Origin of the sequence: Streptococcus sp. HMSC078H03, assembly GCF_001808655.1 — a bacterium.
In the GTDB taxonomy this organism is placed as follows: Bacteria; Bacillota; Bacilli; order Lactobacillales; family Streptococcaceae; genus Streptococcus; species Streptococcus salivarius_G.
On the sequence record NZ_KV794078.1, the window covers coordinates 55,863 to 98,214 of the forward strand.

Annotated in this window: 39 protein-coding genes (1 of these 39 running past the window's edge); 31 read left to right on the forward strand and 8 right to left on the reverse strand. The window is 39.9% G+C overall.

What is annotated here, in order from left to right:
* The 3 genes in view from HMPREF2607_RS02085 to HMPREF2607_RS02095 are tightly spaced (at most 17 nt apart) and all read right to left on the reverse strand, a layout consistent with a single transcriptional unit that may run on beyond the window.
* Positions 1-630 carry the 5' portion of a PTS system mannose/fructose/sorbose family transporter subunit IID gene (locus HMPREF2607_RS02085; protein WP_014633903.1) on the reverse strand. The gene continues 285 nt to the left of window position 1, outside the view, so the window shows 630 of its 915 coding nt (coding positions 1-630); the start codon lies at positions 628-630; its stop codon lies beyond the left edge, outside the window.
* Positions 631-645: 15 nt separating this feature from the next.
* Complete coding sequence (locus tag HMPREF2607_RS02090) at positions 646-1,446, reverse strand: PTS mannose/fructose/sorbose transporter subunit IIC (protein WP_002886606.1); 801 nt, start codon at positions 1,444-1,446, stop codon at positions 646-648.
* 17 nt (positions 1,447-1,463) lie between these two features.
* Positions 1,464-2,471, reverse strand: a complete 1,008-nt coding sequence (locus HMPREF2607_RS02095) for a PTS sugar transporter subunit IIB (protein WP_002889985.1) — start codon at positions 2,469-2,471, stop codon at positions 1,464-1,466.
* 378 nt (positions 2,472-2,849) lie between these two features.
* Here HMPREF2607_RS02095 and HMPREF2607_RS02100 point away from each other — a divergent pair, with 378 nt between their 5' ends.
* Positions 2,850-3,581: a cyclase family protein gene (locus HMPREF2607_RS02100; RefSeq protein WP_048790690.1), complete on the forward strand. Its 732-nt coding sequence runs from the start codon at positions 2,850-2,852 to the stop codon at positions 3,579-3,581.
* 44 nt (positions 3,582-3,625) lie between these two features.
* Here HMPREF2607_RS02100 and HMPREF2607_RS02105 read toward each other — a convergent pair whose 3' ends face one another.
* A complete protein-coding gene (locus tag HMPREF2607_RS02105; RefSeq protein WP_014633589.1) occupies positions 3,626-4,438 on the reverse strand; it encodes a Cof-type HAD-IIB family hydrolase in 813 nt (270 codons plus the stop codon).
* A 208-nt stretch (positions 4,439-4,646) separates the two neighbouring features.
* Here HMPREF2607_RS02105 and HMPREF2607_RS02110 point away from each other — a divergent pair, with 208 nt between their 5' ends.
* The 12 genes from HMPREF2607_RS02110 (at position 4,647) to HMPREF2607_RS02165 (ending at position 16,520) form a co-directional block, all read left to right on the forward strand.
* Positions 4,647-6,068 (forward strand): NCS2 family permease, encoded by a 1,422-nt coding sequence (locus tag HMPREF2607_RS02110; protein ID WP_002883789.1) that lies wholly within the window; start codon positions 4,647-4,649, stop codon positions 6,066-6,068.
* 273 nt (positions 6,069-6,341) lie between these two features.
* On the forward strand, positions 6,342-6,785 hold the full coding sequence (gene tsaE / locus HMPREF2607_RS02115; RefSeq protein ID WP_002889989.1) for a tRNA (adenosine(37)-N6)-threonylcarbamoyltransferase complex ATPase subunit type 1 TsaE: 444 nt from the start codon (positions 6,342-6,344) through the stop codon (positions 6,783-6,785).
* The gene (locus tag HMPREF2607_RS02120) at positions 6,778-7,299 is read left to right on the forward strand and encodes a GNAT family N-acetyltransferase (RefSeq protein ID WP_021143570.1); all 522 of its coding nucleotides are present in this window, start codon (positions 6,778-6,780) and stop codon (positions 7,297-7,299) included. Before tsaE ends, HMPREF2607_RS02120 begins: the two co-directional genes overlap by 8 nt.
* Before the next feature lie 8 nt (positions 7,300-7,307).
* Positions 7,308-8,561, forward strand: coding sequence for a glycopolymer--peptidoglycan transferase LytR (brpA, locus tag HMPREF2607_RS02125; protein ID WP_014633909.1), 1,254 nt, complete (start codon positions 7,308-7,310; stop codon positions 8,559-8,561).
* Positions 8,562-8,713: 152 nt separating this feature from the next.
* Complete coding sequence (gene rimP / locus HMPREF2607_RS02130; protein ID WP_002883745.1) at positions 8,714-9,187, forward strand: ribosome maturation factor RimP; 474 nt, start codon at positions 8,714-8,716, stop codon at positions 9,185-9,187.
* A 65-nt stretch (positions 9,188-9,252) separates the two neighbouring features.
* A complete protein-coding gene (gene nusA / locus HMPREF2607_RS02135) occupies positions 9,253-10,452 on the forward strand; it encodes a transcription termination factor NusA (protein WP_070475559.1) in 1,200 nt (399 codons plus the stop codon).
* 20 nt (positions 10,453-10,472) lie between these two features.
* Positions 10,473-10,769, forward strand: coding sequence for an RNase P modulator RnpM (gene rnpM, locus HMPREF2607_RS02140; RefSeq protein ID WP_002883779.1), 297 nt, complete (start codon positions 10,473-10,475; stop codon positions 10,767-10,769).
* Positions 10,762-11,064 carry a YlxQ-related RNA-binding protein gene (locus HMPREF2607_RS02145; protein ID WP_002883776.1) on the forward strand — a complete coding sequence of 101 codons (303 nt, stop codon included), beginning with the start codon at positions 10,762-10,764 and terminating at the stop codon, positions 11,062-11,064. The genes rnpM and HMPREF2607_RS02145 overlap by 8 nt, the downstream gene beginning before the upstream one ends.
* 18 nt (positions 11,065-11,082) lie before the next feature.
* Positions 11,083-13,917 (forward strand): translation initiation factor IF-2, encoded by a 2,835-nt coding sequence (infB, locus tag HMPREF2607_RS02150; RefSeq protein WP_070475562.1) that lies wholly within the window; start codon positions 11,083-11,085, stop codon positions 13,915-13,917.
* A 95-nt stretch (positions 13,918-14,012) separates the two neighbouring features.
* Positions 14,013-14,366, forward strand: a complete 354-nt coding sequence (gene rbfA, locus HMPREF2607_RS02155; protein ID WP_002883798.1) for a 30S ribosome-binding factor RbfA — start codon at positions 14,013-14,015, stop codon at positions 14,364-14,366.
* 64 nt (positions 14,367-14,430) lie between these two features.
* Positions 14,431-14,994 (forward strand): LOG family protein, encoded by a 564-nt coding sequence (locus tag HMPREF2607_RS02160; protein WP_014633913.1) that lies wholly within the window; start codon positions 14,431-14,433, stop codon positions 14,992-14,994.
* A gap of 293 nt (positions 14,995-15,287) precedes the next feature.
* Positions 15,288-16,520: a lipid II:glycine glycyltransferase FemX gene (locus HMPREF2607_RS02165; protein WP_037599039.1), complete on the forward strand. Its 1,233-nt coding sequence runs from the start codon at positions 15,288-15,290 to the stop codon at positions 16,518-16,520.
* Positions 16,521-16,582: 62 nt separating this feature from the next.
* Here the strand turns inward: HMPREF2607_RS02165 and HMPREF2607_RS02170 are convergent, their stop codons facing one another.
* A complete protein-coding gene (locus HMPREF2607_RS02170) occupies positions 16,583-18,028 on the reverse strand; it encodes a UDP-N-acetylmuramoyl-L-alanyl-D-glutamate--L-lysine ligase (RefSeq protein WP_021143575.1) in 1,446 nt (481 codons plus the stop codon).
* A 94-nt stretch (positions 18,029-18,122) separates the two neighbouring features.
* Here HMPREF2607_RS02170 and HMPREF2607_RS02175 point away from each other — a divergent pair, with 94 nt between their 5' ends.
* The 4 genes from HMPREF2607_RS02175 (at position 18,123) to HMPREF2607_RS02190 (ending at position 25,213) form a co-directional block, all read left to right on the forward strand.
* Positions 18,123-19,754, forward strand: a complete 1,632-nt coding sequence (locus HMPREF2607_RS02175; protein WP_014633916.1) for a putative polysaccharide biosynthesis protein — start codon at positions 18,123-18,125, stop codon at positions 19,752-19,754.
* Between the two features lie 116 nt (positions 19,755-19,870).
* Positions 19,871-22,651 carry a cation-translocating P-type ATPase gene (locus HMPREF2607_RS02180; protein ID WP_037599040.1) on the forward strand — a complete coding sequence of 927 codons (2,781 nt, stop codon included), beginning with the start codon at positions 19,871-19,873 and terminating at the stop codon, positions 22,649-22,651.
* 293 nt (positions 22,652-22,944) lie between these two features.
* Positions 22,945-24,039: a cystathionine gamma-synthase gene (locus tag HMPREF2607_RS02185; RefSeq protein WP_037599041.1), complete on the forward strand. Its 1,095-nt coding sequence runs from the start codon at positions 22,945-22,947 to the stop codon at positions 24,037-24,039.
* A gap of 10 nt (positions 24,040-24,049) precedes the next feature.
* Positions 24,050-25,213, forward strand: coding sequence for a MalY/PatB family protein (locus HMPREF2607_RS02190; protein WP_070475565.1), 1,164 nt, complete (start codon positions 24,050-24,052; stop codon positions 25,211-25,213).
* A gap of 35 nt (positions 25,214-25,248) precedes the next feature.
* Here the strand turns inward: HMPREF2607_RS02190 and HMPREF2607_RS02195 are convergent, their stop codons facing one another.
* Positions 25,249-26,853, reverse strand: a complete 1,605-nt coding sequence (locus tag HMPREF2607_RS02195; protein ID WP_261674260.1) for a glycoside hydrolase family 32 protein — start codon at positions 26,851-26,853, stop codon at positions 25,249-25,251.
* Positions 26,854-27,130: 277 nt separating this feature from the next.
* Between HMPREF2607_RS02195 and HMPREF2607_RS02200 the strand changes: the two genes are divergently transcribed.
* From HMPREF2607_RS02200 to HMPREF2607_RS02250, 11 genes are all read left to right on the forward strand, one after another.
* Positions 27,131-30,046 (forward strand): glycoside hydrolase family 68 protein, encoded by a 2,916-nt coding sequence (locus tag HMPREF2607_RS02200; protein ID WP_070475573.1) that lies wholly within the window; start codon positions 27,131-27,133, stop codon positions 30,044-30,046.
* A gap of 89 nt (positions 30,047-30,135) precedes the next feature.
* Positions 30,136-30,765: a uracil phosphoribosyltransferase gene (upp, locus tag HMPREF2607_RS02205; protein WP_002883819.1), complete on the forward strand. Its 630-nt coding sequence runs from the start codon at positions 30,136-30,138 to the stop codon at positions 30,763-30,765.
* Positions 30,766-30,938: 173 nt separating this feature from the next.
* Positions 30,939-31,529 carry an ATP-dependent Clp protease proteolytic subunit gene (locus HMPREF2607_RS02210; RefSeq protein WP_002883818.1) on the forward strand — a complete coding sequence of 197 codons (591 nt, stop codon included), beginning with the start codon at positions 30,939-30,941 and terminating at the stop codon, positions 31,527-31,529.
* A gap of 85 nt (positions 31,530-31,614) precedes the next feature.
* Positions 31,615-32,064: a YlbF/YmcA family competence regulator gene (locus HMPREF2607_RS02215; RefSeq protein WP_021143581.1), complete on the forward strand. Its 450-nt coding sequence runs from the start codon at positions 31,615-31,617 to the stop codon at positions 32,062-32,064.
* Positions 32,057-32,338 carry a YlbG family protein gene (locus tag HMPREF2607_RS02220; protein ID WP_002890011.1) on the forward strand — a complete coding sequence of 94 codons (282 nt, stop codon included), beginning with the start codon at positions 32,057-32,059 and terminating at the stop codon, positions 32,336-32,338. Before HMPREF2607_RS02215 ends, HMPREF2607_RS02220 begins: the two co-directional genes overlap by 8 nt.
* Before the next feature lie 154 nt (positions 32,339-32,492).
* Complete coding sequence (locus HMPREF2607_RS02225) at positions 32,493-33,668, forward strand: ABC transporter substrate-binding protein (RefSeq protein ID WP_002883756.1); 1,176 nt, start codon at positions 32,493-32,495, stop codon at positions 33,666-33,668.
* 43 nt (positions 33,669-33,711) lie between these two features.
* Positions 33,712-34,596, forward strand: coding sequence for a branched-chain amino acid ABC transporter permease (locus HMPREF2607_RS02230; protein WP_002883743.1), 885 nt, complete (start codon positions 33,712-33,714; stop codon positions 34,594-34,596).
* A gap of 3 nt (positions 34,597-34,599) precedes the next feature.
* Entirely contained in the window at positions 34,600-35,550 is a 951-nt protein-coding gene (locus HMPREF2607_RS02235) for a branched-chain amino acid ABC transporter permease (protein ID WP_002883720.1), read from the forward strand.
* A 1-nt stretch (position 35,551) separates the two neighbouring features.
* Positions 35,552-36,316 (forward strand): ABC transporter ATP-binding protein, encoded by a 765-nt coding sequence (locus HMPREF2607_RS02240; protein WP_021143582.1) that lies wholly within the window; start codon positions 35,552-35,554, stop codon positions 36,314-36,316.
* Positions 36,316-37,026: an ABC transporter ATP-binding protein gene (locus HMPREF2607_RS02245; protein ID WP_002883761.1), complete on the forward strand. Its 711-nt coding sequence runs from the start codon at positions 36,316-36,318 to the stop codon at positions 37,024-37,026. Before HMPREF2607_RS02240 ends, HMPREF2607_RS02245 begins: the two co-directional genes overlap by 1 nt.
* A 134-nt stretch (positions 37,027-37,160) precedes the next feature.
* Complete coding sequence (locus HMPREF2607_RS02250) at positions 37,161-37,820, forward strand: CBS and ACT domain-containing protein (protein ID WP_002890017.1); 660 nt, start codon at positions 37,161-37,163, stop codon at positions 37,818-37,820.
* A gap of 148 nt (positions 37,821-37,968) precedes the next feature.
* Here HMPREF2607_RS02250 and cysK read toward each other — a convergent pair whose 3' ends face one another.
* Both cysK and HMPREF2607_RS02260 read right to left on the reverse strand, forming a co-directional pair.
* Positions 37,969-38,895 (reverse strand): cysteine synthase A, encoded by a 927-nt coding sequence (gene cysK, locus HMPREF2607_RS02255; RefSeq protein ID WP_002883742.1) that lies wholly within the window; start codon positions 38,893-38,895, stop codon positions 37,969-37,971.
* Positions 38,896-38,996: 101 nt separating this feature from the next.
* Positions 38,997-39,623, reverse strand: coding sequence for a YigZ family protein (locus HMPREF2607_RS02260; RefSeq protein ID WP_021143583.1), 627 nt, complete (start codon positions 39,621-39,623; stop codon positions 38,997-38,999).
* Between the two features lie 54 nt (positions 39,624-39,677).
* Here HMPREF2607_RS02260 and HMPREF2607_RS02265 point away from each other — a divergent pair, with 54 nt between their 5' ends.
* The 3 genes from HMPREF2607_RS02265 (at position 39,678) to hpf (ending at position 42,267) form a co-directional block, all read left to right on the forward strand.
* Positions 39,678-40,997 carry an ATP-dependent helicase ComFA gene (locus HMPREF2607_RS02265; RefSeq protein WP_021143584.1) on the forward strand — a complete coding sequence of 440 codons (1,320 nt, stop codon included), beginning with the start codon at positions 39,678-39,680 and terminating at the stop codon, positions 40,995-40,997.
* The gene (locus HMPREF2607_RS02270; RefSeq protein WP_070475576.1) at positions 40,978-41,640 is read left to right on the forward strand and encodes a ComF family protein; all 663 of its coding nucleotides are present in this window, start codon (positions 40,978-40,980) and stop codon (positions 41,638-41,640) included. Before HMPREF2607_RS02265 ends, HMPREF2607_RS02270 begins: the two co-directional genes overlap by 20 nt.
* Before the next feature lie 78 nt (positions 41,641-41,718).
* Complete coding sequence (gene hpf, locus HMPREF2607_RS02275; RefSeq protein ID WP_002883786.1) at positions 41,719-42,267, forward strand: ribosome hibernation-promoting factor, HPF/YfiA family; 549 nt, start codon at positions 41,719-41,721, stop codon at positions 42,265-42,267.
* The last annotated feature ends 85 nt before the right edge of the window (positions 42,268-42,352 follow it).

The window sequence follows — 42,352 nt, forward strand, 5'->3', positions numbered from 1 at the left end:
GACAACTGGTGTGAAGGTAATGCTTACCCAACGTTGGATAAGAGAACCGATAACGAACATCCCCATCATTGATGCGCCACGAGTTACTTGTTGGAGAAGGTTACCTGACAAGTCGTCTGTAATCGCAGTACCAGCACGGTAACCAAATTCTTGAGTATACCATTTAACAGCGGCAACCATAACGTTCCAGAGAACGAAGAAGACGATTGGGCCTAGGACGTTACCTGAAACAGCCAAACCTGCTCCTAGTGAAAGGAAGATTGGACGAAGGGTAAACCAGAAGAGAGGGTCACCGGCACCTGCAAGAGGTCCCATCATACCGACCTTAACCCCTGAGATAGCCGCATCATCGATCTCAGCACCGTTGGCACGTTCTTCTTCCAAGGCAAGCGTAACCCCAAAGATTGGGTTGGCCATGAAAGGTTGTGTATTGAAGAATTCCAAGTGACGCTTAAGCGCAGCAGCACGGTCTTCTTTAGTTTGATAAAGTTTTTTGATTGCAGGAATAAGGGTGTAAGCCACACCACCATTTTGCATACGTTCATAGTTGAATGAAGCTAAAAGGAAGTATGAGCGCAAGAAAGCTTTGAAACGATCTGCTTTTGTTAATTTAATTTTTGAATCAGCCATTTTCTTTCCTCCTAATTAAAAGTCTTCCAGAATTTCACCGAGGGGATCACCTGATCCTCCATCATTTGAAGAACCATTTGAACCACTAGCTTCAAGCGCAAGGTACATAACGGCAAGACAGAGGCCGATGATACCCAAGCTAATCAAGGTCAACTCTTTGAGGGCAGCCAAAGCAAAACCAAGGAAGAAGAATGGCCAAACTTCACGACTAGACATCATGTTGATAACCATGGCATAACCAACGGCTACAACCATACCACCACCGATTGTCATACCTGATTTTAACCATTCAGGCATAGCTTCAAGACCAGATTGTACGAGGTGAGCAGGAATCAAGAGCAAGAGGAGGGCAGGGATAGCAACACGGAGACCTTGGAGGGCCATACCGATAAAGTGCCATCTTTCAACACCAGCGATATCAGCAGCTTCTGCACGGCTATCCATAATATGAGCGATGAAGACAGTTGCTGTACGGACAACCATTGTCAAGGCAAGACCGGCAACAGCCAAAGGCACCGCAAGGGCGATGGCAGGACCAATCCCTTTAGTTCCTTGACCACCCAAGATAAGGATGATTGTAGAAGCTACAGCGGCAAGTGAGGCATCTGGTGCCATGGCAGCACCAACGTTAGCCCATCCCATAGTGATCAACTGTAAGCTACCACCCAACATTACGCCGAGTTCGAGATGACCAGTAACAAGACCGATAAGGGAACAAGCCACAACTGGTTGGTATGTTTCGATTTGGTCGTTAACTGAGCTACAACCGATGATGAAAGCAACAATTACGACTAAAATAATTTGTACTAAACTCATTTATGCATCCTCCAAAATTATTTCTTCTCTGCTAATTTAGTTTCAGCTGACTTAATCAAGGCATCAACGTTTGCTGGGCTATCACTTGGTACCCCACGAACGTCAAATTTGACACCCAATGATTGCAACTCTTTGATAGCATCCACATCTGTTTGGTCAAATGAAAGAGCTTTAGTAACATTGACTTTTCCTTCTTTATAAGCTGAAGAACCAAGGTTGATTTCTTTAACATCAACACCTGCTTTAACAGCAGCAAGAGCATCTTCAACAGATTCAAAGAGAAGCATAGCACGTGTATCACCAAAACGTGGGTCATTGTTTGCTTTAACCATGTTTTTAATTGGGATAACGTGAACTTGAACACCAGATGGAGCGGCTTGTTTAATCATGTTTGTACGAAGTTTATCATGACAAACAGTGTCTGAAACAACGATGATACGGTCTGGGTGAGTTGAGTGAGTCCAACCAGTCGCAACCTGACCGTGGAGGAGACGTGTGTCAACACGAGCCAAAACGTATTTGATTTTTCCATCACCAAGTACTGTTCCTTCAGGAATGGTACCCTTAGGAATAGAAGGTTTAGCGTCTGCTGGTTTAGTGTCTTCTTCAGGAATAAGGCCTTCTGGAAGGACTTTAACGCCTTCTTTTGTTTCCTTATAAATGTTAGCGACAATCTCTTCAACCCCAGCATCAGGAGCTACCATACGTTCCGTATATGCTTGGATAAGCATTGGTAAGTTGAGTCCTGTCACGATAACCATCTTGCGATCAGGATTTTCTTCCTTAATTCGGCTTGCCTGGTTAAATGGTGATCCAGACCAAAGGTCTGCAAGGACTAGAATTTCGTCGTCAGCGTCAAATTGAGCAATGGCATCTTTGAAGTGAGCGTACAAGTCGTCAGGACCTTCATTTGGCATGAAAGTAACCACTTGAACTTTCTCTTGTTCACCAAAAATCATAGAACCTGATTGGTGAATACCTTCAGCGAATTTACCATGGCTAGCAATAATAATACCGATACCCATTAGTGTTCTTCCTCCTTTTATATATTGTTTCTTAGGAATAGAAAAATGATTATTGGTATTAGCATTCATGACATGAAAATGACAACAATATTTTTTTAGTCCCTCGAAAATTAGAACACTCTAATTATAGAACGTTACCATGAATTTGTCAATGGTTTTCGTAACAAAAGTGTCATATAATTGAAAAAAACATCAAATTATTGCAAATATACTTTTTTTTCAGACAATAAGTGTTAAGTATAGTTTTAAGCTATATCTAACTAGGGGGGATAGGATTAAGAAAAAATGAGATAAAAGCTTGTAATAGCTGGTGTTGGCTGCTATAATTTCTTCAATTAACTATTTAAGGTTAAATCTATAAGAAAAGAGGGCCTCCTTATGTCAGATTTACTAAGTATTTATAATGAATTGCAATCTAAGAAATGGGTTGACTTGACCCACAAAATTAATGCGGAAAGTCCACATTTCCCAGCCCTTCCTGCTTTGAAACAAGAAGACCTTTTCACATTAAAAGATGGTTTCCATGTTCAAAAATTTACAGTAGTTGGTCAATACGGAACGCATATTGATGCACCGATTCACTTTGTAGAAGGTGGTCGTTGGTTGGATGAGATTGCTCTCAAAGATCTTCTTTTACCACTCTATGTTATCGACAAGTCTAAAGAAGTTGCTGCCAATCCAAACTTTATTTTGAGCAAACAAGATATCTTAGACTTTGAAGCAGAATATGGACAAATTACTGAAGGGGCCTTTGTCGCTTTTCGTAGTGATTGGTCGAAGCTTTGGCCAGATCAAGATGCTATGCGCAACCTTGATGAAAATGGGGTTCAACAGAGTCCAGGGTGGAGCCGTGAAGCTCTAGAATTCTTGATTTATGAACGTAAGATTAAGGCTGTCGGTCACGAGACTTTTGATACAGATGCTGGCATTCCAGCAGCAGAACATGGCTTGGTAAACGAATACTACCTCTTGGAACAAAACATTTATCAGGTAGAAGTTTTGAATCAATTGGATCAAGTTCCAGCCGTTGGTGCTTTGATTTCGATTGCATTTCCTCACTGGGACAAGGCGACAGGCTCCCCAGTGCGTGCAGTGGCTATTTTACCTTAATCATAAGAAAAAACACCGAAGAAATTTTCGGTGTCTTTTGTTATTTATAAGAAGAGTTCCTGGAGTTTGCGAGCAACGCCATCCTCTTCATTAGTCCACTCAATTTGTTCGTTAGCGTGGGGGAGAAGAACAGAGCTAGCATTCTTCATGGCATAACCAGTTTTAGCAAGTTCCAACATCTCTGTGTCGTTGTGTTCGTCTCCAAAAGCAATCAGATCATCCGTTGATTTGCGCATGGCCTTAAGTAAGTAGTTTAGGGCGTAGGCCTTGTTTATGCCTTTAGGCGAAAATTCCAAGATATTAAGCGGGCCACCCCAAGAATCAACTTCAATTTCTTCCTTGAAGTCCTTCTTGATGTCATCGGCAAGTTGGTACTTATCCTCATGACGAGTTTGCATAAGGAGAGCGTTAGGGTTGCGCGTGATTTTAGTTGGTTCTAAACGCATAGCCTCAATAATTTTATCAACACCAAAGAGTTGTGGTTGAATACGCTCTGGGTGATTCATAGTGATATAGAAGTGTTTTCGATATTCACTAGCCAGAAAATCCATCTCTAACTCATCATGACGTTGTAAGAGGCTAATCAGATATTTCTTATCTAATTTAACCGAATGCTCATAAGCCCAGTCTTGGTCTGGAAGATTGGTCAAGGAGCCGTTAAAAGTGATGAGTGGTGTTTCTAACCCTAGCGTTTTGTAATGGTCAATAGCCATACGATAAGGACGACCTGTAGCAATAACGACTTGGTGTCCTTTGTTTTGTACGTCTTTAATCGTTTTTTGTGTAAATTCTGAAATAGTTCCATCTGGGCGCAAGAGCGTTCCATCAAGATCTAGTGCAATCAATTTTTTTGTCATGTTCCTATTATAGCAAAAATCTGTCCTTTGTTGGTGATTAAGAAAGAGCTTTCTAAGAACGTTCGGTTTTTCATAAGAAAAGTCTCAGGAAATAAACCTTGCACCGTCAAATAATTTCAGGTAGAATAGTAATGTTGCATTCTACGTGAGAATGTTCCGAAATTATTCGGATTTTGACAATATTTTTTATTAAGGAGTCTAAACTTTCATGGAAAAGTTTTTCAAATTGAAAGAACATGGTACTGACGTCCGTACAGAAGTGACTGCCGGATTGACAACTTTCTTTGCCATGTCTTACATCCTCTTTGTTAACCCAGCGATGTTGGCTCAGACAGGAATGCCTGCACAAGGTGTTTTCTTAGCAACAATTATTGGTGCGGTTGCAGGGACGTTGATGATGGCATTTTATGCTAACCTACCATACGCCCAAGCGCCTGGTATGGGGCTTAATGCCTTCTTCACCTACACAGTGGTTTTTTCTTTGGGTTACACTTGGCAAGAGGCCTTAGCAATGGTCTTTCTATGTGGTGTTATTTCATTGATCATCACAGTAACTAAAGTACGTAAGATGATTATTGAGTCTATTCCAACAGCCCTCAAATCTGCGATTTCAGCAGGTATCGGTGTTTTCCTTGCATATGTGGGAATTAAAAATGCTGGTTTCTTGAAATTCTCAATTAATCCTCATACCTACACTGTAGCAGGTAAAGGTGCTGACATGGCCAAGGCGTCAATTACAGCTTCATCGTCAGCTACACCAGGTTTGGTTGCTTTCAATAATCCAACTGTAATTGTAGGTTTGATTGGTCTTGCGATTGCGATTTTCTTTATTGTTAAAGGTATTCGTGGTGGTGTTCTTCTTTCAATCCTCGTAACGACTATCATTGCTATTTTTGCTGGTGTCGTTGATCTTGGAAGCATTGACTGGCACGCAGCTAGCTTGACATCATCTATTAAAGATCTTGGTCAGGTCTTTGGTGCAGCGCTTGGATCTAAGGGATTGGGATCACTCTTTGCAGACGTTTCTCGTTTGCCTGGTGTCTTTATGGCTATTCTTGCCTTTTCATTGACTGATATCTTCGATACTATCGGTACCTTGATTGGTACTGGTGAGAAGGTTGGTATCATTGCTTCAACAGGTGATAACAACGAATCAAAAGCTCTTGACCGTGCTCTTTACTCTGACCTTGTTGGTACAAGTATTGGTGCCATTGCAGGGACTTCAAATGTTACAACTTACGTTGAATCTGCAGCAGGTATTGGTGCTGGTGGACGTACTGGTTTGACAGCTCTTGTGGTTGCTGTACTCTTTGCCATCTCTAGTTTCTTTAGTCCAGTGGTATCAATCGTTCCTAATGCTGCCACAGCGCCTATCCTTATTATTGTAGGTGTTATGATGCTCTCTAACCTTAAGAGTGTCGATTGGGAAGATTTGTCTGAAGCTATTCCTGCCTTCTTCACTTCTATTTTCATGGGATTCTCATATAGTATTACCTATGGTATCGCAGCTGGTTTCCTTACTTATACTTTGGTCAAAATCGTCAAAGGTCAAGCTAAGGATGTCCACTTTATTATGTGGATTTTGGATATCTTGTTTATCCTTAACTTCATCAGTATGGCTGTGTTCTAAAGCTTGAAAGTTAAAAGTCTGTATATTTGTCAGGCTTTTTCTTTTGCGATTTTATCTGGGGAATGTGAGAGAGTTTTTTTGATTAACTTTCAAATCTATAGTAAGTTTTACAAAACGATTTCTAATCTATGAGTGATTGATGTGGTTAAAATAAATTGAAGATTAAAATACATATCTTAACTTCTTACTTAAATGATTCAATATTTATAAGTTTCTACTGTATTTTTACAGTGGATTCTAGTCCATATTTTTATTTTTTGATATAATGAAAACATGATTTACAGTCAAAATGAAGAAGAATTGATTAGTATCGGCCAAAAGCTAGGTCGACTGCTCGATTCTGGAGATATAATTGTTCTCTCAGGGGATCTGGGAGCTGGCAAAACGACCTTGACTAAGGGAATTGCCAAAGGTTTGGATATTTCACAGATGATAAAGAGTCCAACGTATACTATTGTAAGGGAGTATGAGGGGCGACTGCCACTCTATCATTTAGATGTCTACCGCATTGGTGATGATCCAGATTCTATTGATTTAGATGATTTTCTGTATGGTGAAGGTGTGACAATCATCGAGTGGGGTGAGCTCCTAGATGAGAGTCTGTTAGGGGATTATCTCCTAATTTCGATATCTCATCATGGAGATGGACGTCAGTTGCTTTTTGAATCTTTCGGTCCTAGAAGTAAGGAGATTCAGGAGGAAATGATAAATGGCTGAGCAAGAATTAGTCATTGAGGAAGCTCAAAGAGAGGATGCTGCCTCTCTAGCTCGTTTACTAGAGACTGTAGCCTTGGAATCGGATTTTCTAGCACAAGATGATAGAAGTTCTATACTGAGTGCTGAACAGTTAGCCACTTATATTGAAAGTCATCAGCATAGGCTTAATGAGATTTGTTTGGTGGCGAAATTGGGTCATGAGGTCATTGGTGTTTGTAATGTTACCTCTGATCAAGATACTAAGACCAGTCATATTGGCGACGTATTTATTGCGGTTTCTAAACCCTACTGGGGGAATGGTGTTGGCCAGTTTCTTATGGAAACAATGATTGACTGGGCAGATCATACACCAACTATCCGCCGCTTAGAGTTGACGGTTCAAGCACGTAATAAACGGGCGGTTCATCTCTATCAAAAATTCGGATTTGACATTGAAGGCACTAAGAAACGTGGTGCAAGAACTAAAAATGGAGAATTTCTAGATGTTTACCTTATGGCTAAACTCATAGATTAGGAAAAAACATGAAACTTGGACGAAAAATTTTATTGATGTTGTTGGCGATTTTTGCAACGACAGTAGTAGCTGCTGGTATTTACCTAACGACAACTTATAATTACGCCACAGGCGAATTGTCAAAAACGTTTAGGGCTTCTAAAGCAACTTCAGGGAATAGTAAGGCTATTCAACAGACTAAGCCTATAACTATTCTCTTGATGGGGGTAGATACAGGATCCAAAGAACGTAAGGAAACCTGGGAAGGAAACTCTGATACCATGATTTTGGTAACAGTGAACCCTAAGACTAAGAAAACAACCATGACCAGTTTGGAACGTGACCTTTTGACAGATATTGAGGGGTCGGGTGAAGCAAAACTAAATTCAGCATATGCTGAGGGTGGTGCTGACTTGGCTATTTCAACCATTCAAAAGGTTTTAGATATTGATATTGACTATTATGCACTGATTAATATGCAGGGTATGATTGATTTGGTAGATGCTGTTGGTGGTATTGAGGTAACGAATCATTTTGATTTTCCAATTTCGATTGCAGAAAATGAACCTGAATTTCAGGCAAAAGTTGAGCCCGGAACCCATAAAATCAATGGTGAGCAAGCTTTAGTCTATTCACGTATGCGTTACGATGACCCTGATGGTGACTATGGTCGTCAAAAACGTCAACGTGAGGTTATTCAAAAGGTTGTAGCTAAGCTATTGAAGATGGACTCTATTGGTTCTTACAAGAAAATTTTGTCGGCTGTAAGTTCAAATGTTCAAACCAGTATCGATCTTGGTGATACCAATACTTTGCGTAGCTTGATGGGTTATAGTGATGCCCTTAAAAATATTAAGTCCTACCAATTGGCTGGTTCGGATGCCATGATCAATGGTGGAAGTTATCAAGTAGCTTCAACTGAGGATATTCTTAAGGTACAAAACCGTATTAAGAAGGAAGTCGGTAAGAAGAAAGTTTCTGAATCTAATCTTAAGACTAGTTTGGTTCTCTATGGTTCTGGTAGCTCTAACTATGGCTCAGATGATTTCGTTAATTCTAAAGGAAGTGCGGCTTCGAGTGAAGCTTCTTCAAATTATGAGGCTGGGACATCTGAGGCAGCTGGTGGTGGATCGGTAAGTACCTACAATGGAGGTACTACCTATAGCAATAACTATAGTGAAAACACAGGTAATTATGTTCAGGAACAAGGTACGACAACCCCTACATACAATAATAATGGATCGGGTGTAACTACTTATAGCACTGTTCCAGCGACGCAATAAATAAGGTTGGGTGATTCCCAACCTTTTTGTTATGAAATGATAGCAATATGGTTATTCCTTGCAATGGCTTTTGAGCTATGCTATAATATAGGAAAATAACGAAAGAGAGGCGGAGTAGAAACTTCGTCTCTTGTGTGTGTAAGGAGGTCATAATGTCGCAAAAAATTATTGATCTCGTGACGGCAGTCGTAGCTCCAGCTATTCCTGAGCCATACGAACTGGTCGATATCGAGTACGAAAAGCTTGGCGGTGACTATGTCTTGTCAGTTTTGATTGATAAGCCAGGAGGTATTACTGTAGAAGATACTGCAGACTTGACTGAAATTATCAGTCCCCTCTTGGATACTATTCAGCCTGATCCTTTCCCGGATCAATACATGCTGGAAGTTTCTAGTCCAGGGTTAGAGCGTCCCTTAAAAACCAAAGAAGCTTTGACAAATGCTGTTGGTCAGTATATCAATGTTAGTCTTTACAAGGCTATTGATAAGATCAAGATTTTCCAAGGTGACTTGGTGGCCTTTGATGGGGAAACCCTAACAATTGATTACCTTGATAAGACTCGCCATAAAACTGTTGAGATTCCCTATCAAACAGTTGCTAAAGCTCGTTTGGCAGTCAAACTCTAAAACTCTTAGTGTAAATAAAGAAAGGATGCCAGTTTTAGCCTTTAGAGGCTAAAACAACAAAGAATATGAGCAAAGAAATGCTAGAAGCCTTCCGTGTCTTGGAAGAAGAAAAACACATTAACAAGGAAGACATCATTGATGCCGTGGTTGAATCGCTTAAGTCAGCCTACAAGCGTCGTTATGGTCAGTCAGAATCAGCTGTAGTTGAATTTAATGAAAAAACAGGTGATTTTCAAGTTTATACCGTTCGTGAAGTTGTAGACGAAGTCTTTGATAGTCGTTTGGAAATTAGCTTGAAAGATGCCCTTGCTATCAGCTCTGCTTACGAGCTTGGTGACAAGATTCGTTTTGAAGAGTCAGTCGATGAATTTGGCCGTGTTGCAGCGCAATCTGCCAAACAAACCATTATGGAAAAGATGCGCAAGCAGATGCGTGAAATCACTTATAATGATTATAAGCAACATGAAGGTGAAATCATGCAAGGAACAGTTGAACGCTTTGACCAACGTTTCATTTATGTGAATCTTGGAACGCTCGAAGCTCAATTGTCACGCCAAGACCAAATTCCTGGCGAAAGCTTTAAGTCACACGACGTCATCGATGTTTATGTTTATAAAGTTGAAAACAACCCTAAAGGTGTTAACGTCTTTGTAAGCCGTAGCCATCCAGAATTCATCAAACGTATCATGGAACAAGAAATTCCTGAAGTATTTGATGGAACTGTAGAAATCATGAGTGTGTCTCGTGAAGCTGGTGATCGTACCAAAGTTGCTGTTCGCAGTCACAACCCTAACGTTGATGCTATTGGTACTATCGTTGGTCGTGGTGGAAGCAACATCAAGAAAGTTGTCAGCCGTTTCCACCCAACACGTTTGGATGCTAAGACAGGAATTGAAGTTCCTGTTGAGGAAAATATTGACGTTATTCAATGGGTTGAAGATCCAGCTGAATTTATCTACAATGCTATTGCACCCGCGGAAGTGGACTATGTTCTCTTTGACGAAGATGATAGCAAACGTGCGACAGTAGTTGTACCAGATAACAAATTATCTCTTGCAATTGGTCGTCGTGGACAAAACGTTCGTTTGGCAGCTCATTTGACTGGTTACCGTATTGACATCAAGTCAGCTTCTGAATATGAAGCACTCGAAGCTGAAAAAGCTGAGGCTGCTACTGAGGAAGTTGTTGACGAGATTGTTGCAGAAGATGCTACACCTGTTGAAGTCACAACAGAAGAAGTAACTGAAACAACAGAAAAAGAATAAGAAGAACATAGAGGTGTTTGATGGCTAAAACACGAAAAATACCTTTACGCAAATCAGTTGTCTCAGGAGAAATCATTGATAAACGTGATTTGCTCCGCATTGTAAAAACTAAAGATGGTGAGATTTTCATTGATCCAACAGGAAAGAAAAATGGCCGAGGTGCTTACATTAAACTAGATAATGAAGAAGCTCTCCAAGCTAAAAAGAAACGTGCTTTTAACCATAGTTTCTCAATGGATGTTCCTGAAAGTTTTTATGATGAACTTATTGCTTATGTGGATCACAAGGTCAAAAGAAGAGAGTTAGGTCTTGAATAACACAGAAAAATTGTCAAATATGTTAGGACTGGCACAAAGAGCTGGAAAACTTATTTCTGGCGAAGAACTTGTCATCAAGGCAGTTCAATCAGGGCAGGCGAGACTAGTTTTTCTTGCCAATGATGCTGGTAGTAACGTGACTAAAAAGACGACTGATAAATGTAACTACTATAATATAGAAGTCTCCACAGTGTTTAACGCACTGGAATTAAGCATGGCTATTGGTAAACCAAGAAAAACGGTTGCTGTAGTTGATGCTGGATTTTCAAAGAAAATGAGGACTCTTATGGACTAAAGAATAGGAGGACATCACGTGTCAAAGAAACGATTATATGAAATCGCAAAAGAGGTTGGTGTAGAAAGCAAGGTTGTTGTTGCAAAAGCTCAAGAACTTGGTCTTTCTGTGAAGAGCCACTCCTCATCAGTTGAAGAAGCTGATGCTAATCGTATCACTTCAAGTTTAAAAGGGGGAACAGCTAAGGCTGAAAGCAAGCCAGCTCCTAAAGCGACACCAACTCCTAAAGAGGAAAAGGTAGCGCCTAAGGTTGATAAGGCACCTGTTGCCAAATCAGCTCCAGCTAAAGAAGCATCGAAGGCTGAAGTCAAAGAAGCCCCTGCGACTCCGAAAAAACCACAAAGCCGTAATTTTAAGGCAGAACGTGAAGCACGTGCCAAGGCAGAAGCAGAGCGTCGTCAAAATGGCGGAGGCCGTGACAACCGTAATCGTAATCGAAATCAACAAGGAAACGATCAAGGTAAACGTCAGAATAATGATCGTCGCAACCAAAATGGAAATGGTCAAGGAAACCGTAACAATGGGAACCGCGATAACAATAGTAATCGTGACCGTAATTTCCAAGGTAAACAGCGCAATAATCAGGGTCGAAATAAACGTAACGATACTGCCCGCAACAATCAGGCAGGTCCACGTATTGACTTTAAAGCGCGTGCAGCAGCCTTGAAAGCAGAGCAAAATGCAGAATATTCACGTCAAAGTGAAACACGCTTCCGTGAAGAAAAAGCTGCAGAGCAACGCCGTGCGAAAGAACAGGAAAAGGCAAGAAAAGAAAAACAACAGGCTGAAGTCGCTGCTCAAAAAGCAGTTGCTGAAGCTAAGCCAGCTCCAAAACCAGCACCGGCTGCTCAACCAGCTCCAGCTGCACAAGCACAAGATACACGTCGTAAAAAGGCACGTCCAGATAAATCACGTGATAATCGTCGCGAGAATGAAGATGGACCTAAGCAAACAAGAAATAATAAGTGGAATAATCAAAACCAAGTGAGAAATCAACGAAATAGTAACTGGAATAAAAACAAAAATAAAAAAGGTAAAAATAACCGTGGTAATTCAGCTCCAAAACCAGTAACAGAGCGTAAATTCCATGAATTACCAAAAGAATTTGAATATACTGAAGGCATGACGGTTGCAGAAATCGCAAAACGTATTAAACGTGAGCCAGCTGAAATCGTTAAGAAACTCTTCATGATGGGTGTTATGGCAACTCAGAACCAATCTCTTGATGGGGATACTATTGAGTTGTTGATGGTTGACTACGGTATTGAGGCAACCAAGAAAGAAGAAGTCGATAATGCTGATATCGAACGTTTCTTTGTTGACGAAGACTACCTCAATAAAGATGCTATGGTAGAACGTGCACCAGTTGTTACTATTATGGGACACGTTGACCATGGTAAAACAACCCTTCTTGATACCCTTCGTAACTCACGTGTTGCGACTGGAGAAGCTGGTGGTATCACACAGCATATTGGTGCCTACCAAATTGAAGAGGGTGGTAAGAAAATCACCTTCCTTGATACTCCAGGACACGCGGCCTTTACATCTATGCGTGCCCGTGGTGCTTCTGTTACAGATATTACTATCTTGATTGTAGCTGCGGATGACGGTGTTATGCCACAAACTATTGAAGCCATTAACCACTCTAAGGCTGCTGGTGTTCCAATCATTGTTGCGATTAACAAGATTGATAAACCAGGTGCTAACCCAGAGCGTGTAATCGGTGAATTGGCAGAGCATGGCGTTATCTCAACAGCATGGGGTGGCGATAGCGAATTCGTTGAAATTTCAGCGAAGTTTGGTCAAAATATTGAAGAATTGCTTGAAACAGTTCTTCTTGTGGCTGAAGTGGAAGAACTTAAAGCTGACCCAACAGTTCGTGCCATCGGTACCGTTATTGAAGCGCGTTTGGATAAAGGTAAAGGTGCGGTTGCAACCCTCCTTGTTCAACAAGGTACTTTGCATGTTCAAGACCCAATCGTTGTTGGTAATACCTTCGGACGTGTCCGTGCTATGACCAATGACCTTGGTCGTCGTATTAAGACTGCAGCACCATCAACACCAGTTTCAATTACTGGTTTGAACGAAGCGCCTATGGCGGGTGACCATTTTGCCGTTTATGAAGATGAAAAAGCAGCTCGTGCAGCCGGTGAAGAACGTGCCAAACGTGCCCTTATGAAACAACGTCAACAAACACATCGTGTTAGTCTTGATAACCTCTTTGATACCCTTAAAGCTGGTGAATTGAAGACTGTTAATGTTATCATCAAGGCCGACGTACAAGGTTCTGTTGAAGCCTTGGCAGCATCACTTCTTAAGATTGATGTTGAGGGTGTTCGTGTTAATGTTGTTCACTCAGCAGTAGGTGCTATCAACGAATCTGATATTACTCTTGCGGAAGCTTCAGATGCTGTTGTTATCGGATTTAACGTTCGTCCTACACCACAAGCACGTCAACAAGCGGAAACTGATGAAGTTGAAATTCGTCTTCACAGCATCATCTACAAGGTTATCGAAGAAATCGAAGATGCCATGAAAGGGATGCTTGATCCTGAATTTGAAGAAAAAGTCATTGGTGAAGCTATTATCCGTGAAACCTTCAAAGTTTCTAAAGTCGGAACAATCGGTGGGTTCATGGTTACTAGTGGTAAAATTACTCGTGATTCAAGTGCCCGTGTGATTCGTGATGGTGTCGTTATTTTTGATGGTAAATTGGCAAGCTTGAAACACTTTAAAGATGACGTTAAAGAAGTCGGAAACGCTCAAGAGGGTGGTTTGATGATTGAAAACTATAACGATATTAAAGTTGATGACGTTATCGAAGCTTACATTATGGAAGAAATTAAACGTTAATTTTGTTAGCTTTTAAGAAAGCTTACTTAGGAGACAAAGCTAGGTCATCTGGCCTGGCTTTTGTTCCATCATAATAAGAGAGAAAGGATAAGACTATGGGAAATTCATTTCGTGTAGACCGTGTTGGTATGGAAATCAAACGTGAGGTCAATGAAATTCTTCAAAAGAAAGTTCGTGATCCACGCGTGCAAGATGTCACTATCACAGATGTACAGATGCTTGGTGATTTGTCAGCTGCTAAGATTTTTTACACCATTCATTCAACCTTGGCCTCAGATAACCAAAAAGCACAAACTGGTCTTGAAAAGGCTACTGGGACAATCAAGCGTGAACTTGGTAAAAAATTGACTATGTATAAGATTCCGGATTTGACCTTTATTAAAGATGAGTCTATCGAATACGGTAATAAAATTGATGAAATGCTTCGTAATTTGGAGCGTAAAGATTAAGAAAAAATTCCTGTCAGTTATGGCAGGAATTTTGCGTTATAATAGAATAAAAAGGAGGACTTCAATGAAAGTAACGGTCTATTTGGGTGCTAATATGGGTGATAATCCTAGCTTTAAGAAAGCAACAATTGCCTTGGGTCAGTGGATTGCTAAAAATGGGCATACCCTAGTCTATGGTGGCAGTAGGATGGGACTTATGGGAGTTCTTGGTGATACGGTTTTGGAAAATGGTGGACAGGCTCATGGCATTATGCCACAATTCCTCAAAGATAGGGAGATAGCTTATGAGGGGTTAACCTCAATGACCATAGTAGAAACTATGGCAGAACGAAAGACTGCCATGCTAGAGCAAGGAGATCTCTTTATCGCCCTTCCAGGAGGTTTAGGGACACTGGAAGAAATCTCTGAAGCTATTGCAGCTGCTCGAGTCGGTAAGTTGGACAAACCCTGTGTTTTCTTCAATCTCAATGGCTATTATGATGCTATGAAAACGATGTTAGATACCATGGTTGCTCATGATTTTTTGGAGGCTGAAACAGCAGCAAAATTCCTCTTTACAGATGATTTTTCAGAAATTGCAGCTTTTGTCCAGTCTTATGAACCACCTCAATTGAGACGTTATCGGTAACTTTATATGATAGGTTAGCTCTCTAAGTTTAAAAGGAGAGCTTTTTTGATGGAGAGACGTTAGTAATTATTTTTTTCTTTTAAATTTCAGAAAATTAACTAAAAAAACCTTAACAAAAATGGTGGATTTGTATATAATAGTGTTTGTAAATTTAATCATTTAACAAATTTTCCTCATCATCTGTGAGTAATATCCATGAATACTTAGTACCCCACTTGGTTAGGAAAACTTTGCCAATCATTTATTTTTATGGGGAATGTGGGATATAGGATGAAATGGAAGGAATGATAAGTATGTCTATTATGGTTAAACATGTGAGTTTTGATGACTATCAAAAAACACAGACAAACTATAAAGATGCCAACTTTTTACAGTCAGCTGAGATGGCTAAGCTTCAGCTAAGCCGTAATCATATCGGAGAAGTAGAGGCTCTGGTTTTTGAAAGGGATGGCCTGCGGATAGGTCAAGCCATCGTTGTCTATAGAAGAAGCTTTCGTATCTTTAGAAAAGCTCTCTTGTTTCATGGACCCTTGCTAGATTACAATTCTATAGCTGATTTGACAGACCTTCTAGAGGCCTTGATACTCTACTTAAAAAAGAAAAATATTGCATCACTTTCTATCCATCCCTATCTTACCGATTTTATTAGGAATGAAGAACTTGAAATCATTGAAGAAGAAAAGGCTGATGAGGTCTCCAAGGTATTTGAAAAATTAGGTTTTGAGCAGTATTTAGATCCAGAACAGGCTCTAGTTGTTAATCAGATGTTTGTAAAACCAATTGATACCTTTACGACTTCTGATGAGATGCTCGCAGCTTTTTCACCATCTTTGAAGCGAGATTTAAAAAAATTCACTGCTTTGCATGTCAAAGTTGAAGAACTACGTGAGGACAATCTCAATCAGTTTTATGACATCCTAGTTCGGACAGCAGAGAGAAAAGGATTTTCAGTTCATCCATTGACCTATTTCCAAGATTTGAAGAGGAACTTTGGAGAATCTGCAAAGTTTATGTTGGCTTATTTGGATTGTCCAGCTTATTTGGCTTATCTTGATGAGAATATTAAATCTTTTGAAGCTAAGATTCAGGCTTTAAAAGATGGCCCACAGAAAAAACGAACCAAGGGTCAGATTGCGGATGCCGAAGATCAGCTTAGAAGTTACTATAAACGTTTAGAGCAATTTAAGACCTACCAAGTCACTGGTGACAAATTACCTCTTTCGGCCTATCTTTTTATGGATTATGGTTCAGAAATTGTCAGCTTTTACGGTGGGAATGATGAAGCCTACCTTAATTTTGGTGGAGCAGTCCTTCTTCATTGGGAAATGCTACAATATGCTAAGTGTGAGGGAAAAGAGCGGTTTAATTTTTATGGGACAATCGAAACTGAAGCGGCAAGTGCTGGAAAAGGGAATTTTAACTTCAAGCGTCAGTTTGGTGGGCAATTAGAGACTCTTGTTGGCTCTTTTGATAAAACCCTAAATCCTTTCTATGATATTTTTAAGAAAACACTAGGTAAAGACTAGTTCCTTGTATAGAAAAAAGTCAATTGAGGTTAAATTCATTACCTCAATTGACTTTTTTTAGTTTACAAATATTTTTTAGCGACTTCAATATCGCCAGCATAGTTATCGCGTTTACCATTTACGATCTGGAAGGCATCGGCACCTTTACCGGCAATAACCACAGCGTCTTTAGAGTCTGTAGTCTCAGACATTGCTGTTTTGATTGCTTCCTCTCGATCGACAATGATACGAACCTCGCGACTGATGTGACTAGCAATTTCCTGACAGATAGCAAGAGGATCCTCCTTGTTAGGATCATCGGCTGTTAGGATGACATCAACATCAGGGTAGGTATTGAGGACATGTCCAAAGTCTTTACGACGGCTTTCACCCTTATTTCCTGGAGCCCCTAGAATTAGACTAATACGACCATCTTGATGGCTGGTTACGACTTGTAAGAGCTTATCTAGGCTATCTCCATTGTGAGCATAGTCAACAAATGTCTTAGCCCCATTAGTTTGGGTTAGAACCTCCATACGCCCTGGAACAGAGGTTTGAGCGATTCCTTCCTTGATGTCTTGAAGGCTAGCTCCGAGACGTAGGCAGGCCAGACCAGCAGCCATAGCATTGTCCTGGTTAAAGTCACCGATAAGTTGGATATCATAGTCACCGGCTAATTTCCCACTTGCCTTAAAGCTAAAACCAGAGCCATGTTTAACAGCGTTGTCGGAGTTTTTACCATAGAAGTCATGCTCTTTATCCACAACTTCCTCAGCGATAAAATCAAAGTGATCCATACCGCTATTAACAATAACAACTCGACTGTTTTCCAAGAGAAGACGCTTATGGTAGAAGTAGTCTTCAAAGGTTGGGTGTTCAATAGGCCCAATATGGTCTGGGCTGATGTTAAGAAAGACACCTACATCAAAAGTCAGTCCATAGACACGCTTAGTCAGATAGGCTTGACTTGAGACTTCCATAATCAGATGGGTCATGCCATTAGCAACAGCTTCAGCCATCATACGGAAAAGGTCCAAACTCTCAGGTGTTGTTAAGGTAGACTTGAAGAAGTTTTTTCCGTCTAGTGTCGTGTTCATGGTTGAAAGCATAGCAGGTTTATGACTTTGCTTGAGAATATTGAAGGCAAAGTAGGCTGCTGTTGTTTTCCCTTTTGTCCCAGTGAAAGCCAGCAATTTAAGCTTGTCTTGAGGGTATTGGTAGAAGGCCTGAGCAACGAGGCTCATAGCCTGCTTAATATCTGATACGATAATGGCAGGTATTCCCACTTGATAATCTTTCTCAGCCACGTAGAAACTCAAGCCAGCTTTGACAGCATTCTCTAAAAATTCAGGCTTGAAAGCAGCTCCTTTGGCAAAGAAGAGGGACGATGGTGTGACATCACGACTATCATAAGAAAGATGATCAAAAGTCACCCCAGTCCATGAATAGTAGTAGTTGTCTTGGTCGATAATATCTCTAAAATTATGGTCCTTTTTAAGAACCTCTAGAACTTGTTCAATAGTAATCATAGTTCCTATTTTAGCCTTAATGTTCTTGTTTTACAAGTCACAGCCAAAAGTTTATAATAAACTAGATTATATTTTATTCTCTAGAAAGAAAGTTATGACTGAAACTAAAACTGATACACAGCAGCAGCAGATGCTAAGAGGGACGGCATGGATGACAGCATCCAATATTATCAGTCGTCTATTGGGGGCACTCTACATTATTCCTTGGTATGCTTGGATGGGTAAACAAGGTGACCAAGCCAATGCCCTTTTTGGTCAAGGGTATAATATTTATGCTCTTTTCCTCTTGATTTCAACAGCAGGTATTCCAGTCGCAATTGCCAAACAGGTGTCTAAATACAACACACTTGGAAAGATGGAGACGAGTTTCTTCTTACTCAAGCGTATCTTGTATTACATGATTGGTCTCGGACTTATCTTTGGCGTTTTCATGTACTTTGCTTCGCCGTGGATGTCTTACCTTTCTGGGGGAGACGAGGATCTGGTTCGCGTCATGCGTAGTCTTTCTTGGGCAGTTGTTATTTTCCCATCGATGTCTGTTTTACGAGGCTTTTTCCAAGGCTTTAACAACATGAAACCTTATGCCTTGAGTCAGATTGCGGAACAGATTATCCGTGTTATTTGGATGCTGTTGGCGACCTTCTTCATCATGAAAATTGGGACAGGCGATTATGTGACAGCAGTTGTCCAATCGACTTTTGCCGCTTTTATCGGTATGTTGGCTAGTTATGGGGTGCTTTTCTTCTACCTTTGGAAGGAGGGTAAACTCAAGAGTCTTTTTGGCAAGCAGGCTGTTCATCCGGATATCAATCCAACTGCAATTGTTATTGAAACCTTTAAGGAAGCCATTCCTTTCATTATTACTGGGTCAGCAGTTCAACTTTTCCAGTTGATTGACCAATGGACCTTTATCCGTACTATGGAGAAGTTTACAAGCTATAGCAACAGTCAGCTTCAGGTTCTCTATGCTTACTTGTCTTCAAACCCAAGTAAGATTACTATGATTTTGATTGCTGTAGCTATCTCCATTGCTGGGGTTGGGATTCCACTCTTGACTGAAAATATGGTTAAGAAGGATCTTAGGGGAGCAGCTAAACTGATTATTAATAACTTACAGTTGCTTTTGCTCTTTATTGTTCCTGCCATTGTAGGATCAGTGATTTTAGCTAAACCACTTTATACAGTCTTTTATGGTGCGCCAGATAGTCAGGCCCACTTGCTCTTTGTAGCCAGTCTGATTCAAGTTATTTTCTTGGCCTTGTATAGCGTTTTAGCACCAATGCTTCAGGCAATCTTTGAAACCCGCAAAGCTATCAACTATTTTGCGATTGGGGTTTTAGTTAAGGCTATTCTACAGCTGCCATTGATTATTTTCTTAGGAGCCCTTGGCCCGGTTATTTCAACAGCCATCGGTTTAGGTGTTCCAATTGCTCTCATGTATAATCACCTCCACACTGTTACGCACTTTAGTCGTAAGACAGTGTTTAGAAAAGCCTTGCTCATCTGTATCCTTACGGTACTCATGGCTATTCCAGTTGCGATCTTCTATTGGTTGTTCCAGTTTGTATTGTCACCAACAAGCCGTATGGGTAGTGTGATTTACTTGGTCATTGGAGGAGGCCTTGGAATCGGTGTCTACGGCGTTCTTGCTCTTGTAACTCGTATGGCTGACCAACTACTTGGTGCCCGAGCTGCTAGTCTGCGTGCTAAATTACATATTAAATAAAATCTAAACCAAGTCATGTGGCTTGGTTTTTTTCTTTTCAACCTTTTCTGAAAAAGGAGTATAATAGGGGTGAAAAAATGAAATCGTTTTAATGATTTAGAATCGAGGAAAGGATTATGGTTGATTCTAGACAAGAACATATAAAATTAGGGACCTATCCTCCCGAACAAGTTTACCAAGTCTTGCAGACAAGCCCTCAGGGTTTGAGCTCACAAGAGGTTAAGGAGAGGCAGGCGACGTATGGCCCTAACCAATTGAAGGAAAGTAAGAAGGAGCCTATTTGGCTGACCTTTTTCAGACATTTTACTAGTCTTATGGCACTCTTATTGTGGGGTGGTGGCTTTATCGCCATGCTTTCTCATAGTTTAGAGTTGGGGATTGCAATTTGGTTGGTCAACATTATTAATGGTCTCTTTAGCTTTATTCAAGAATATAGGGCGAGTCAGGCTACGGCAGCTCTTAATAAGCTTCTTCCATCCTATGCGCGAGTTCTTCGTGATGGTAAGGAGGATAAGATTCTAGCTCAGGACTTGGTGCCAGGTGACTTGGTTTTCATTGAAGAAGGAGACCGTATTTCTGCAGATGGACGCTTGGTCGCTGTGACAGATTTGCAGGTTAACCAGTCTGCCCTCACTGGTGAGTCTAATCCTATTTATAAGTCAGATCAAGCAGATTTGACTCCCGACAAGACTGAGTTAGAGTATGACAATATGGTATTTGCAGGGACTACTGTCTCTTCTGGTTCTGGACATTTTATAGTATCTGCTATCGGGATGAAAACTGAGTTTGGACAGATTGCGGATTTGACACAGAATCTTGCTCAGGAAAAGAGTCCCCTTCAGAAAGAATTAGACCATTTGACTAAACAGATTTCAGTTATTGCGGTGTCTGTAGGTCTCTTCTTTATGGTGGCAGCGACTCTATTTGTCCATCAGCCTTTGTCTCAAGCCTTTATTTTTGCATTGGGGATGATTGTGGCCTTTATTCCTGAAGGACTTCTTCCCACAGTTACTCTATCTTTAGCCATGGCCGTTCAGCGCATGGCTAAGGACCATGCTTTGGTTAAGAAACTGTCTTCGGTTGAGACGTTGGGAGCAACTTCTGTTATTTGTTCGGATAAAACAGGGACTTTGACGCAAAATGCCATGACGGTTAACCATCTGTGGACTTTGTCAGACAGTTATGAGGTAACTGGGCTAGGTTATGCATCAGAAGGACAGATTGAGCAGGAAGGACGACCTATTTCTCTTGAAGACAATGAGCTTCTTAATCGTTTGGTACGATTCTCTCATTTGGCTAGTAATGCTCAAGTTGTGGCCCCTAGTGCTGATAATCCCAATTTTACAATTTTAGGTGATCCAACTGAGGCTTGTCTTAATGTTCTCGCCGAAAAAGCAGGAATTAATTTAAATGACAATCATACTTGGGCCCCTCGCCTCAAGGAAATCCCCTTTGATTCTGATCGTAAACGGATGACAACAGTGCATAAGCTTGAGTTAGGATTAGATGGCAGTCAGCATATTTCTATCACCAAAGGTGCTCCGAAAGAAGTGATGGAGCTTTGCTCAGACTATTATGATAATCAAGGAATGATTAAATCATTGACAGCTACTGAGCGTCAGGCTATCCTTGCGGCCAACGACCAGTTTGCCCGAGACGGTTTACGTGTTTTAGCTGTGGCCTATAGACCTTTAGACAGTGAGCATATTGGAGAAGACAAATGGGACATGCAGACCTTGGAGGACAATATGGTCTTTCTAGGCTTGGTTGCCATGAGTGATCCGCCACGTCAGGGTGTGCGTGAAGCCATTGAAAAATGCCATAGAGCTAGTATTCGTATTATCATGGTGACAGGTGATTATGGTTTGACAGCTCTTAGCATTGCTAAGAAAATCGGAATTGTACAAGGAGACGATGCGCGTGTTGTTTCAGGCCTTGAACTAGCTGGTATGGATGACAATCAGCTTAAAGAAGCTCTTAAAGGCGAAATCGTTTTTGCTCGTGTGGCTCCTGAACAAAAATACCGTGTGGTCAATGCCCTTCAAGAGCTTGGTGAAGTTGTCGCTGTTACTGGTGATGGTGTTAATGACGCCCCTGCCCTTAAAAAAGCTGATATCGGTGTAGCTATGGGGGTATCAGGAACTGATGTTGCCAAGGAATCTGCAGATATGATCTTAACAGATGATCATTTTGCTTCTATTGTTCATGCTGTCGAAGAAGGTCGTGCAGTTTATAGAAATATTCAAAAATTCCTGACTTATATTTTTAATTCCAACACGCCAGAAGCCGTACCCTCTGCTTTCTTCTTGTTCTCTTTGGGACGCATACCTCTTCCCTTAACGGTTATGCAAATCCTAGCTATTGACTTGGGGACAGATATGGTACCTGCTTTGGGATTGGGGGTTGAACCACCTGAAGAGGGCGTTATGGATAGACCGCCAAGACGTCTTTCAGATCGCTTGCTCAATCGACAATTATTGATTAAAGCTTTTGTCTGGTATGGACTGATTGAAGCAGCCTTAGCTATGGGGGCTTTCTTCCTTAATTATTGGGTTAATCAAGGTAATTTAAACCATTTGGCCAGCTCAGGTCCTCTTTATCGAGAGGCAACCACTATGACCTTAGGTGCTATTATCTTTACCCAAATTGGTATGGCTATGAATAGTCGTAAAGGTAGAGGGTCTATATTCCAAGTTAATCCATTTGCTAATCGTATTATTAGCTTAGGGATTGTTTTAGAAATTGTCCTCTTTATCCTCCTGTCTTACGTGCCTTTCTTCCACACGTTATTTAACACTGCACCTATTGGACTTGATGATTGGCTCTATTTACTTGCTTGTCCGTTTGTTATTATGGCTTTGGAAGAAATCAGATATCGCTTATTTGATAAAAAGTAAGTCAGTGGCATACCTTAGATTGAAGCAAGACTTTTAAATCATTTCTTAGCGCCTGAAACGATAATGTTTCAGGCACTTTTTGATGCTTGAAAACCTACTTTCGAAAATCTCAAAAATTGGGCTTATTTTAAATTAGAGTCAGTATCTATCTGTCTTTTTAGGTTATAGAAATAAACTATAACTAACTATCAAGAATCCGTATGATGAACTTACCATTATTTTCAGAAAATAGTGATAAAATAGAGGTCATAGATATGGAGCATATCCACTTTACCATGTAGAAAGGGCACATTATGACACAAGAATATCAATTAGAAACCGTTTTGGCACACGCAGGAATCAATTCGGATGAAGCAACAGGAGCCTTGGCTTCACCAATTCATTTTTCAACAACTTACCAACATCCAGAATTTGGCCATTCTACTGGTTTTGACTATACACGAACTAAAAATCCAACACGCGCAACAGTGGAAAAAACACTTGCAGCTATTGAAAAAGCAGATTATGCTATTGCGACAAGTTCAGGGATGAGCGCCATTGTTTTGGCCTTTGAAATTTTCCCAGTAGGCAGTAAGGTTGTAGCTGCACGTGACCTTTACGGAGGTTCTTTCCGTTGGTTTAATGACAAGGAAAAAGAAGGGCGTTTCTTTTTTGAATACACTAATACAGAAGACGAGATGATTGCGGCTATTACAGAAGATACCGATATTGTCTACATCGAAACACCGACAAACCCACTTATGATTGAGTTTGATATTGAAAAAGTGGCCAAAATTGCTCATGACAAGGGTGCGGTGGTGATTGTTGATAATACTTTCTATAGCCCAATCTATCAAACCCCGATTACTCAAGGTGCTGACATCGTTGTACATTCAGCTACTAAATATCTATCAGGGCATAATGATGTTTTGGCTGGTGTTGTTGTGACCAGCAACCAAGAATTCTACGATAAACTTTATTATAACCTCAATACTACTGGTCCTACCTTGTCACCATTTGATAGCTATATGCTCATGCGTGGTCTTAAAACCTTAAAACTTCGAATGGAGGCATCGACAGCCAATGCTCAAGAAGTTGTAGCTTTCTTAGAAAAGTCACCAGCTGTTAAGGAAGTCCTCTATCCAGGCAAGGGTGGTATGATTTCCTTCAAAGTGGCTAATCAAGACAAGATTCCTACCATTATCAATTCTCTAAAGGTCTTTACCTTTGCGGAGAGTCTAGGTGGTGTCGAAAGCTTGATTACCTACCCAACGACACAAACCCACGCAGATATTCCAGGTGATGTGCGTGCTTCCTATGGTTTGACAGACGACTTGCTTCGTCTTTCAATTGGTATTGAAGCAGCACAAGATTTGATTGCTGACTTGGAAAATGCCCTTAGTCTTTAAGGAGTTATCTATGACACGTTATGATTTTACAACACAACCAAATCGCTTGGATCAAAATACCATGAAATGGCACGAAGCCGAAAGTAATCCAGAACTACTTGAGCTTTGGGTTGCTGATATGGACTTCCTACCTGTTCCTGAGATTAGGGATGCAGTTATCAACTATGCTGAGACACATATTTTTGGTTATCCTTATCCAAGTGAAGAGCTTTATCAGTCCATCATTAATTGGGAAAAAAATCAACACGGTTACGTCGTTGATAAAGAGAGTATTGTTCTCATTGAAGGTGTTGTTCCAGCCATTTCAACAGCTATTCAAGCCTTTACCAAAGAAGGTGATGCTGTTCTCATCAACACACCAGTTTATCCGCCTTTTGCTCGTTCGGTCCGTTTGAATAATCGTCAGTTGATTGAAAATAGTCTTGTTAAGGTTAATGGCCATTTCGAAATTGATTTTGAACAGTTGGAACGTGATATCGTCGAGAATGATGTTAAACTTTATGTTTTCTGTAGTCCACATAACCCAGGTGGGCGTGTCTGGACTAAAGAAGAATTGACTAAGGTAGCAGATTTGTGCCAGAAACATGGTGTCCTCTTGGTATCTGATGAAATCCACCAAGACTTAGCCCTATATGGGAATAAGCACATCTCTATGAATACTATTTCAGATGCTTACAAGGACTTTACCTTGGTGCTTAGTTCGGCTACTAAAACCTTTAATATTGCTGGGACCAAAAACAGTTTTACTATCATTGAAAATGAAGACTTACGTAAAGCCTTTAAACAAAAGCAATTGGCAAATAATCAACATGAAATTCCAACCATTGGATTGATTACCACCCAAGCAGCTCTGACCTATGGGCAACCTTGGTTAGAGGAATTGAAGACTGTCTTTGAAACTAATATTGACCTTTTAACCAAGGAACTTAGTGAAAAGACTAATATCAAGGTCATGAAACCTGAGGGAACTTACTTGGTTTGGCTTGATTTTTCAGCTTATGATCAAGACCATAATGAACTTGGACGTTTACTTAAAGAAGAAGCCAAGGTAGTGCTAAATGACGGTATTACTTTTGGTTCCGAAGGAGAAAAACATTTCCGCTTTAACGTAGCTACGCCAACTACAGTTGTTACTGAAGGAGTTAAACGTCTCGTTTCTGTCTTTGGAAAATAATAAAAGTGATGCGAACAGCATCACTTTTATTATTGTTATGAGTGTACATCGTAGATTTTCAAGTTTAATAGAAGATCTTTCTGAGTGGAGAAGACCTTGACATCCTGCCTGCCAGAGGTATTAAATCTGGCTAGAGTGTAGGTTTGGCCATTGGGGAAGAAAATTTCCAAGCTACGATTATCTGTAATAAGCGTTATAGTGATATTATCAGTTTCCTTATAGTGACTGTCAGCTTTATAACCTTGACCGTTACCCAAGAGACCATCGTAATAGTAAGAAGAGGCAGTTTGACTACCATCCATGCTGTTATTCAGTTCAGCAGCATAGGCAGAGACCTGATAGGTACCACTTGTTATTTGGTAGGCGATTTTAACGTAATCAGAGCCTTGCCAGATATCAATGTAGATATAGCCTCCTTCTTTCTTAATATTTGAAAAATGCAGTTGGTAATACCCCGCACTATTTTTTTCAGCAAGGTCAAGAAGGCCATTAGCATTCTGATTGTGACTTTTATCAATCCAAGGTTTTCTATTGTCACTGGTGAGTGGCCTTTGACTCGAAATGTTGCCGTTTTGATTTTTGAGGGTTAATTGTTCATTTTTATAGAGGGGAGCGGACTGAATAATACCGTCCTTATCCAGTTGTAGCTGTCTGGGTGTAGCGTAAAAACCGATAGTTTTTAGAAAATCACTCTTGGCCTCTTGGTCACTGTGAATGCCTGACGTGAAGTAGTTCCAATTACCAACCCAGCCAAGACTGATAAGGTTATGGTTGCTTTCTTCGATTCGATTGCTTCCAGTGAAGTTAGCGCCATAATAGTCAGAGCCTTGATCTAAGCGTTTTGTTTCTGTATCTGCAATAAATAAGCCGTTACCATCTAAATGCCCTACAGTATAGTAGGTTCCAGTTGTTTCGCCTGAAGCTGTATCCTTAGCTCCAAAAAAGAGAATTTGCTTGTCCTGACCGTCAGTTGTTGTCATTGTTTTTAGAACGGGACACTCGATAGGAGCGTTGTCCTGCCAGTTACGACCCTTAAAAAATGTTTCGGGTAGGATTTTGGAGTCTCCCTTGCTATCTGCTTTGGTCCAGTTGATACCATCTTGAGATTGATAAACACCTAAGGCGTCACCTTCAGCGACATACATGAGTAATTTGTCTTTGAAGTGGAAGACATAAGGATCGCGGAAATCTTTACCGTTATAGGATTGTTCCTTTGTCAATAAAGGTTTACCATCTTTTAGGGTTTTAGTAAAGCTAGCTCCCTTGTCATTTGATGCACTAGCATAGATTGCCTGGCTTCCATCATCCATGAGTCCAGTAAAATAGGCGACAGGTTCTTCGTTTTGGATACCAGAAATCCCCTGACTATCTGTGACTACACTACCTGTCCAAGCAGAATGCCACCCCTCTTTAGGGTCACCACCCTTTGCTGGTATAGCAGTCTCTTGTTTACTATAGGTGATAAAATCTTTAGTCGTTGTATGTGTCCAATCTTGACCGTTGGGTCCAAAAGGGTCAGTAGCCCCATCCACAGAGTGTAGAAAATAGATATCATAGTAATTTTTTTCTTGATTCCACACGATAGTCTGTAGGTCGTTAGACCATCCTTTATGAGATGCTAGATGAAAGGTTTGACTCACAGAAACCTTATTTGTTTTTTGGGAAGGATTGTTAGCGTTCTCATTTTTTATTATAAAAACAAAAAATAAAATTAAAAAAACGAGAGCTAAAATTAGAGGTGAATATTTTGATTCCATATAGTGATATTTCCTGATAAAATTACTTATTTTGTAGTTATTATTTTAACAAAAAAATAGTTTTTTACAAAAAATATAAATTTGTCATTAAAAAAAGATTGGAATTTAGATTAAAAAATGATAGAATAAAACATGTGAAAACCTAAAAGGAGAGTTTAATATGGATAGTACAGTTAATTCACAGTCAAATACAGTAGCACCAAAGCAAGCAGAGTGCAAAAAGATGCGTTATAGCATCCGTAAGGTTGCCACAGTAGGGGCAACATCAGCGCTCGTTGGTACCTTGGCATTTTTGGGTGCCACTCAGGTAAAAGCTGATCAAGTTACAGAAACAGCACCAGCGGTAGCTACTGCGACAGCAACACCAGAAACAAGCACAGCATCTCTAACGGTAGCCAGTGAAACAGCAACAAGTGTGGCAACTTCAGAAGCAGTTGAATCTTCAGTTGCACATTCAGAGGTTGCAACTACACCAGTTACAGAGACACAACCAAGCAACACAACTCCATCAGTAGTCGAAGAAAAGGTGTCTAGCACAGTAGTGACATCTTCATCAGATGCAACAACACCTTCAGCAACTGTTGCTGCGGTTTCTGCTCCAGCTCATACATCAGAGGCTGCAGTAGAGGCACCAACTTCAACAGCAAGCTCAGAAACAGCTGATACACACACTGAAGTAGCCCTTAAACCTACTGAAAACAGCGCTGCTAATGCAAACCTTAGCAAACTTAACGGTCGTATCAAGTCTATTGTTGAAGATAATATGACCTCAGATCAAATCGTTGCCTTGACTGAGGAAGAAATTAAAGCACTTAATAAAGTTGACTTTAGCGATGATGCTATCAAGGGTACAGGTACTAGCTTGACTTACCGTAACTTGAAAGATATCGTTGCTAGCTTCTTGAAGCAAGACAGCAAATTGGCAGTTCCTTACTTTAAAGCAGATACAATCATCAATATGCCTGCTTTCAACACTGTTGATGCCCAAACGATGAAAAAAGAAGAAATCGACGTTTGGGATTCTTGGCCAGTCCAAGATGCTGAGTCAGGTGTAGTAAGCAACTGGAACGGTTATCAGTTGGTTATCTCAATGGCCGGTGCACCAAATAAAAACTCAAACCACATTTACTTGCTCTATAGTAAATACGGAGATAATGACTTTACACATTGGAAAAATGCGGGTCCAATCTTTGGTTATAATGCCCTTGAAGATGACCAACAATGGTCAGGTTCAGCGACGGTAAACTCTGACGGTAGTATCCAACTTTACTACACTAAGAATGATACTAGCGGCGGTAAATTGAACTGGCAACAATTGGCTAGTGCTACACTTAACCTAGCTGTTGAAAACGACGAAGTTGTTATTAAGTCAGTTGAAAATGACCACATTCTCTTTGGTGGGGATAACTATCATTATCAAAGTTATCCAAAATTCATGAGTACTTTCAACGATGACCACAACCACGATGGAAATCCAGACCGTACAGATAACTACTGTCTTCGTGACCCACACATCATTGAAGATAACGGTAGCCGTTACCTTATTTTTGAATCAAATACAGGTGACGAAAACTACCAAGGCGAAAAACAAATTTACAAATGGTCAAACTATGGAGGAGATGACGCCTTTAACCTTAAGTCATTCCTCAATATTGTTAATAATAAACACCTTTACAACCTTGCATCATGGGCAAATGGTTCTATCGGTATCTTGAAACTTGATGATAATGAGAAAAATCCATCTGTAGCTGAACTTTACACACCGCTTGTCACTAGCCACATGGTTACTGATGAAGTAGAACGTCCAAGTGTTGTTAAGATGGGTGGCAAGTATTACCTCTTCACTGCTTCACGTATCAACAAATCTACGGATGCTGAAGGTACTGTAGCAGCGCGTGAAGCTGTCGGTGATGACGTTGTCATGCTTGGATTCGTATCAGACAGCCTCCGTGGGAAATACCGTCCACTTAACGGCTCAGGTGTGGTCTTGACAGCCTCTGTTCCAGCTGACTGGCGTACATCTACCTATTCTTACTATGCGGTTCCTGTTGAAGGATCATCAGATACTCTCTTGGTTACTTCTTACATGACTAACCGCGGTGGTATTGCTGGTGCTGAGAATAAATCAACATGGGCTCCAAGCTTCCTCATCAAGATGAATGCAGATGATACTACAGAAGTTCTTCCTAAGATGACCAACCAAGGGGACTGGATTTGGGATAAATCTAGTGAAAGCTTGGTACACGTGGCCGATCAAAACAGTGCTAAATTGCCAAATGAGGACTATAACGTAGATTATTATGCAGTGTCAGATTATGGTCTTAAACCACATACTTATCCTACAGTTGATGGTTCACCGGGCGTTTCTGAAGCTCGCGGTGTCTTAACTGTAACTGTTAAAGATGGTGAAGACAAGAAATCAGATAAATCAGAAACACCAGTAAATCCAACAGAAGGTAATCATTCTGTTGATGATAAGTCTAACAAACCAGATACACCTTCTAAACCAGCAGACAATAATCAACCATCAACTAATAAAGAAGATAAACCAGCAACGCCGACGAATCCAGATTCTCCAGTTCGTAATCCGTTCCCTTATTTCACAGACCGCCCATCTAATGATAATAATTCATCAGATGATCATCATGTAGAGGTTCCTGCGAAACCTTCAACAGAGAGTTCTGTGGGTGACCGTCGTCCAGTAGCTCAAGCTACAGAGATTGCGTCACCAGTACCAGAGGCTATTGTAGCAACTGGACCAACTGTTTCAACGACTCCTGTTAAAGAAGAGTCTGTCACTGAAACAGAAGCTCCAAAACCAGCTAAGTCTGAAGAGGAAGTTCAGTCTCACGGAGTCGCTAAAGCTGATGAAGTAACTAAGTCTGATGAGTCAAGTAAAGACAACAATACTAAAGTTGCTGCCAAACTTGCTACGACTCCTAAGACACCAAGTGATTCAGAAGGTTCAAAGAGCAACATTCTTTCAATCTTGGCGACTATCTTTGCAGCAATTGCAAGTCTAGCTCTTCTTGGCTATGGTTTGGTCACAGGAAAGATTCATTTGCCTAAAAAATAATCCTTTTCAAAAACGTTTGCAGTAAAGCAAGCGTTTTTTTTGCCTTTTTGATATAATGGAGTGAATATAAAGCAAAGGAAGAAACTATTATGGGTAAATTTCAAGTTATTTCACATCCACTGATTCAACATAAACTTTCAATCCTCCGTCGTGAGGATACTTCTACTAAGGACTTCCGTGAGCTAGTTAATGAAATTGCTATGCTCATGGGTTACGAAGTGTCTCGTGACCTTCCTCTCGAAGAGGTTGAAATTCAAACACCAATTACTAAAACTGTACAAAAACAACTTTCTGGTAAGAAATTGGCGATTGTTCCAATTCTTCGTGCGGGTATTGGTATGGTCGATGGTTTCCTTAGCCTTGTACCAGCAGCTAAAGTTGGTCATATTGGTATGTATCGTGACGAGGAAACTCTTGAGCCAGTTGAGTACTTAGTTAAATTACCAGAAGACATTGATCAACGTCAGATCTTTGTAGTAGATCCAATGCTTGCGACTGGTGGTTCAGCAATCTTGGCAGTAGACTCACTTAAAAAACGTGGTGCAGCTAATATCAAGTTTGTTTGCTTGGTTGCAGCACCAGAAGGTGTCAAAAAATTGCAAGATGCTCACCCAGATATTGATATCTACACAGCATCATTGGATGAGAAACTTAATGAAAACGGTTATATTGTTCCAGGTCTTGGAGATGCAGGTGACCGTCTCTTTGGTACAAAATAAGTTGAAAAGGGAAAATTTCCCTTTTTTTACTAGATTAATAAGTTTTAAGTGAAATTGTTATAGAAGAGTTTAGCACTCTTTTAGAAAGAGTGCTAAGAATGATGTTTTTTATTTGACCTAATTTGACTAAAATCATATAATAGCATCAAGACAATATTAAAAGGAGGATTCATATGATTCCTGTAGTAATTGAACAAACATCACGCGGTGAGCGTTCTTATGATATTTACTCGCGTTTGCTCAAGGATCGTATCATCATGTTAACAGGTCCTGTTGAAGATAATATGGCAAACTCAATTATCGCCCAACTCTTGTTCTTGGATGCTCAAGACAATACAAAAGATATCTATCTTTATGTTAATACACCAGGTGGATCCGTTTCGGCAGGTCTTGCCATTGTTGATACAATGAACTTCATCAAGTCTGATGTTCAGACTATCGTTATGGGGATGGCAGCATCTATGGGAACAATTATCGCTTCAAGCGGTACCAAAGGTAAACGTTTCATGTTGCCAAATGCAGAGTACATGATTCACCAACCAATGGGTGGTACTGGTGGCGGTACGCAACAAACAGACATGGCTATCGCAGCTGAACACTTGCTCAAGACACGTAATAACTTGGAGCAAATCTTAGCAGATAATTCTGGACAACCAATTGAAAAGGTTCATGTAGACGCTGAACGTGACAATTGGATGAGTGCTCAAGAAACGCTTGAATATGGTTTCATCGATGAAATCATGGCTAATAACCAATTAAAATAAACTGAGCTTGTCTTAAACAAAAGTCAGATGCAAATCGGTTGTATAAGGACCGTTTCATCTGGCTTTTTGTGTTATAATAGAAAACATGTTAATAATCAATGAGGAGTTGCTTGCGATTGATCAAGCTATAGAGTGTCTTGTTTCGTGTTTTATAAAGCTACCTGAGATAGAGAATTACCGTTTAAAACGCCAGAAATTCGAAAATGACAGAGAACTTCAAGAGCAACTCTTTGCATTTCAAGAATTAAAAGATAGCTATGATGCTGCTAAGGCGTATGAGGCTTTTAGACCAGATGTGAGAGAGTTGAAACGTCAGGTTTTGCGAATGAAGCGCCAAATTGATTTAAACGAGGTGGTTATTGGCTATCGTCGGGCAGAGTTCGATTTACAGACCATTTTAGCCAATCTTGGTGAGGAGATTGCCCAAGCTGTTTCAGACCAGATTTTTATTGATACTGGGCTACCTCTTGCCCCTCATAAACCACATCATAAAAAGGGAGACACTAACATAAAGGAGAAGATGAGTCATGATTAAGCGTCAAGGCATTATTGTTTATTTATACTACAATAGAGACTTACGTAAAATTGCCAAGTTTGGGGATGTTGTCTACCATTCTTATAAGATGCGTTATGTGCACCTTTATGTAGATGAGGACAAGGTCGAGGATATTTTGAAAGAGCTCGATGGAATGAAAGCAGTGAAAAAAGTTCTGCCTTCTTACTATTCTGATATTGATATGGACTTTGTAGGTAGTCTGGAACGTTACGACACCTCAGTCCCTGAACCGTTTAAGAACTTTTCTCTTTAATAAGAGAAAAGTTTTTTTCTTTTTAAAGAGTTATTCTTAAAGTAATGGAAACGATTACTGCCGCTAAAGCTTAGTTATGTGTAGTTGACAATTGTCTGATAATTCTGTAAGCTATAAGGTGGACTTTTTTAAGAAAATATTAAGGAGAAATCTTATGTCTAAAAAGATCACACTTATTGTGTTAGCCTTTTTTGCTTCCATTTTCTTGGTTGCCTGTGGCAAGTCACCAGATGTGACTGCTAATGCCAATGGTACTAAGATTGGCGATACCATCAAAATTGGTGTTAACATGGAGTTGACAGGTGCCGTTGCAGCCTATGGTAAGGCGGAGCAGAATGGTATTAAGTTGGCTGTTGACGAAATTAACAAAGCTGGTGGCGTCGATGGCAAAAAGCTTGAGCTTGTCACAAAAGATAATAAATCTGAAAATGCTGAAGCTTCAACATCTTCAACGAACTTGGCTATTCAGAGTAATGTAAATGCTATCGTTGGTCCAGCGACATCAGGTGCTGTTGCTGCGGCTAGCCTCGTATCACAAAAAACAGGGGTTCCTTTGCTGACACCTTCAGGTACGCAGGATGACCTTACGGTAGATGCTAATGGTACGAAGAAATTCGTTTTCCGTACAACCTTCAAGGATAGTTACCAAGGTAAAGTTTTGGCAGCTTATTCTTACAATAATTTGAATGCTAAGAAAGTAGTTCTCTACTATGATAATGCTTCAGATTATGCCAAAGGTATTGCGGATGAATTCAAGCGTGAATATAAAGGTCAAATCGTTACTGAAGCTACCTTTGCTTCAGGGGACAAGGACTATCAGTCAGCCTTGACAAAATTTAAAGACCTTGATTATGATGCTATTGTAATGCCAGGTTACTATACTGAGACTGGTATTATCACTAAACAAGCACGTGACCTTGGAATTGATAAACCAATCCTTGGACCTGACGGATTTAGTGATGCGAAATTTACTGAGCTTGCAGGTAAAAAGAATGCGTCAAACGTCTACTATGTATCAGGATATTCAACAAATGTTGCTCTTTCTGACAAGGCATCAGGTTTCATTAAAGCATATAAGAAAGCTTATAACACTGACCCAAATATGTTTGCTGCTCTAGCTTACGATTCTGTTTATATGATTGCAGAAGCATCAAAAGGTGCGAAAACATCAGTTGATATTGCCGATAACTTAGCACATTTGAAAAACTTTGTCGGGGTTACAGGTAAAATGACGATTGATAAGGATCATAACCCTATTAAAGCAGCTCTTATGGTTAAAAGAGATAATGGTGAAGAAGTTTCAGCGGAAGCCGTTGAAATTGAAAAATAATCTGTTATCTATACTAAAAATGAACTAGAAAGTTTGGTTATATATGTTTTTTGAACAACTTCCCCAACAACTAGTCAATGGTATCATCTTGGGTAGTATCTATGCCCTACTTGCCCTTGGATATACCATGGTTTATGGGATTATCAAATTGATTAACTTTGCTCATGGAGACATCTATATGATGGGTGCCTTCGTTGGTTACTATGCGATTAATAGCCTCGGAATGAATTTCTGGGTTGCCCTTGTCTTTGCTATGCTTGTCTGTGCGATTTTAGGGGTTGTCATTGAGTTCTTGGCTTATCGCCCACTCCGTAATTCGACACGTATTTCTGCCTTGATTACGGCTATTGGTGTCTCATTCTTCCTTGAGTACATCATGGTTCTCTTTGTAGGTGCAGATACACGTTCATTCCCTCAAAAGATTGCAATTAAGACTTATCATCTTGGATCAATCTCTGTAACAAATGTGCAATTGCTTATCTTGGTAGTTGCCCTTGTCCTTATGGTTGCTCTTCAATTGATTGTTAAAAAGACTAAGATGGGTAAAGCTATGCGTGCCGTATCTGTAGACAGTGATGCAGCTGAATTGATGGGTATTAATGTTAATAATACTATCAGCTTCACTTTTGCTCTTGGATCATCACTAGCAGGGGCAGCGGGTGTCCTTATTGGTCTTTACTATAACTCTATCGAACCTCTTATGGGTATGACACCAGGTATTAAAGCCTTTGTTGCTGCCGTTCTTGGTGGTATCGGTATTATCCCTGGTGCAGCACTTGGTGGATTTGTTATCGGTATTTTGGAGACATTATCAACTGCAATTGGTTTGTCAAGTTACCGTGATGCCATCGTTTATGGTGTCTTGATCGTTATCCTTTTGGTTCGCCCAGCGGGTATCCTCGGTAAAAATGTGAAAGAGAAGGTGTAAGACATGAAGAAAAATCTAAAAGTAAACCTTATTTGGTTTGGTCTTATCATTGGGCTCTTCCTTATCTTGAAAGGTCTTGAACTTTCAGGTATCATGAACCTTTACTACATCCAAATCTTAATGGGGATTGGAATCTCAATCCTTATGGGACTTGGTACTAACTTGGTTCTTGGTTTCTCAGGGCAATTTACACTTGGTCAAGCTGGTTTCATGGCAATTGGTGCCTATTCATCAGCTATCATCACTGGTATGATGCCAACATATGACGGTTTCTACCTCTCAATGGTTGTCGGTGTCATCATCGCAGCTATTGTTGCCCTTATCTTTGGTCTACCTACCCTTCGTTTGAAAGGTGACTACCTTGCCATTGCAACTCTTGGTATGGCTGAAATCATCCGTATCATTATCGTTAATGGTGGTGAATTGACCAATGGTGCCGCTGGTTTGACAGGTATCCTTCCCTATACTAGTTGGCCTGTAATTTATTTCTTTGTGGTAATCATTACCATTTTGGTGCTTAATTTCTTACGTTCAGCAACTGGACGTCAAGCAATCACTCTTCGTGAAGATGAAATTGCTGCTGAGTCAATGGGTGTTAATGTCACAAAAATGAAGGTTCTTATCTTTGTTATTGGTGCCATGATTTCAGCGATTGCTGGTTCACTTTATGTCAGCTACATCGGTACAGTCGTGCCGAAAGACTTCACCATCATGAAATCAATTGATTACCTTATCATTGCCGTTCTTGGTGGTCTTGGATCAATCACAGGTACTATCATTGCCGCTGTTGTTCTTGGTATTATCAACATGTTCCTACAAAATGTTTCAAACCTTCGTATGATTATTTACGCCTTGGCTTTGATTCTTGTAATGCTCTTCCGTCCAGGTGGACTTCTTGGAACAAAAGAACTCTATCTCTCAAAATTCTTCAATAAATCTAAGGAGGGCAAATAAAATGGCACTTCTTGAAGTTAAAAATCTGACTAAAAACTTCGGTGGTTTGACTGCCGTTGGTGATGTTTCAATGGAACTCAATGAAGGTGAGTTGGTTGGGCTTATCGGACCAAATGGCGCTGGTAAAACAACCTTGTTTAACCTTTTGACAGGTGTCTATGAGCCAAGTGAAGGGACTGTTATACTTGATGGTACAGTCCTAAACGGTAAAGCACCTTATAAAATCGCTTCACTCGGTTTGTCACGTACTTTCCAAAATATCCGTCTTTTCAAAGACATGACTGTACTTGAAAACGTTCTTGTTGGTTTATCAAATAAGCAACCTTCAAATTTCTTTGCATCTCTTTTGCGTTTGCCTAAGTACTATTCAAGTGAAGAAGAGTTAAAAGCAAAAGCTATGAAACTGTTGGCTATCTTCAACTTGGATGGTGAGGCAGATACACTTGCGAAAAACTTGGCTTACGGACAACAACGTCATTTGGAGATTGTTCGTGCACTTGCAACAGAACCAAAAATTCTTTTCCTTGATGAACCAGCTGCGGGTATGAACCCACAAGAAACAGCTGAATTGACTGCTCATATTCGTCAAATTCAAAAAGACTTCGGAATTACCATCATCTTGATTGAGCACGATATGAGTTTGGTCATGGATGTTACTGAGCGTATCTATGTTTTGGAATATGGACGCTTGATTGCCGAAGGAACACCTGATGAAATTAAGAATAACAAACGCGTTATTGAAGCTTACTTGGGAGGTGAAGCATAATGGCAATGTTGAAAGTTGAAAATCTCTCAATTAAATATGGATCGATCGAAGCTGTAAAAAACGTCAGCTTTGAAGTTAATGAAGGTGAAGTCGTAACTCTTATCGGAGCTAACGGTGCAGGTAAGACATCAATTCTTCGTACCATCTCAGGTCTTGTTCGTCCAACTGAGGGAACCATTTCTTATCTTGGAAACGACATCCACAAAACACCAGCACGTAAGATTGTTGCCGAAGGTTTGGCTCAAGTACCTGAGGGACGTCATGTATTTGCAGGATTAACCGTAATGGAAAATCTTGAAATGGGAGCTTTCCTTCATACAAATAAAGAAGAGAACGCAGCTCTCTTGAAAAAAGTCTTCCAACGTTTCCCACGTCTAGAAGAACGTAAGAATCAAGATGCAGCGACACTTTCTGGTGGTGAGCAACAAATGCTTGCAATGGGTCGTGCCCTTATGAGTCGTCCAAAACTTTTGCTTTTGGATGAACCTTCAATGGGACTTGCTCCAATCTTTATTCAAGAAATTTTTGATATTATCGAAGATATTAAGGCGCAAGGAACTACAGTTCTTTTGATTGAACAAAATGCCAATAAGGCTTTGTCAATTGCTGATCGCGGTTATGTTCTTGAAACTGGTAAAGTAGTTCTTTCAGGTACTGGTGAAGAACTTCTTGCATCAGATGAAGTTCGTAAAGCCTATCTTGGAGGATAAGAAAAAGCGCCCGAGGGCGTTTTTCTATCGTCTTATGCTGATTGTAAAATACTAATTTTTCAGTAAAATATTGCAATCGGTTTCAATTAGTGTGGTATAATACAAGTAAGAAATCATTCGGAGGAAAATGAAACATGGCAGTAAAAGATTTTATGACGAAACGTGTAGTTTATGTCTCACCAGAAACAACAGTTGCAGCAGCTGCAGATATTATGCGTGATAAAGGTTTGCGCCGTTTGCCAGTAATTGAACACGATAAACTTGTTGGGCTTGTTACAGAAGGTACAATGGCGGAGGCCTCACCATCAAAAGCAACAAGCTTGTCAATTTATGAAATGAATTATCTCCTTAATAAGACAAAAGTAGGAGATATCATGATCAAGAATGTCCTTACTGTTTCCAAATATGCTAGCCTTGAGGATGCAATCTATATCATGCTTCAAAATAAGGTTGGAGTCCTTCCAGTTGTGGACAATGACCAAATTTCAGGAATTATCACAGATAAAGATGTCTTTCGTGCTTTCTTGGAAATTTCTGGTTATGGTCAAGCTGGAATTCGTATTGGGTTGGAAGTTACAGATACTCCACGTGTTTTGGAAAAAATTGCGAACCTTATTGCTAGTGAGAATCTCAACATCGAACGTACAATTGTTGCCCCTAAAAATGACACTGTACTTCGTGTTGAACTTCAAGTTGAAGGAGAGATTGGGATTGAACAACTCAAGAAGGTTTTTGTAGAAGCAGGATTTACAGTTACTGAAATTGCAGAAACAGAAGCAAAAGAGTTAGACTAATAACAAGGATAAAAAAACAGAAAGTTTGTAGGAACAGTTCAGTGGAAATGAGATTAAAATCCTTACTTTTTCTAGTAATTGATGAACTACAGGCTTAACTTTATACAATAAAAAGAGGCTAGAGCATTATGCTCCAGCTTCTTTTTTATTAGTCTTGAAAATCGTAAAGTGTTGTAGAGAGGTAGCGCTCACCATTGTCAGGCAAGAGTGTCAAGACTTTTTTGCCTTCGCCAAGCTCAGCGGCAACCTTTAGGGCAGCAGCAATAGCAGCACCTGATGAGATACCAGCTAGGAAACCTTCTTGGCTACCCAATGTACGTGATGTTGCGATAGCTTCATCAGAAGGAATACGCACAACACTGTCATATGATTTTGTATCCAATGTGTCAGGAATGAAACCAGTTGAGATACCTTGGATTTTGTGTGGTCCTGGTTTATCACCATTCAAGACAGCAGATTCGTCAGCTTCGATACCATAAACCTTGATATTTGGATTGGCAGCCTTAAGGGTTTTTGAAACACCTGAAATAGTACCACCAGTACCGATACCAGCAACAAAAGCATCCAAACCTTCTGCACCAAAATCTTCAAGAATTTCTTGGCCAGTTGTAGCCGCATGAACAGCTGGGTTTGATGGGTTAGCAAATTGAAGAGGTACCCAACCATTGCGTTCAGCAGCAACTTCTTTAGCCTTAGCAATTGCACCCTTCATTCCTTCGCTACCAGGAGTCAAAACAAGCTCAGCTCCATAAGCTTGGATGATTTTACGACGTTCAACACTCATTGTATCAGGCATTACGATAACAACTTTATAGCCTTTAGCAGCACCGACCCAAGCAAGACCGATACCAGTGTTACCTGAAGTTGGTTCAACAATGGTATCACCAGGTTTAATCGTACCAGCCTTTTCAGCATCTTCAATCATACGAAGAGCAATACGGTCTTTTACTGAAGAACCAGGGTTGAATGCTTCGAGTTTAACGTAAACATCTGCTGATCCTTCTGGAACAATAGAGTTAAGTTTAATAACAGGTGTTTTTCCAACAAGTTCGGTAATTGAGTTGTAAATTGTCATATTTAAAATCCTCTTAATCTTTGATTGATGGTTCTAAGTATACGACGGTAGGGCCAACTTGTAAAATACATCTTCTTTATCACTGTGATAACGTTTGACTATCAGATAGGAATTTCAACGATTTTCTTTCCAGATTTTTCATAAGTAACTTTCCCTTGATAGAATTCGGTTAGTTCCTGACCGAGTCTTTCAATCTCAGACTCTTCGACAAATAAAGTAGTAGAAACATCTGATAAGAAAGTTGTATCAAATTCTTGGAGTCCTTCTTTTTCAAGGAAGTTGGAAAAGACTTGGTATTGAGAGTAGGTTAACTCTACGGTTAGTCCTGTTAATTCCTTGACTTCAACTCGGCCAATCTCTTCAATAGCATGAGCAACGCTACCAGAGTAAGCTCGGATAAGACCACCTGCCCCAAGCTTGATTCCTCCAAAATAACGAGTCACAACTGCTACGACATTAGTAAGACCTTGTTTTTCTAGAACAGTAAGCATAGGAACCCCAGCTGTTCCAGAAGGTTCACCATCATCACTGGAACGCTTAATTTGGCCATCATCACCAACGATTATTGCAGAGCAAGAATGATTGGCCTTGTGATGCTGTTTCTTAATCTGAGCGATATATTCTCTTCCTTCTTCCTCACGGCTGATACGTTTCAAGTGACAAATAAAACGAGATTTTTTTATTTCTTCTTCAACGATTCCATCGTTGGCAATAGTTTTGTAATCCATAAAAAAATTTTATCATAAAAAGATGAATTCAAACATATTTTCGAATAGAAAGATATGGTACCTAAAGAATATTATGGACGACTATTTACGAAAGAGCAGTTGCCAGTGAACTATCACCCAGAGGCTTTAACATTAGAAGGTATGATAAAGGTCGATAAACAACTTAGATGTAAAAGATGTTACAGTTGGATAGAGGAAGATTGGCAATTACCGGGAGGTCAGTATTATTGTAGAGCATGTATTGTCTTTGGTAGAAACCAAGAAGGAAAAGAACTTTATTATTTTCCTTCCAAAACATCAGAAATTGAATTTCCTGTTTTGAAGTGGTTTGGAGAACTGACTCCCTATCAAGCTAAGGTCTCAGAGAAACTTTTGAGAACTTATCAAAAACAGAAAGATAGTCTCGTACATGCTGTGACCGGTGCTGGTAAGACAGAAATGATTTATAACATCGTTGCCTATGTTCTGGAAAATAAAGGTCATGTAGCTATCGCAAGTCCTCGGGTTGATGTTTGTCGAGAACTATTTCTACGTATGAAAAGGGATTTTACTTGTAGTATTTCCCTGCTTCATGCTGAGAGTGAACCATATGATGGTAGTCCGCTTGTAATAGCTACCACACATCAACTACTAAAGTTTTACCAGAGTTTTGACTTAGTTATTGTAGATGAAGTAGACGCATATCCCTTTGTAGGAAATGTCATGTTAAATCATGCTGTAGAACAGGCGAAGACCGAAACCGGTCGATTTATTTACTTAACAGCGACTTCAACATTATCTTTAGAAGAGCAAGTTCGACTTGGGACTTTAGAAAAGCATCACCTTGCTAGACGTTTCCATGGAAATCCTTTAGTACTTCCTAAATTCTTCTGGCAGGGCAGATTACAAAAATCTCTGACAAGAGGCAAGCTTCCAAGACCTCTTCTTTATCAGATTAAAAAGCAACGTAAATCAAAATTTCCTCTATTAATCTTCTTTCCAAATATAGCGATAGGTGAAAAGTTTACAAGTATTCTACAAAAATATCTTCCAGATGAAAAAATGGCCTTTGTTTCCTCAAAAAGCGAGAAGCGTTCAACTATCGTAGAGAAGTTCCGAAAAAAAGAACTGTCTATCTTAGTGACAACAACTATCCTCGAACGTGGTGTAACCTTTCCACAAGTAGATGTTTTTGTTTGTATGGCAAATCATCACTTATATACTAGTTCGAGTCTTATTCAGATTGGAGGAAGAGTTGGAAGATCACCAGATAGACCGACAGGAAAGCTTTATTTCTTTCATGAAGGACTATCCAAATCAATGCTTCGGTGTCGAGAAGAGATAAAGGTTATGAATAAAAAAGGAGGGTTTAACAATGAAGTGTCTGCTATGTAATGATTGGATTGAATCACTACCAAAATTAAGAGAACTCATTATGTTTAACCAAAGAAAAGAGTACTCTTGCCGATCATGTAAACATCAGTTTAAAAACCTCTCAAAAGAAAGATGTCAAAATTGTAATAAAGAGTTATATGGAGATGCTTGTATTGATTGTAAACTTTGGATGAAAAAAGGCTATATTCCTAAGCACCTTGCTATTTATCGATATGAGGAAAATATGAAAGAGTATTTTAGTCGCTATAAATTTATGGGAGACTATTGTCTTAGAAAAATATTTCAACAAGATATTAAAAACAACTTAAAACCATTTTTGAAGAAAGGTTATACCATAGTGCCAGTCCCATTATCGGAAGAACGCTTGGCAGAAAGAGGATTCAACCAAGTTGAGGGATTGATAGAGGGAATTCCCTATTGGGATATCTTTGAGAAAAGAGATATTGAGAAGCAATCCTCAAAAACACGCGAGGAGCGTCTAAGTCAAGATAATGCCTTCTGTCTCAAGGAAGGTATAAATCTACCAGATAAGATTATTATAGTGGATGATATCTATACAACGGGTTCCACTTTATATCAGATGGTTCAACTGTTAGAAGGTATAGGTATTAAAGAAGTTTTGACCTTTTCACTAGCTAGATAATAAAAATCCTTGCAAATTTTCATGAAAAGGATATAATAAAGATAAAGAAAACGCTAACAAGCGAGAAAGAGGTCTTTTATGATTAAATATAGTATCCGTGGCGAAAACATCGAAGTAACTGAAGCACTTCGTGACTATGTTGAAAGTAAACTTAGCAAAGTTGAAAAATACTTCAACGAAGACCAAGAATTGAATGCACGTGTAAATCTTAAGGTTTATCGCGAAAAGACAGCTAAAGTAGAGGTTACTATTCCAACAGGTTCTGTAACACTAAGAGCAGAAGATGTTTCGCAAGATATGTATGGTTCTATTGACCTAGTGGTTGATAAGATTGAAAGACAAATCCGTAAAAACAAAACAAAAATTGCACGTAAGCATCGTGAAAAAGTTCCAACAGGAGAAGTATTCTCAGCTGATTTTAATAACGAACAAGTTGAAGAAGCACCAGCTGTTGAAGTTGTAAGAACTAAAAACATTGAGTTGAAACCAATGGATGTTGAAGAAGCCATCCTTCAAATGGAATTGTTGGGTCATGACTTCTTTATCTATACTGATAGCGAAGATCATACAACTAATGTTCTCTATAAACGAGAAGACGGTAACTACGGTCTGATTGAAGCTAAATAATAAAAAAGGAAGTAGGTTGAGAAACGTGCTTCCTTTATTTTTTTCAAAAATCTATTGACAAGTATTGATTTGGATGTTAAGATAT

Coding starts and splice junctions, on each gene's coding strand:
- HMPREF2607_RS02090 (WP_002886606.1), bottom strand. CDS start 1,446: ATGAGTTTAGTACAAATTATTTTAGTCGTAATTGTTGCTTTCATCATC.
- HMPREF2607_RS02095 (WP_002889985.1), bottom strand. CDS start 2,471: ATGGGTATCGGTATTATTATTGCTAGCCATGGTAAATTCGCTGAAGGT.
- HMPREF2607_RS02100 (WP_048790690.1), top strand. CDS start 2,850: ATGTCAGATTTACTAAGTATTTATAATGAATTGCAATCTAAGAAATGG.
- HMPREF2607_RS02105 (WP_014633589.1), bottom strand. CDS start 4,438: ATGACAAAAAAATTGATTGCACTAGATCTTGATGGAACGCTCTTGCGC.
- HMPREF2607_RS02110 (WP_002883789.1), top strand. CDS start 4,647: ATGGAAAAGTTTTTCAAATTGAAAGAACATGGTACTGACGTCCGTACA.
- tsaE (WP_002889989.1), top strand. CDS start 6,342: ATGATTTACAGTCAAAATGAAGAAGAATTGATTAGTATCGGCCAAAAG.
- HMPREF2607_RS02120 (WP_021143570.1), top strand. CDS start 6,778: ATGGCTGAGCAAGAATTAGTCATTGAGGAAGCTCAAAGAGAGGATGCT.
- brpA (WP_014633909.1), top strand. CDS start 7,308: ATGAAACTTGGACGAAAAATTTTATTGATGTTGTTGGCGATTTTTGCA.
- rimP (WP_002883745.1), top strand. CDS start 8,714: ATGTCGCAAAAAATTATTGATCTCGTGACGGCAGTCGTAGCTCCAGCT.
- nusA (WP_070475559.1), top strand. CDS start 9,253: ATGAGCAAAGAAATGCTAGAAGCCTTCCGTGTCTTGGAAGAAGAAAAA.
- rnpM (WP_002883779.1), top strand. CDS start 10,473: ATGGCTAAAACACGAAAAATACCTTTACGCAAATCAGTTGTCTCAGGA.
- rbfA (WP_002883798.1), top strand. CDS start 14,013: ATGGGAAATTCATTTCGTGTAGACCGTGTTGGTATGGAAATCAAACGT.
- HMPREF2607_RS02160 (WP_014633913.1), top strand. CDS start 14,431: ATGAAAGTAACGGTCTATTTGGGTGCTAATATGGGTGATAATCCTAGC.
- HMPREF2607_RS02165 (WP_037599039.1), top strand. CDS start 15,288: ATGTCTATTATGGTTAAACATGTGAGTTTTGATGACTATCAAAAAACA.
- HMPREF2607_RS02170 (WP_021143575.1), bottom strand. CDS start 18,028: ATGATTACTATTGAACAAGTTCTAGAGGTTCTTAAAAAGGACCATAAT.
- HMPREF2607_RS02175 (WP_014633916.1), top strand. CDS start 18,123: ATGACTGAAACTAAAACTGATACACAGCAGCAGCAGATGCTAAGAGGG.
- HMPREF2607_RS02180 (WP_037599040.1), top strand. CDS start 19,871: ATGGTTGATTCTAGACAAGAACATATAAAATTAGGGACCTATCCTCCC.
- HMPREF2607_RS02185 (WP_037599041.1), top strand. CDS start 22,945: ATGACACAAGAATATCAATTAGAAACCGTTTTGGCACACGCAGGAATC.
- HMPREF2607_RS02190 (WP_070475565.1), top strand. CDS start 24,050: ATGACACGTTATGATTTTACAACACAACCAAATCGCTTGGATCAAAAT.
- HMPREF2607_RS02200 (WP_070475573.1), top strand. CDS start 27,131: ATGGATAGTACAGTTAATTCACAGTCAAATACAGTAGCACCAAAGCAA.
- upp (WP_002883819.1), top strand. CDS start 30,136: ATGGGTAAATTTCAAGTTATTTCACATCCACTGATTCAACATAAACTT.
- HMPREF2607_RS02210 (WP_002883818.1), top strand. CDS start 30,939: ATGATTCCTGTAGTAATTGAACAAACATCACGCGGTGAGCGTTCTTAT.
- HMPREF2607_RS02215 (WP_021143581.1), top strand. CDS start 31,615: ATGTTAATAATCAATGAGGAGTTGCTTGCGATTGATCAAGCTATAGAG.
- HMPREF2607_RS02220 (WP_002890011.1), top strand. CDS start 32,057: ATGATTAAGCGTCAAGGCATTATTGTTTATTTATACTACAATAGAGAC.
- HMPREF2607_RS02225 (WP_002883756.1), top strand. CDS start 32,493: ATGTCTAAAAAGATCACACTTATTGTGTTAGCCTTTTTTGCTTCCATT.
- HMPREF2607_RS02230 (WP_002883743.1), top strand. CDS start 33,712: ATGTTTTTTGAACAACTTCCCCAACAACTAGTCAATGGTATCATCTTG.
- HMPREF2607_RS02235 (WP_002883720.1), top strand. CDS start 34,600: ATGAAGAAAAATCTAAAAGTAAACCTTATTTGGTTTGGTCTTATCATT.
- HMPREF2607_RS02240 (WP_021143582.1), top strand. CDS start 35,552: ATGGCACTTCTTGAAGTTAAAAATCTGACTAAAAACTTCGGTGGTTTG.
- HMPREF2607_RS02245 (WP_002883761.1), top strand. CDS start 36,316: ATGGCAATGTTGAAAGTTGAAAATCTCTCAATTAAATATGGATCGATC.
- HMPREF2607_RS02250 (WP_002890017.1), top strand. CDS start 37,161: ATGGCAGTAAAAGATTTTATGACGAAACGTGTAGTTTATGTCTCACCA.
- cysK (WP_002883742.1), bottom strand. CDS start 38,895: ATGACAATTTACAACTCAATTACCGAACTTGTTGGAAAAACACCTGTT.
- HMPREF2607_RS02260 (WP_021143583.1), bottom strand. CDS start 39,623: ATGGATTACAAAACTATTGCCAACGATGGAATCGTTGAAGAAGAAATA.
- HMPREF2607_RS02265 (WP_021143584.1), top strand. CDS start 39,678: ATGGTACCTAAAGAATATTATGGACGACTATTTACGAAAGAGCAGTTG.
- HMPREF2607_RS02270 (WP_070475576.1), top strand. CDS start 40,978: ATGAAGTGTCTGCTATGTAATGATTGGATTGAATCACTACCAAAATTA.
- hpf (WP_002883786.1), top strand. CDS start 41,719: ATGATTAAATATAGTATCCGTGGCGAAAACATCGAAGTAACTGAAGCA.